We start from the raw sequence: 56,596 nt of genomic DNA, 5'->3' as shown, positions 1-56,596 counted from the left end.
ATCATCGACCATCTGACCCACAACGTGTATCGCGGGCGGATGAGTTACTGGGCCGGCTTCTACGAGAAGCTGTTCAACTTCCGCGAGATCCGCTACTTCGACATCACCGGCGAGTATACCGGGCTGACCTCCAGGGCCATGACCGCGCCCGACGGGCTTATCCGCATTCCGCTGAACGAAGAGTCCTCCAAGGGCGCAGGGCAGATCGAAGAGTTCCTCATGAAGTTCAATGGTGAGGGTATTCAGCATGTGGCCTTCCTCACCGACGATCTCATCGCGACCTGGGACGCACTGAAGGCCTTGGGCATGCGGTTCATGACGGCGCCTCCGGCTACCTATTATGAAATGCTCGAGGAGCGCGTACCTGGTCACGGCGAGCCCACCGAAGCGCTGCGCAGCCGCGGCATCCTGCTGGACGGTGCCAGTGAGGCCGGCGACAAGCGCCTGCTCTTGCAGATATTTTCCGAAACCCTGCTTGGGCCTGTGTTCTTCGAATTCATCCAGCGAAAGGGTGATGAAGGTTTCGGAGAGGGCAACTTCAAGGCCTTGTTCGAATCCATCGAGCGAGACCAGGTTCGTAGAGGCGTTCTGCAAACATCATGAAGGGTTGAGGCAGCAGGGTGACAGCTGCCTCCTGGCCTAACGCTCAGAGTTCGCGTCGTGGCCGTGTCAGCAGCCAGTGACACAGCCCGCCGCTCAATATGGACCCCATCATCAGGGTACCGAGCACCGTGGTCAGCTTGCCGGTGAGCAGGTTCACCAGGTCCTCGGCCGATACACTGCTGTGCATGGCATAGTCATAGCGGGCCGACAGGGTCTGCGCCCGGTAGCGGGGGTTCTGGCGAAGCTCCCCTCTCAGCAGTGAGCCGTCATCCCAGAGGTACATGCCATTGACGTTCATGGCTACATCCGTGCTGCCGCTGAGAAGGTCCAGTCGATCCACCAGTACGCGGTTGTCTATCAGCACCTCCACGCCATGGGTGCCATCGTCATGGAGCGAGCGCAGGGTGCCATGGTCCTGGACGCGGTTCTCCGGATGCTGGAGTGTCAGGGTCGAGGCGCGGAGATTACCCGGCACGGAGCGGTTCGGCCCGGCAGGCGCGCCAGTAGTGCCGCTGACGCTGTGGCAATAGGGTTTGCCCTTGTACAGTAGACTGGCGGAGCGTACCCAGGGGTTTTCACTGACGACGGCGCGCAGCCTGGGCAGGACCGTTTCACAGCGCTGCCCCAGTAAAGGCACCAGGGCCTCGGAAGTACCTGTGACTTCGTCCAGTACCCGGTCGATACTGGTGACCGCGGCCTGGCCGATGGTGATGTTCTGTTTACGCAAAGCGTCGTCGACCATCGCCCAGGTCAGTCCGAAGCCTGCAATGAGCGGCACGGCCGCCGCGCCAAGCGACCAGGCCAGCGCCGCGCCTGTAGAACGATGTGGGCCTGTCATGAGCATGTCCATCCTCAGCTGCCGTTGATATGACGCAGCCTAGAGACGGGCCCTTGCCCCGAAGAGGCCTGGTGGGCGATTGTCGCCATGGGAAAGCACGAGATGCTTTGAAGGAATACGCCTGACGTTGGGAGATTTATTGACTTGCGACAGGGAACGGATCCGTTTGATTGCGGTTGCCGGCTGGTTGGTCAAGAATGGCCCTGTCGTTGTGCTCAAGGCCTAGCCGATGCTCCAGTCAAAGATGTTGTCCTTCCCTTATTCGCAAGGTGCGATGAGCGACCGGATTCGTAGCTATCCATGGCAAGACAGCCCCTTGGGGCGTTGGCAGGACTGGCCGGATTGCCTCAAGCACGGGCTGTTCTCCATCCTCGAATCGCGCTTCCCGCAGTGTCTTATCTGGAGCGAGGCCCAACACACGTTCTACAACGATGCCTTCGCCGGTCTTTTGCACCAGGGCGCGCCCGTGGTGGGGCAACCCTTCGAGGCCTTATGGCCACACGCAGGGCCCCGCCTGGCGCCCATGGTCGCTCGCGCTTTCGCCGGGCTGGCCTGCCAGGATGAGGACCATTGCCTGCCGGCCGAGCGCAATGGGCACCGGGAACCCGCCTGGTATACCTTCTCCTTCAGCCCGCAACGGGATGCCCAGGGCCAGGTGGTAGCCGTGCTGGGCACCGTGCTGGAAACCACGGCTCGGGTCCAGGCCGAGCGCGACCTCAAGGCATTGGCCAGCCAGTTCGAGCGGGAGATAGCGGAGCGTACGGCCGACCGTAATCGGCTATGGCAGCTTTCCACCGACATCATGCTGGTAACCCAGGCTGACCTGGTGATAACCGCAGCGAATCCGGCCTGGGAGACGGTATTGGGCCGCACCGAGGCAGAGTTGCTTGGCAGCAGCATCCTCGATTATCTGCATCCCGATGACGTGCCGGTATGCCAGCGGGCCGCGCAGGCATTGGCGCAAGGCCAGACGCTTCGCGACATGGACCGTCGCTTGCGACACAAGCGTGGCGGGTACCGCTGGATCAACTGGGCAGCCGTGCCTGGGGGAGGCTTTTACAATGCGGTAGGCCGCGACGTGACGGTTGAGCGCGAGCGCGCCGCCGCGCTGGAACAGACCGAAGAACTATTGCGCCACAGCCAGAAGATGGAGGCGGTGGGGCAGCTCACTGGCGGATTGGCCCACGACTTCAATAACCTGCTCACCGCTATATCTGGCAGCCTGGAATTGATGAGCAGGCGTCTCGAACAGGGCCGTACGGAGCAACTGGAACGCTACATCGCTTCGGCCCGTGGCGCCGCCGAAAGGGCCGCGGTACTGACCCACCGGCTACTGGCCTTTGCCAGGCGACAGACCCTGGATGCCAGGCCGGTACCGGTGGCGGCATTGATCGAAGGGCTGGAAGCCTTGATACAGCAAACCTTGGGGCCGAGCATCCACTGTATCTGGGAGCTCGGCAATCCGGCCTGGTGCGTGATGGCCGATCCGAACCAGCTGGAAAGCGCCCTGTTGAACCTGTGCATCAATGCCCGGGATGCCATGCCAGGGGGTGGTAGTCTCAGGCTCGGCTGTGCGCTTCACGAGCAACGAGCCGAGGCAACCGGTGGCGAGGCCCTGGCGCCAGGTGCCTATGTAGTGATCCGGGTCACCGATTCGGGCACCGGCATGGGGCCCGAAGTGCTTGCCCGCGTATTCGACCCCTTCTATACCACCAAGCCCATGGGCCAGGGCACAGGGCTCGGGCTTTCGATGGTCTACGGCTTCGCCCGGCAATCCGGCGGGACTGTGCGCATCCAGTCCATACCTGGCCAGGGAACCAGCGTCGATATCTATTTGCCCAGGGTTGCCGCGGCGGGGGTAGCACCCGCCGAGGTTCCAAGCTCGCCCGCGCAACCTGCTCAGGCCTCGGAAACCGTACTTCTGGTTGACGATGAAGCCGAGATCCGTTCGTTGCTCGCTGAAACCCTGCGAGGACTCGGCTACCAGGTGGTGTGCGCGGCGGATGGCGCGGCGGCGTTGGATGAACTTCGGCGCCCCGCGACTATAGACATTCTTGTCACAGACATAGGATTGCCGGGCGGGCTCGACGGTCGTCAAGTGGCGCAGGCCGCACGCAGCCTACGCCCTGGCCTGCCCGTGCTGTTCATCACCGGTTATGCCCAGCAGCCCGAGAGGCCGCAGGGCGGTCGGGATCAAGGGATGGACACGCTGACCAAGCCCTTTTCCCTGGAAGAGCTCGGGCGACGTGTCAGTCAACTGCTGGGTCATCCGGCCGCAGGATAGCGCTTGGTATCGGTGCTTTTCGCTGCGGGCTCGTTGTCGCGTGCCTGTTGGGGTTGGGCCGTGGAAACCTGGTCTTTGCCCTTTGCGGTCTTGCGCTCCAGCACCAGGTAAAGCAGGCAGGCGATGGCCAATGGAAGCAGGAAGTACAACGCCCGATAGGCAATCAGCGCGGCCAGCAAGGCCCCCTTGGAATATTGCCCCTGCAGCAGCGAAATGAAGATGGTTTCCAGTACTCCCAGCCCCGCGGGAATGTGTGTGATCACGCCTGCGATACTGCTGATCAGCAGAATGGCCAACACCGTCAGGTAATCGACCTTTTCTGGGAGCAGCGTGAAGATCAATGCGCCCATCAGCGCCCAGTTGCAGGCGCCGGTCGCTGCCTGCAGCGCGGCCAGGCGGAAGGACGGAAGGGTGATTTCCTGGTTGCGCACGCGCCAGGTCCGACGCTTGGAAAAGCGACAGGCCAGCAGGTAGGCGCAACCGGCCAAGACCATCGCTACGCCGATCAGGCGCAGCCCGGTGGTACCTATCTTCACGCTATCAGGCAGGGCAGGCAGGCCCATGGCGAATACCACGCCGCCTAGCAGCAGATAGCCAAGCCAGTTGGTGATCAGGCCCAGGCTGAGAATCTTGGTGATGGTGGTTACGCTCAGGCCCAGCTTGCCATAGAGGCGGTAGCGCAGGGCGATCCCACCCACCCAGGAACTGAGGTTGAGGTTGAAGGCGTAGCAAACGAAGGCCAAGGGCAAGACCTTGCTGGTAGGCAGGCGATGCCCTGTATAGCGACGCGAGATCAGGTCGTAGGAACTGAACACCAGGTAGCTGAGTAAAGCCAGGCCACCCCCAATCAGCAGTGTACTGAGCTTGTATGAGCGCAACGCATGGGTGACCTCCGCCCAGTCCAGGTTGCGTACGAGCATGAACAGCAGTACGGGCACCAGAATGAAACAACTCCAGGTCATCAGCCGCTTGGCCCATAACCATTTCTTCGAGCGTGGCTTGCGTTGACCGCCTGGGTTGCTGGCCTCGGCGGCTGGATCCACGGGGCGGTTCATAGGCTTTTCCCAGGGTTGAGGGCGTTGCCGGGCTCGGCCGTCTCGTTGACGGTCGTCCAAGGCTTGAGCCGTGGTGAATGGGCAGGTAAGAGGCCGATCCAGGCCGGGAAATGGCGCAGGAAGTGGAAGCTTAGGAAGATCAGCGGTGCTCGCCACCAGTAACCACGCAACACGCGTTGCAGAGTGATGCTTTTGCATTCCTGTTCAGCCAGCTGGCTGAGGTGATCGTAGAGCCGTTCATTGAACGCAGCGTCGTCGATGACCAGGTTCGCTTCCAGGTTCAACGACAGGCTCAAGGGGTCCAGGTTACTGGAGCCTACGGTGGACCAGCGTTGATCGACCAGGGCGACCTTGCCGTGAAGCGGGCGAGTGGTGTATTCACGGATGACCACGCCGTCGCGTAGCAAATAGTTGTAGAGCAGCCGGGAACACAAGCGAACCAGGGGCATGTCCGGCATGCCCTGCAGGATCAGTGTCACCTTTACACCGCGGCGCGCGGCGTTGCGCAAGGCCCGCAGCAGGCGATACCCGGGGAAGAAATAGGCGTTGGCGATCAGGACTCGCTCGCGGGCGCCCTCGATGGCCTTCAGGTAATGGGCCTCGATGTCATTGGTATGCTCGTTGTTGTCGCGGATACTGAGCAGCATCCGCGCCCGGGCGCTGTCGGGTTGCAGCGGTACCCGCTCGGTAAGCCAGGGCTTGGGCTCGCGCTTGACCCGGCTGGTCTGGTCCATCAATGCCAACGAGGCGCGGTGCAAGTCTGCCACGATCGGCCCACGTACCTGGACGGCATAGTCCTGTTTGGCCATGGGGCCGAAATCGCCCAGATGGTCAGCGCAAAAGTTGATCCCGCCAACGAAGCCGATCTCACCGTCCACCACCACGATCTTGCGATGCAGCCGGCGGAACAGGTTGGTACGCATGCCCAGCATCGGCTTGCTCGGGTCGAATGCCAGTACCCGGACTCCCGCCACGGACAGGTCATGCAACGTCTGCGGCGACAGTTCGGCGCTGCCATATCCATCCACCAGCACTTCCACCCGTACCCCGCGGGCGGCGGCTGCGGTGAGTACCTCTTGCAGTTGGCTGCCCACCTTGTCATCGCGCAGGATGAAGGTCTCGATCAGCACTTCTTCGCGGGCCTGGGCGATGGCCTCGAATACGCTGGCGTAGAATTCCTCGCCATTGATCAATAAGGCGATGGCGTTGTTGTCGCGCCAATGTTCGCTCACAAGCGTACCTCCACGGCCAGGGGGACATGGTCGGACAGATGCGACCAGGGTTTGCGCGACAGTGCCAAGGGGGCGTGGGCTGTGGCATTGCGCAGATAGACGCGGTCCAGGCGCAGCAGGGGAAAGCGGGCGGGGAAACTCCGCGCAGGCGCGCTATGGGCCTGGGCGAAGGCTTCGAGCAAACCGCGGCTGGCAAGCACCCTGTCGGCTTGCTGACGCCAGTCATTGAAATCGCCAGCCACGATCACTGGCTCATCGGCCGGCAGGCTGTCCAGCAATTCGCAGAGCAGTTGCAATTGTCGCTGGCGTTGGCTTTCGCGAAGGCCCAGGTGAACACAGATGGTATGCACCTGTTCATGCCCGGGCACCGCCAGCACCGAGTGCAGCAAGCCGCGCTCTTCCTGCCCGGCGACGCTGACGTCATGGTTTTTGTGATGAAGGATAGGAAACTTGGAAAGCAGGGCATTGCCATGCTCGCCATCGGGGTACACGGCGTTACGTCCGTAGGCGAAAACTGGCCAGATGCTATCTGCCAGGAATTCATATTGAGGGACATCGCTCCAGTTGTCATAGCGCTCGCCATGACGCCGGTGCACGCCTAGCACTTCTTGCAGGAATACTACGTCCGCGGACGTCGCGCGCACGGCTTCGCGCAGCTCGGGCAGCACGAAGCGCCGGTTCAATGGGCTGAAGCCCTTGTGGGTATTGACGGTGAGAATGTGCAGGGCATGCACGGGCGGGGCTTGTTCCGGAAGCACATCCGCGGCCGTGACCTGCTCATCCCGAGGCCGGAAATCCTGTGTTGCCATCGGCCAAGCTCTCCAAAGCGGTCGGTTAACGGTCCTGATAGTCGGACTGACCGGGTCTGGGATGGTTCAGCGATCGGCGGGAGCTCACCGGCGGCGCGAAGTGAACCTCCTGGATCAGTGGATCTATCGCTCGAAGCACTGTACGCCGATGACATCGGCCAGTCTGATCAGCCCGTCATGGCTGATGCTCCAATCCTGGGGCTGGCTTCATATGACCTCACCGGCATCTTCTCTAATACGGCATAGGGATCGGATTTGCTGCCTGCGGACCGCAGGGTATTTTCGTCGTTGACCCCTGCATAGACGATGACCTTGGACCTTGAGTCGTAGCGAAAGAACAGCCGAAAGCGTCTGCCAATTTTTGCGCGGCGCCAATGTCTGTAGGCGGTGCCCAACGTATTGCCTTGGCGGAACTCATCACGGCCTGGGTCGGCTGGCACAGCCTCCATGATCAGATGGCTCAATGCCCGAAACAGCTTGACGTTGGCGTTGCTCTCAAAACCTTGCGGATCGTTCTGCTCAGAGTGGAGAGGTTGCGGCCGCCTCGGATATCAGCCTCCAGCAAACCCAGGAACGCACCGATAGCAGGATCTTCGTGGGCGGTTTCCACGCGGCTGACCACGATTACACCCCCGCGTACGTCGAATGCAATCTTGCCACCTGTGTCAATGCCCAGTAGCTGGCGAACGGATTTGGGCAATGTGACCTGCCTCTTCGAGGTCAAAGTGACGATTTCGTGGATGGCAGGCATGAGATTCTTGAATATGCCGGCAAATGGTAAGGAATTATCCTTGCCAGCTCAATTCGGCTCTACGCTGAGCAGGCATAAGCAGGGTGACCCAGAACACCTTGAGCGCGCGGCTGGGCGGTGCCATGGCGTCCGTACCTCTGTTACCAGAAGTTGAAGCCTGCGTTGTGTGTGTTTCAATATTCACCGCAGCGCCTTTGCTGTAACCCAAGCCTTGTCGGCACCAGTAGCAATCCATTGAAAGTGAATGGAGCTCCACGGTCGTTGAAAAGACGGAAGTGATCAGTTGGACAATCTGCTCGACGACGCTTAAAGACTGTCCGGATCGCCAAAGAACATCTGCAGCCGCGAACGCAGCCAACGCTCGCTGGGGTCGTTGTCTTGCGCGCCGCGCCAGGCCATGTGCAGCTCGAAGGTTTCGATGTCCAGGGGAAGTTCCTCGGCGCGCAAGCCGCCGGCCGCGGTCAGGGCATCGGCGGTGTAGTCCGGTACGGTGGCGACAATGTCGGTGCCGGCCAGCAAGGTGCCCAGGCCATTGAACTGGGGCACGGCCAGCACCACATGGCGTTTGCGCCCAAGTTTTTCCAGGGTGGTATCGATAAAGCCGCTCAGGTCGCCGGCATAGGAAACCAAGGCATGGGGCCGGGCACAGAAGTCGTCGAGGCTCATGTTGCCTGGCATGCTGTCGGCGCGCAGCAACCTGGGACGGCTGCGGCGCAATACCTTGCGCTTGGCATTGGCCGGCAACTCGCTGGTATAGCTCACGCCAACCGAAATCTCGCCCGAGGCCAGGAGCGCGGGAATCAGGATGTAGTTGACCCGGCGCACCACCAGTACGATACCGGGAGCTTCGGCGCGCAGGCGCTTGAGCAATGACGGCAGCAAGGCGAACTCCACGTCATCCGAGAGGCCGATCCGGAACACCGCGGTACTGGTGGCAGGATCGAATTCGGCGGCGCGGCTGACCGCCGTGGAAATCGAATCCAGGGCAGGGGACAGGAGGGCGAAGATTTCCGTGGCCCTGGCCGTGGGCTCCATGCTGCGACCGGTACGCACGAACAAGGGGTCGTCGAACAGATTGCGCAGGCGCGACAATGCGGCGCTGATGGCCGGTTGTCCGAGGAAAAGTTTTTCCGCGGCGCGAGTGACACTGCGCTCGTGCATCAGGGTCTCAAAGACAATCAGTAGATTCAGATCGACGCGGCGAAGGTCGTTACGATTCATCTCGATCGCTCGGGCAGGAGGTCGGGCGCAGGCATATTACGGGTATCGAGCCCCAGCCTGCACGGCAATTATTAAATCCTGACCGGCCGCATTGAATTGGCGATCAATAACAGGCATGTTGACTATCAATTTCCCTCGGTGGTGATGCGGTCAATGCCCGGATAACCTACGGGGTAATAGAAGTGATCAGACGAGGTTAGCGATGTCCCGCACAATCCGTTTTCACAGGTTCGGCCCGGCCGAGGTGCTCAAGTGCGAAACGCACGAGACGAGGCAGCCAGGGCCCGGTGAGGTGCAGGTGCGCGTCGCGGCCATCGGCATTTCCTGGTTCGATGTGCTCTGGCGGCAGAACCTGGCCCCCTCCCAGGCACGCTTGCCGGCGGGCATCGGCCAGGAAATGGCCGGTATCGTCACCGCGGTGGGCACCGGGGTCGAGGCGTTCAAGGCGGGCGACCGCGTCGCCAGCTTTCCTGCGGCCAGCGCCAATGACTACCCGGCGTGCGCCGAGGAAGTCATCATGCCGGCGGCGGCCCTGACCCGTTATCCGGATATTCTCACTCCAGCCCAGGCGGCAGTGCATTACACGCCGTTGCTGATGGCCTGGTTCGCCTACGTTAACCTGGCCCGCGTGCAGCCTGGCCAGAGCGCGTTGATCACCGACGCCAGCCATTGCGCCGGCCCCGCCTTCGTGCAGATGGGCAAGGCGTTGGGCGTGAGGGTCATCGCTGCCACCCGTGACGAGGCGCAACGCGCGGCCGTCACTGAGCTGGGCGCGGACAAGGTCATAGTGACCGAAGAGCAGGACCTGGTGCTGCAGGTGAACAAATACACCGATGGCAAGGGCGTGAACATGGTCTTCGATGGGCTTGGCGGCCCTCAGATGTCGGTGCTCGGCGATGTGCTCGCTCCCCGGGGCGCGCTGGTGCTCTATGGGCTGCAAGGCGGCAACCAGACGCCATTCCCGGCCTGCGCGGCCTTCCAGAAGAACATCCAGTTCCATGTGCATTGCCTGGGCAACTTCACTGGCAAGCCGGAACTGGGCATTCATCCGGACGAACAGGCGGTGCGCGTGGCCCTGACCAACATCAATCAGCTGACCGCCGATCGGGTGCTATCACCACAGGCCATCAAGGTCTTCCCCTTCGAGCAATTCGTGGAAGCGCATCGCTACATGGATGACTGTCCCTGCAGCGGCCGGGCCGTTCTGGAGCTCAACGCCTAGGGCGCGGGGTCATGCTTGGGTGCAAGCCTTGGTCTTCCGGGGCTTGCGCCGGTTTCGGGTATTTTCCTACTTCTCAATCAGAATCCTCTGTCAGCGTTTCGCCTGCCGCCAAGGGTGCCCTGCCATCTTGCCATGAGTATTCTTCGCGCCGACCCTGGTCCGCGCCAGGATGCGAGGAAGAAATCATGAGCGAAATGCACGAGCAAGCCCTGAACAGCATCTACCGACAGGTATTGCAGCGTCTGCTGAGCCTTCATACCCCTGGTGAGCGACACGCCCTGATGAACCTGGCCGAGCGCCTGGGCCGTCAGTACCAGGCCTCGCCCCAATGGCGGCCGGCGCTAGTGTGTGGCGCCGATCGCGACAGCTTGCTGGCCATGGCCTTGCTCAGGGTCAGCCAGTTGCTGGTGGCCGGCAGCCTGGGCGAGACCTTTTCCTTGCGCGTGATCATTCCAGGCGCATCCGGCATCGCCCAGGCGGACCACGAAAACGTCAGGCGCGCCCTTGGCGCCCTGTTCATGACCGAAGACCCTCGGGTCGAGCTGCTACTGGGCACGCCTGGAGAGCTGCAGCCGTACGATACGATCAGGCCCGCCCCAGCAATAACGCCAGATACCAACGAAGGGTTACTGGCGGGCCTCTGGGAGGCGCGGGCAGAACACGACAAGGGGCTGGCGCCGGGCTGCCTGCGGGCCCTGGCCCAGCTGGCGTTGCGCGCACTTGAGCGTCCCGGACATGACCAGTTGGTCGGCGCGCTGGCGCCATCTGTGGCCTGGCGAGCGCTGGCACGGGCACGCCGGCAAGTCAGAGCGGGGCGAGGGCGGGCCGCGGTCGCGGTGCCACCGGGCCTCGGCTGGCTGCCGTACCTGGCGGGCAATGGCGAAGGGCCAAGCGTGGCGCGGGGTCAACCCTTGTTGCCCTTTATGGATCTTCATCCGATCTTGCCAACCAGTACCAAGCGGCGTTGGCAGTTGGCCATGCAGGGATTGGGCATGCATGTGGATCCGCTTGGCGCGGCCACTGGCTTGCCCGGCTGCGCGGACCCCTTGCTCGAAGCGCATCTGGCAGGCCTGGCGGCCCATCATCGTGGCCAGGATTACCAGAGCGGATTGGCCGCGCACCTTCGTCCGCGCCTGGAACGCCTGCGCCTGGAGGGGGTGCCCGTGCGTACACTTGGATTTCTCAGGGCGCACTACCTTGGCGAGGCTGGCAGCACCCTGCAGGCGCAGCGCCTGGGCCAGCATGCGGTCGAGAAGTTGGGATTGACCGAGACTCAGCTGAGCTGCCTGTTGCACGACCCTTTCCGTGACCGTGGCGCGCGCTTGCAGAGCTTCCTCGCGCACTGTCATCCCACCGAGATGCATCGGGCGCCGCAATTGCGCCGCGCCCTGGAAGGGCAGCCCGGCAACGTGGAACAGGTACATTGGCTACAGCAGGTCAGCGGGCTGCCCATACCGCTGTTGCGACAGCTCTACGTCCGCCGTTCGGTGGGGCAGCGCTCATTGCTTCCCCGGCTTCCCTGTCTATGCCAGGGGCGACGCGCTAGCGCGCCAGCAGCCATCATCCTGGGCCAGGCGCGGCCCTCGCAATTGCATCGATCGAGCGAAAGGGCTGGTCAAAGATAATCAGCTGGAGTACAAATGTACTCCATGGAGACTTTACCCCTTACCCCTAGACGCCGTGCCATCCTCTCGTTCATCCGTGAGCGGATCTCCCTGCACGGCCAGCCGCCGAGCCTGGCTCAGATCAGCGAGGCCTTTGGCTTTGCGTCTCGTAGCGTGGCCCGCAAGCATATCCAAGCGCTGGCCGAGGCCGGATATATCGAGGTGCAGCCCCATCAGGCCCGGGGCATCCGCTTGCTTGACCAGGCCGGCAAGGCCGGGTTGGTACAGGTGCCCCTGATGGGGCGCGTGGCTGCAGGTGCCCCGATTCACCCGGACGTTGGGGTTCATGACCATCTTGTGCTGGACGTGAGGCTGTTCTCGCGGGTGCCGGACTACTTGCTCGAGGTGCAGGGGGATTCGATGCTCGAGGATGGCATTCTTGATGGTGACCTCGTGGGCGTGCAGCGCTTGCCGGAGGCACGCAATGGGCAGATCGTGGTCGCGCGACTGGATGGCGAGGTAACCATCAAGCGTTTCGAGCAGGGCGCCGGTGGGGTACGGCTGCTACCACGCAACCCTGCCTATGCACCCATTGAGGTGGGCAAGGACCGGGACCTGGCCATCGAGGGTATCTTCTGCGGGCTGGTGCGGCGATGAGCGCGGCGGTGGTCAGCCTCGAAGGTTTGCTTGACTCGCGCCGGGTGTGGAAGGGGCGGGCTATCGCCGATGATCTGCCCGCGCAGGTTACCCAACCCACAGGCCATCGAGGCCTGGACCAGGCCTTGCCCCTCGGCGGCTGGCCCCCCGCGGCCCTGAGTGAAATCCTGCTGCCCGCCGACGGAAGTGGTGAATTGCATTTGCTTTGGCCAACCCTGGCCCGGCTGACCCAGGGGCAGCAGCATGTGGTGCTGGTTGGCCCGCCCTTCATTCCCTACCCACCGGCCTGGCAGGCCGCCGGGGTGGACCTGCAGTGGCTGACCTGGGTCCGTGCCGAGGGCAAGGACGCGCTCTGGGCGGCTGAACAATGCCTGCGTTCGGGCAGCTGCGCGGCCGTGGTCTGCTGGCCCGGCACTGTGGACGACCGCGTCCTGCGTCGGTTGCAAGTAGCTGCCGAAGCCGGTCAGGCGCTTGGTTTCGCCTTGCGTGGCAGCCAGGCGGCGAGTAATCCGTCACCCGCGGCCCTGCGCATCGCGCTGTCGGTTGAACCGGCAGGCTGGAACATCCTTAAATGCCGTGGCGGCCTCCCTCCAGCCCGCCCGGTGACGTGGTCGGCCAACCCTTGAGGTCGCCATGCTCTGGGCCTGCATCCTTTTTCCCCAATTGGCGCTGGACGTGGCCATGCGCCAGCAACCCGATCCCGCTCAACCGCTTGTGCTGGTCGGCGGCCCGGCCCAGCGGCGACGATTGCGTGCCGTCAACGGGCCGGCCCGCGCCCTGGGGTTGCGTCCCGGCCAGGGCCTCGGCACCGCGCACGCCCTGACCCAAGGGTTCATAGCGAGGGAATACGACCCGGCCCAGGTGGAGCAGGCCGAGCAACTGCTGGCAGCCTGGGCCTATGGGTTCAGTGCCCAGGTGAGTCGTCACTACCCTAGAGCCCTCCTGCTCGAAGTGGCTTCGGTGATGAGCCTGTTCGGCCCCTGGCCTGCGTTCGAGGCGCGCCTGCGCAACGAACTCCAGGCCATGGGGTTCACCCATCGCATCGTCCTGGCGCCCAACGCGGTAGCGGCACGAATGCTGGCCAACGTTCACGATGCCCTTGCCGTCACCTGCGCGAACGAGCTCCAGGAAGTGCTGGCGCGGATGCCTGTGGACCGTATCGGGCTCACTCGCGAGCAGGTGGTTTCGCTGCATCGCATGGGGCTGCGACAGGTCGGTCAACTGTTGCGGCTGGAGCGGGCCGCCCTCGGCAGGCGTTTCGCCCCGGACCTGCTGCGTCAGCTCGATTGTCTGCTGGGTCGGGCTCGGCTACCCCTTATGTTTTTCTCGCCGCCGGAGCGCTTCGACAGCCGCATCGAACTCAACTTCGACGTTGAATCGGCCCAGGCCTTGCTCTTTCCGCTGCGCCGCCTGATCAGCGACCTCAGCCTTTACCTGGTAGGCCGGGACGGGGGCGTTCAGCGCTTCGTGCTCCATATGGAGCATGCCGAAGGAGAAGATACCCAGGTGCCGGTTGGCCTGCTGACGCCGGAGCGGGATCCGAGCCTGCTGTTCGAGCTGGCCCGGGGGCGCCTGGAGCCGGTACTGGTAACACGCCCGGTACGCAATCTGCGTTTGCTGGCCGAGGACTTGCCCGCCTATATGCCCACGGTCCAAGGCCTGTTCGAGGCCCGGGCCGCGGCCGGGCAGGGCTGGGAACAGTTACGCGAACGCCTGCGGGCTCGTCTGGGTGATGAAGCGGTCATGTGCCTGCGTGCCCAGGCCGACCACCGCCCAGAGTGTGCCTGGGGGCTGCACGAACAGCCTGGCCCGGGCTCGATGACCGAGCGCGTGCCGCTACGTCCCGGCTGGCTGCTGGCCGAGCCCGAGTCACTGGAGCCCGGCAGCTGGAAATGCCTGGCCGGTCCGGAACGCATAGAAAGTGGATGGTGGGATGGCGCGGATGTACGCCGGGATTACTTCCGTCTTCGCTCCCCCACTGGGCGCCAGGCCTGGGTCTACCGTAGCGTTGGCGATGACGCGCTCTGGTTGCAAGGGTGGTTCGGATGAACGCCTACGCCGAGCTGCATTGCCTCTCCAGCTTCAGCTTCCAGCGCGGCGCGTCCTCGGCCGCGGAGCTGTTCGCCCGCGCCAGCCGGCACGGCTACAGCGCCCTGGCCATCACGGACGAGTGCACCCTGGCGGGCATTGTCAGGGCCTGGCAGGCGTCGAAGGAGCATGGCTTGCCCTTGCTGGTCGGCACCGAGATTCAGATCCAGGCGGGCCCGCGGGTCGTGCTCCTGGCCGAGAACCTGGCGGGCTATCAGGCCATGTGCCATTTGATCACCCTGGCGCGGCGCCGCGCGCCCAAGGGCTGTTACCAGTCGCTGGCGGAGGATTTCCAGGCCGCGACCTCGAGCGGCCTGCTGGCGCTTTGGCTGCCTGACCCTCAGGCCACGCTGGCGCAGGGTCAGTGGCTGGCTTCGCGGTTCGCTGGCCGTTTCTGGGTGGCAGTGGAGTTGCACCGAGGGGAGAACGATGCCCGTCGCCTGGCTCAGCTGCAAGCGGTGGCGCAACGCTTGGGCGTGTCCTGTGTAGCCACGGGCGATGTGCATATGCATGCCCGGGGCCGCCGCGCCCTCCAGGACACCCTCACAGCGATTCGCAATCATTGCCGCGTGGCTGAAGCGGGCAGGTGGCTGTTCCCCAATGGCGAGCGGCACCTGCGTAGCCTCTCTCAACTGGCCGAACTCTACCCACCGGCCCTGCTGGCCGAGACCCTGCAGATAGCCCGGCGCTGCAAGTTCGACCTTGGTCAGCTGCGCTATCACTACCCTCGCGAACTGGTGCCCCAGGGGCATACAGCTGGCGCCTGGCTACGCGAGCTGACCCGCAGGGGCGCCGCACAACGCTGGCCGAGTGGGGTGCCCGTTCAGGTCGAGGCCATGATCGAGCGCGAGCTGGCCATCATTCTCGAGCTGGGCTACGAATCCTACTTCCTCACGGTACACGACATCGTCGATTTCGCCCGGCGCCGGCACATTCTCTGTCAAGGGCGGGGGTCGGCGGCCAACTCCGCCGTTTGCTTCGCCTTGGGTATCACCGCCATCGACCCGGCTCGCACCAGCATGTTGTTCGAGCGCTTCATCTCCAAGGAGCGCAACGAGCCTCCCGACATCGATGTGGATTTCGAGCATGAGCGACGGGAAGAAGTCATCCAGTATGTGTTCGAGCGTTACGGTCGTCATCGTGCTGCCCTGACGGCCATCGCGAGCACCTACCGGGCCGCGGGCGCCATTCGCGACGTGGCCAAGGCCCTGGGCCTGGCGCCCGACCAGGTCGGCGCCCTGGCAGAATGTGTCGGTCGCCATAGTGACCAGTTGCCGGATGCGCAGCGGCTGCGGGAGGCCGGCTTCGACCCGCAAAGCCCTCTGCTGCATCGTGTATTGACCTTGACCGGTGAGCTCATCGGCTTCCCCCGGCACCTGTCGCAACACCCTGGCGGCTTCGTCATTTCCGAACACCCCTTGCAGACACTGGTGCCGGTGGAAAATGCCGCCATGGACGACCGTACCGTGATCCAGTGGGACAAGGACGACCTGGACATGGTCGGCCTGCTCAAGGTGGATCTCCTGGCCCTTGGCATGCTCAGCGCGCTGCGCAGGTGCTTCGATCTGGTCGAGCGCTATCGAGGGCGGCGCCTGGACCTGGCCAGCGTGCCGGCCGACTGCGCGGCCACCTACGAAATGATCGGCAGGGCCGACACCGTGGGCGTGTTCCAGATCGAATCTCGAGCACAGATGGCCATGCTGCCCCGCCTCAGGCCACGCAACTTCTATGACCTGGTGATCGAGGTAGCCATCGTTCGCCCTGGGCCGATCCAGGGTGACATGGTCCACCCCTACCTGAGGCGGCGCAACAACGAAGAGGAAGTCAGCTATCCCTCGCCGGAACTCGAGGCGGTGTTCAAGCGCACCCTGGGCGTGCCCTTGTTCCAGGAGCAGGTCATGCAACTGGCCATGGTGGCGGCCGACTATACCCCCGGCGAAGCCGACCAGCTGCGCCGCTCCATGGCGGCGTGGAAACGGCACGGCGGGCTGGACCCGCACCAGCGTCGGTTGCGCGAGGGCATGCTCAGGAACGGCTACAGCGAGGCTTTCGCCCAGCGCATCTTCGAGCAGATCAAGGGCTTCGGCAGTTACGGCTTCCCCGAATCCCACGCGGCAAGCTTCGCCTTGCTGACCTATGCCAGCAGTTGGCTGAAGTGTCATGAACCCGCGGCTTTCGCCTGCGCTTTGGTCAACAGCTGGCCCATGGGCTTTTACAGCCCGGACCAGGTGCTACAGGATGCCCGCCGTCATGGTATCGAGGTACGGCCTGTGGACGTGCGACATAGCGATTGGGATTGCTCCCTGGAGCCCAGTGGCAAGGCTCAGCCTGCCATCCGCATGGGCCTGCGCATGGTGCGCGGGCTACATCAGGACGTGGCGCTTCGCATTGGCGCGTCAAGGCAGGCGGGGCCTTTTCTCAGTGTGCTGGATCTGGTCCAGCGCGCGCGCCTGGATGCTCGCGCTCGTGAATGCCTGGCCGACGCCGGCGCCTTGCAAGCCCTGGCCGGGCATCGTCACCGCGCCCGTTGGGAGGTGGCCAGCGTGGAGCGCCAGCTACCGTTGTTCGAGGGCCTCGAAGCGCCAGCCGAAGCCGAGGTTGATCTACCTGTTCCCACGGTGGGTGAAGACCTGCTCGCCGATTACGCCACCTTGGGCACCACCCTGGGCAGCCATCCTTTGGCATTGCTGCGTCGCGCCCTGGCTAAGTGGCGTTGCCGCAGTTCCCGAGAGCTTGCCGCCATCGCTCATGGCCGCGCCATCAGTGTAACGGGGCTAGTGACCAGCCGGCAGCGCCCCTCGACGGCCAGCGGGGTCACCTTCGTTACCCTTGAAGACGAGTTCGGCATGGTCAATGTGATCGTCTGGCGTGACCTGGCCGAACGCCAGCGCAAGGCCCTGGTCGGCGCGCGCCTGCTGCAGGTACAAGGGCGTCTGGAGCGGCAAGGGGAGGTGTGCCATCTGGTGGCACGCCACCTGGTCGACATGACCGCCCTGCTCAGTGGGCTAGACGTGCGCAGCCGCGATTTCCACTAGGCCTAGGCTGTACGACCCTGGGCACCTCAAGGCAAACTCGCTGTCAGAGCAAGCCAGCCCATTGGAGAGGCCCCTCACTTGAATATCCAAGGCATCATTTTCGATTCGGACGGCACCCTGGTCGATAGCGAGCGGCTCGCGGCCACTGTGCTTCAAAGGCTGCTCCGTGAGTGTGATATCGATCTGCCTCACAGCGAGGTGTTGGCCCGCTTTCGCGGCGTGCAGTTCGCGGTGTTCACCGCTCGCCTGGCGGCTCGATACCCCTGGCTGGATCCTGAACCCTTCATGCATGAGTTCAGGGTCAAGAGCCTGGAACTGTTCGCCCAAGGCATGCAACCCATGCCGGGCGTCGAGGCCTTCCTGGCCCGATCCCCGCTGCCGCGCTGCGTGGCGTCCAACGGGCCGCGCAACAAGATAGAAACCTGCCTGAGCGCAGCAGGCCTGATCGGGTATTTCCAGGAACGTATCGTCAGCGCTTATGAAGTAGGTGCCTGGAAGCCGGACCCTGGGTTGATCCTGGCCGCGGCGCAGACCCTGGGCCTGCCGGTGGAAGACTGCCTGCTGGTCGACGACAGCCATGCGGGCGTTGAGGCAGGCCTGGCGGCTGGCGCTTGGGTAGCAGGCTATGGTGATGAGGATTTCAGCCCCTATCTGGATCTGCCGCGTTTTCGCCTTGCCCCGGGCTACGATGATTTGGAGGCGCTACTGACTACCAGGAACCAAGGGTAAAAGACTCCACAGTCAGTCGGCTGACCTGCTGCTGCGTCGCTCATAGTGCTCCAGCAATGGCTGGGTGCTGACGCCGTGCAGCAGGATGCTCAAGGCGACGACCGTCAGGGTGATGCTGATGCAGGTCTGGGCCATTTCTTTGGGCAGGCCGTGTTCCAGAACGAAGCACAGGTAATACAGTGAGCCAATCCCGCGGATGCCGAACCAGCCCAGCAATACGCGCTGATGTCGACTGAGCAGCGCCCGGCCACCGCCGAAGGCCCATACCGCCAGGGGGCGGATGATACAGAATAGCGCCAGCCCAAGACTGACGCCGCGCCAGTCCCAGTTCCCCCAGAGCAGCGCCCCGAGCAGGGTGATGAGCAATACCTCCATGGCCCGTTCAACCAGGCTGCCAAAGGCCATCATGTCTCCCATCATCACCCCTGCCGCCAATTGAGGCGGTTCCAGTTCATCCAATGAGGCAGCGATCGCGCGCTCCGGTGGCAGATGGTGGTGACCGATCACCGGTTGGGTCAGGTGCTCTGATGGCACCTCTGACCCGGTTGAGCGCACTTCGGCCTGGCGCAATCCCAGGCCTGCGGCGAACACCGCCAGGAAACCGAAGGCGCCCATCGCATCGGCCAAGGCATAGGCGAGGGCAATCAGGGCTAAAGCCAGGAAATCATTGGGCGAAAGCGTGCTGTCCTGGTGACGGACGCGCAGAAAGATCATCACCTGGCCCACCAGCCGGCCCAGGCCGTAGCCAATCAGCAGCCCCGCGCTCACCGCCCAAAGCACATCCTTGATCGCCCAGTGAGTAACCCAGGCGCTGTCCAGGCTACCGTGCTCGATCAGCAGCAGTCCGAACAGCACGAAGGGAAATGCAGTGCCATCGTTGAGCCCGGCCTCGCCGGACAAGCCGAAGCGGACCCGGTCGAAGTCCTGGGCGCTATTGACTTGCACCATGTTGGCCAGAACTGGATCCGTGGGCGCAAGCATGGCTCCCAGCAACATAGCCAGGCCCCAGTCAAGTCCGAGAGCATAGTGGGCCAGGGCAGCCATTCCCAGAATCGACACCACCATCACTGGCCCGGCCAGCAGGTACGCGCAACGCCAGGCGCTACGGCCAAAGGAAAGTCGCAGCTTGATACCCGTGCCGAAGAGCGAGAACAGCACGGCGACCTCAGTCAACCGCTCCAGCCAATGGCTGGAGTGGCGAATGTCCAGATCGACGAAGGCCAGGCCAGCCGGACCGATTCCCAAGCCAAGCAACAGGCAGACGGCGGAGGTGGTGACGGGCAGCCAGCGCAGGTAGGCTGAAGCCAGCGCCAGCAACAGCAGGATTGCACCCAGTATCGCGACAGCAGTGATAAAACTCATGGTTGCTCTTTTGGAAACGGCATGAGTTTTTTGTGACTACGCTCGCCCCGTTTAGTTGGGACGGATGTCCAGTTCCAAGGCCAGCAAGGTTTTCTTGCGCTCCACGCCCCAGCGGTAACCGGACAGCCCGCCATCGCTGCGCACCACTCGGTGACACGGAATCGCGACCGCCAGGTTGTTCGCCGCGCAGGCCCGGGCCACGGCCCGGACCGCGGTAGGTGCGCCAATACGCCGCGCCAGCTCGGCATAGCTCACGGTCTGCCCAGGGGCTATGTCACGCAGCGCTCGCCATACACGCTCCTGGAAGACCGTGCCCTGCAGGTCCAAAGGCAAGTCCAGGCCCAGGCCTGGCGCCTGGACAAAGCCTACGACCCGGGCTACCAGGGCCTCGAACTCCGTATCCGCGCCAATGAGGTGGGCTTGGGGGAAGCGGTCCTGGAACTGCTTGAGCAATTGTTCCGGGTCATCGCCCAATAAAATGGCGCAGATGCCTTTTGGCCCCCTCGCTACCAGGATCGCGCCGAGGTTGCATTGACCGACCGCAAAATGAATTTCAGCACCCGCGCCACCGAGGCGCCGGGTGGTGGGCGTCATCCCAAGGCGCGCCGGAGCCGTCTCATAGAAGCGTCCATTGGAACCGAACCCGGCCTCGTACAAGGCATCGGTAATGGTTCCTTGGCCTTCAAGCCCGGCTTCCGCCCGCTTGGCCCGGGCGGCGAGCGCGTAGGCCTTGGGGCTCAGCCCGGTGATGGCCTTGAATACCCGCTGGAAATGCCAGGGGCTCAGCCTGGCCCGGTCCGCCAGTGATCGCAGGCTGGGCGTCCGTGGCTGGGTTTCGATATAGCGACAGGCCTCGGTCACCACTTCCAGGTGAGTGGGCCGAGCTGTCGGGCAAGCTACGGGGAGGGTCATGTCTATGGCTCTGTGCTGGCAGTGACTGTGTTCAAGCATGCCTGGCTCTGGCCGCGGTGACACTCCGTTTCTTGCGCATGCGTATCCCTCGTGTGTTCCCGCGCGTCAAGGTATAGAATCGCCGCATCTTACACCGCCCAGGGGCTGCCCCTCGGCCGAATCGCGTACTGACAGACAGGCAGGTTTGATCTTGGAACAGCTAAAACGTCTCCCAACCGGAATAGCGGGCCTGGACCAACTGCTCAAGGGAGGCCTGGTCGCCGGGGCTTCCTATATCGTCCAAGGTCGACCAGGCTCGGGCAAAACCATACTGGCCAATCATCTTAGCTTCAACCATGCGCGCAACGGCGGGAAAGTCCTGGTGGTGAGCCTGCTTTCCGAGTCCCATGAGCGGTTGTTCCAGTACCTCTCCACCCTTGAATTCTTCAATCCCAACCGAATCGGCGACCAGATCCAGTTCGTCAGTGCCTTCGATACCCTGGAAAACGAAGGGCTGGAAGAGGTCGTCAAACTGCTGCGCCGGGAAATCTCCAGGCAGAAGGCAACGGTGCTGGTGGTCGACGGTTTGCTCAATGCCCGCACCAAGGCGGACTCACAGCTCGATACCAAGAAATTCATCGGCGAGCTGCAGGGGCATGCGGCCTTCGCTGGCTGCACGGTGCTGTTCCTCACCAGCGCCCGGCTCGATGATGGCAGTCCGGAGCACACCATGGTGGACGGCGTCATCGAAATGGGTGAGGAGTTGATTGGCACGCGTTCGGTACGCCGTATCCAGTTGCGAAAGACCCGGGGCAGCGGTGCCTTGTCCGGGGTGCATGAATGCGTGATCACCGATCATGGGCTGGTGGTCTATCCGCGTCTGGAAAGCCTTTATAGCCATCCCACCCGCCCGGACCCGCAGGATCGCCAAATGATCGGCAGCGGTTCGCCCAGCCTGGACGCCCTGATCGGTGGTGGCCTGGTGCGTACGTCCGCGACCATCATCATGGGGCCCCCCGGCTCCGGCAAGACTTCCCTGGGCATCCAGTTCCTCGCCGAGGCTACGCCAGATGCCCCCGGGCTCCTGTTCGGCTTCTACGAAAGCCCGCCACTGTTGCTTCTGAAGGCAGCTGCCCTGGAGTTCGACTTCGAATCCATGGAGCGTAACGGCGCGCTGCACATCGCTTGGCAGCCCACCACCCAGGGGCTGCTCGACGGCCACGGGGCGCGCCTGCTCGAAATGGTGGACACCCACGGGGTCAAGCGCGTTTTGATCGACAGCCTCGGCGGAATGTCTCGGGTATGCACGAACCCGGCGCGCCTGGGTGACTTTTTCAGCGCCCTGATCGGGGAGCTGCGCGGGCGCGGCGTGACGGTGCTCTGCACCTGTGAAATGCAGGGCATGCTAGGCCCGGCGCTGGGTTTGCCGACACCGGACCTGGCCAGTGTGGTGGACAATATCTTCCTGCTGCGGCTGGTTGAAAACCCGTCTGAACTTACGCGAACGATGACCATTCTTAAAGTCAGGGACAGCGTTTACGATCCAGCGCCGCTCGAAGCGGTCATTGGCTCCCGTGGGTTGCATTTCATAAAAACTTCGAGATCAAGCGAGCCGGTGTTGACGAACACTGTTTCGTCAACACGCAATTGATGGGTGCCCGGACCACGCAAAAATGACCACCATCCTGATAGTCGACGACGAATATCTGATCGCCGATATCCTCGGGTACGCCCTTGAGGATGAGGGGTACATGGTCGTCAAGGCCAGCAACGGCCGCAAGGCGCTGGACGTTCTCGATCGGGAGCGACCCAGCCTGGTCATCACCGATTTCATGATGCCGGTGATGGATGGGCTTGAGTTCGCCAGAAAAGTGCGCGAGCGCCCGCTGTTCGCCAAGCTTCCCCTGCTCCTGATGAGTGGCGCCCAAGGTAGCATCGGGCGGGCGAGCCCGGAGTTGTTCGCCGCCGTATTCGACAAACCCTTCGATATCGATGCAGTGATCCGTGAAGTAGTGGCTCAGATCGGCCGCGCCACGGAGTGAAACCGGTAATGGAAATAGAGGTGATGCATGCCGCATGACGGCAACCTGTTGAGCGCCGCCGTGGTCTTTCTGTTGGCGGCGGTGCTCGCGGTGCCTTTGGCGCGGCGCCTACAGCTCGGGGCGGTACTGGGCTACCTGTTGGCCGGCGTGGCCATCGGCCCCGCGGTGCTGGGCGTGGCAGGCAACAGCCAGAGCCTCAACCATTTGTCCGAACTGGGCGTGGTACTGCTGTTGTTCATCATCGGCCTGGAATTGTCGCCCAAACGGCTATGGGTAATGCGCCGCGCTGTCTTCGGCGTAGGGCTGGCGCAGGTCGTGATCACCGGCTGCGTGATAGGCGCGGTCGCCATGGTGGCGTTCGATCAGTCGCTGAACAGTGCCATCATTCTCGGCCTGGGCCTGGCATTGTCATCCACGGCCTTCGGCCTACAGAGCCTGGCCGAGCGGCATGAGTTGCAGACACCCCACGGTCGCCTGGCCTTCGCCATCCTGCTGTTCCAGGACATCGCAGCAATTCCCTTGATCGCCCTGGTGCCCATGCTTGCAGGGGGCAGCGACCAGCACGCTACGCCCAGCCTGAACCATGCCCTGCAGGTGCTGGGGAGCATCGCGGTGGTGGTGATCGGAGGGCGTTATCTGCTGCGCCCCGTGTTCAGGGTTGTCGCGCGTACCGGGTTGCAGGAAGTATCCACCGCCACCGCGTTGCTGGTGGTCATCGGCACCGCCTGGCTGATGGACCTGGCGGGAGTGTCCATGGCCCTGGGGGCGTTTCTTGCCGGGCTGCTGCTGGCGGATTCTGAGTACCGGCACGAACTGGAGGCGCAGATCGAACCCTTCAAGGGCTTGCTGCTGGGCTTGTTCTTCATCACCGTGGGCATGGGCGCCAACCTTGGCTTGCTGCTGGCCGAGCCGGCCACGGTGGTCGGGCTTACCTTGCTGCTGTTGGGCCTGAAACTTCCCTTGCTTGCCTTGCTGGGCCGATTCGGCGGCGGGCTTTCGATTGTCTCTGGCCTGCGTCTTGGTCTGGTACTGGCCACCGGAGGCGAGTTCGCCTTCGTGGTATTCAAGCTTGGCCGGGACAACGGCCTGTTCGATGCTCGCCTGCATGATCTGCTGGTGTTGGCCATTACGCTGTCCATGGCAGTTACCCCCTTGTTGTTGCTGGCGGCCGGACGCCTGCTGCGGCGCACTGAACCGCCCAGACCGGTGCCTGACGCCTATCGAAACATCGACACCGAGGGGCCAAGGGTCGTGATCGCCGGCATGGGCCGCATGGGGCAGATCGTCGCTCGTATCCTGCGAGCCCAGGGTATTCCTTTCGTGGCGCTGGATACTTCCGTAGAGAGCATCGAGCTTTCGCGAAGCCTCTCCGAGCTGCCGGTGTACTACGGTGATCCGCTACGCGCCGAGATCCTTCGGGCAGCCAAGGTGGAGCAGGCAGAGTACTTCGTGATCGCCACCAATGATCCGGAGACCAATATCAAGACCGCCGAACTGGTCAACCGTCTCTACCCTCATTTGAAGATCATCGCCAGAGCCCGCAACCGTCAGCACGTGCACAAACTGACGGACCTGGGCGCCGATGCCGTCCGTGAAACCTTCTACTCAAGCCTGGAGATGAGCCGGCGTACCCTGGTGGGCCTTGGCTTGAGCCAGGCCCAGGCCGAGTCGCGCATCAGCCGCTTCCAGGCCCATGACCAGGCGGTGTTGCGCTCTCAGCACCGGGTCTACGACGATACCGCCAGGATCATCCAGAGCAACCAGGAAGCGCGCGCCGAACTGGCGCGGCTGTTCGCGGCCGACGCCGAGCGAGAAGCGGCGCAGCCAGACGAAGCGGGGCGCTAGTCCGGTCTCTTTGCCCGGCCACTGACATCCATGCCTTGAGAAGGGTCAAAGGGCAAGACCCAGCACGCCATAGAGGCCGAGTACCCCAAGGGTGACGCAGGCCAGGGTAAGCCCCATGACTTCGAGTACCGGAGGGATGGCCTGGCCTCGATTGATGGCCGATACCCCCTGGCGATAACGGCTGGTCAGAGCTGCCCCGATGCCGAGGGCCGCCGCGAGGGTCAAGCCTACCAGCAGCATCGCGAATACCCTATGGTGAGGAAGCCAGCGCAAGCACAATAGGCTTGCGCCTACCAGTGACAGCAAGGTGCGGCGCCAGGCCAGGCTGGTGCGCTCCGGCTGCAGCCCGGCGTCCTGGTGGGGCCGAAGCGGCGGGCTGTGCTTCATGCGGGGCGCCAGGCAATGTAGGCCAGCAGTATCCCGGTGGCCAGCGCGCCGCCGACCGCCAGCAAAGGAACCAGCAACGGCAGCGGTAGCGGCTTGCCATGGCGCATGGCACGCTCGACATGCAGCCAGCGCAGGCCGGCGCTGGCGCTCAGCACCAGGCCCAGCCCGAGCAACAGCATGGCGAGCGCCTTTCGCGCCCCTGGATCGAATACCTCCCCGGTAAATGCCTCGACGGCGATGCCGCCGGCCATCAGCGCAAGCGCGGTGCGTATCCAGGCCAGGAAGGTGCGCTCGTTGGCCAGGGTAAAGCGCGGGTCCGGCTCGTGGCCACCCTTGAGCAGGCGTAGGCGCCAGGAGACGCCTTCCTGGGGTGGTTCAGGCGGGGTCATGGATAGTCCCATCCAGGGTCGGGTCGGGTAGGGAGGCCCGGCGTGTCAGCCGAGCAATTTGGCGAAGTGGGTCACGGCCAGGCTGTAGCCATGGGTCCCGAAGCCGGCGATCACGCCTACCGCCACCAGCGATACATAGGAGTGATGACGGAAGCTTTCGCGGCGGTGCACATTGGAGATATGGACTTCGAGTACCGGCAGTTCCGCCGCCACCAGCGCATCATGCAAGGCGATGGAAGTGTGGGTCCAGGCCCCCGGGTTGATGATGATCCCCGCGACGCGGCCGCGGGCCTGGTGAATCCAGTCGATCATCTGGCCTTCATGGTTGGTTTGCTGGAACTCCAGGGCCAGGCCGTGCGCCTCGGCGGTGGCGCGGCACTGGGCCTCTACATCGGCCAGGGTTTCCTTGCCGTATACGCCCGGCTCGCGTGTGCCGAGCATGTTCAGGTTGGGGCCATTGAGGACCAGCAGGGTGTGAGCCATGGAGCAATACTCTCTCTGTGCGCAGCGGAGGAAGCCACCATGGTAATCGGCGGCTTCGTTGCCCGCTACCGCTTATGCCGGGGCCGGTACCGGGGGCAGGCAATACTGAGCGAAACGGACATTGTCCACACCGTCCACCAGCTTCTTGAGCTTCTCATTGAAGGCCCGGCCTACCGCGTACTGGCCACCGGAGGTGGTGCGGAACTGGGCGGTCAGGGTAATGCCGTTGAGGTCCATCTTGTCGACACCGAAGATCTGCAACGGGCTTTGCAGGTTGGTCCTGAGCAGAAGATCGTTGGAGATCTCGTCCGCCGCTTTCTGAATCAATGCCAGGGCGGTGTCGATGTCGCTGTCATAAGTCACCTGTACCGAGAAGAAGGCGTTGGCGAACTGTCGTGACTGGTTGGTCACCGCCTTGATCTGGCCGAACGGCACCGAGTGGACGAAGCCCTTGCCGTCGCGTAGGCGCAAGGTCCGAATGGTCAGGCTTTCCACGGTACCGGCATGGGTGGCGTCGATCACCACCCAATCGCCGATCGCGATGGTGTCTTCAATCAGTATGAACAGCCCGGTGATGACGTCCTGTACCAGTTGCTGGGAGCCGAAGCCGATGGCCAGGCCCACCACCCCGGCACCGGCCAGCAAGGGCGCGACGTTGATGCCCAGGTTGGCCATTGTGGTGATGGTGCCGATGACTACCAGCACGATCTTGGCTGCGTTGCGCAGCATCGGCAGTATGGTCTTGATCCGGGTGCTGGGCTGGCGGCTGGCGCGCTTGCCTACCGCCGGCTTGAGCGCCTGTTGGATGGCGGTGTCGATCACCACCCACACGAGCCAGGTGACCAGCAGGATCAGGCCGATGCTGCTGAGGGAGTTGCTGATCGCCCTGCCGATGCTGTTGCGTGCAGCGAACTCAAGCACCGAGACGCCCCAGGTGCGGGCCAGGAGTTCGATGAAGGCGATGGCAATGACAATCCGCGAGAGGGCATGGCCCAGGCTACGCAGGAGTTCGACATAGGGGCGCGCATGTTCCGGGTCCTGGTTGCTCTGGGGCTTGAGCACATGGTGCATGACCGTGCTCAGGAATACCGCGCCGATGAGCAGTACCGTGCTCATCAGGGCCCGTTGCAAGGCTTCCTGGCTCTGTTCTCCCGCCCCGATCAAGTGAATGGCCGATACCAGGATCATCAGCAGAATCGGCAAGTACCACACCGCCGCGAATACCCGCAGTGTTTCCTGCACGGCCCGGTGCTCGTGGCGCTGGCGATAGCCTCGGTTGCGGATCATGTGCGCCACTGGCCGCCGTACCCGCAAGACCAGCACGGCGAAGGTGAAGGTGGCGATCAGTCCGACCACCACCGCGATGCTGCCGGTGAGGTTGGCCCCTAGCTGACGTGCGATCTGCGGACTGGTCAGGGCATCGCCAAGGGCTGCGAGAAAGCCGATGACGAACAGGGCCCTGGGTGCGCTCTGGCGCAGGATGCGCACGGCGGCGCGCTTGTGGCCTACGTCGAACAGGGTGATCGCGCAAAGGATCACCGTGGTGGAGGTAATGCCGCTGCTGGTGGCATAGGCCAGGCAGAGAGCGATGGCGCGGGCATCGGACGGAGACAGGTGATGGCTGACCAGGAGGCACACGCCGAAGCTGACGATGGCTGGCACGGTGAACCTGAGCAGGTAGCCGATCACGCCTTGCAAGCGCGTGCGTCGCGCCAGGAAGCCGCGGCGGCCAACTCTCGCCCAGGCCAGCCGCGCCAGGCTATAGAGCACGAAGAAGGCGCCGATCCAGGTAAGGCTCAACACCAGAAAATCCCGCGCCAGGGTCCATCCGGAGGTCTGCGCCTGCTGGTCGAACAGGCGACTGGCCTCGGTGGCGGCGCGGTCCGTGCGCAAGCGCCAGCTATCGACCAGGTGTTCGTTCAGGTCCAGCTTGTCCTGGACGTCATCCAGGCTGGACGTCAGGGTGCCCAGCAACCCGCCCTGGACCAGCACCTCCTTCTCGGCTGGAGCCTGGTCGGCGGCGGGGGCATCGGCAAGGGCGGGGAGGGCAAGCAGGGCGGTCAACAGCAGGATGACTAGACGGGACACAGGGGCAGGGCTCCGCAAACGGTTCCCTCACCAGACCCTCTTGGCCGGGTCAAAGTTCGTCAGGCTCGCGCAGGCTCATGCGAACCGCGATGGCTTGCGTCAGGCCGCCGCGTCTGAGCGAAGGCTGGCCATGTCAATCACAAAGCGGTATTTGACGTCGCTCTTGAGCATGCGCTCGAACGCCTGGTTGATGTCCTGGATCGCAATGCTTTCTATGTCTGCCACCAGCTTGTGGCGGGCGCAGAAATCAAGCATTTCCTGGGTTTCCTGGATGCCGCCAATCAACGAGCCAGCCAGGCTGCGCCGCTTGAAGATCAGATTGAAGACCGTCGGAGCCGGGTGGGGATGTTCGGGCGCGCCCACCAGGGTCATGGTGCCGTCGCGCTTGAGCAAATTGAGGAAGGGGTCCAGGTCATGCTGCGCCGCCACGGTGTTGAGGATAAAGTCCAGGCTGTTGGCATGGGCTTGCATTTCTTGCGGGTTGCGCGAGACCACCACCTCCTTGGCACCCAGGCGCAGTCCGTCGTCGCGTTTGCCAGGCGAAGTGGTGAACAGCACCACGTGGGCGCCCATGGCTGCGGCGATCTTTACGCCCATGTGGCCAAGCCCCCCGAGGCCTACTATGCCCACCTTCTTGCCTGGGCCCACTTTCCAGTGGCTCAGCGGTGAGTAGGTAGTGATTCCAGCGCAAAGCAGGGGCGCCACGGCGGCCAGCTCGGCTTGCGGATGACTGATCTTCAACACGAACGCTTCCTTGACCACTATTCGCTCGGAATAACCACCGTAAGTGTTCTCGCCGCCGAACACCGGGCCGTTGTAGGTGCCGGTAAAGCCGTTCTCGCAATATTGCTCATCGCCTTCGGCGCAGGCGCTGCAGCACTGACAGCTGTCCACCATGCAACCGACGCCAGCCAGGTCACCTACCTTGAAACGGGTCACGGAAGTGCCAACGGCGCTGACCCGCCCCACGATCTCGTGACCCGGCACGCAGGGGTACAAGGTGTTCTGCCACTCATTGCGGGCGGTATGCAGATCCGAATGGCAGACGCCGCAGTAAAGGATTTCGATCTGCACATCGTCAGCGCCAGGCTCCCGGCGCTCGATGGCGTAGGGCTTGAGCGAGTCGCTGGCATTCTGGGCTGCATAGGTCAGGGTGCGGGGCATGGGGATCTCCAGAGGCATAGGTAAGCGAAAGCCTTGAGCATAGACCGCTGAAACCTTTCACGGGTCCACCGCACTTCATTGGGTGCCTGCAGCCCTGACGGAAGAATACGCATCAGAGGGCAATCCGCAGGTGTCAGTATTACGCTGCCGCATCAGCGACGCTTCGCTTGCTGCGCTAAGTGGCTGCTTCATAAGGCCGTCGCGACTGAAAGCCATACGACCGTTTGTCGAATTACCCCAGTAGGGTGGCGAATCATCTTTGTTTACGGTTGACGAAGGGAGTATGGGCGCACGAGCCCGCAACCCATGCAAGGACACCCATGATGCCGAATGCCCTGACCCAAGCCACTGTCGTAAATTCTGTCGAATCCCGGGGAAAGGTCATGGTCGTGGAAGACGAGCCCATTATCCGGGAATTCGTTTGCGAGATTCTTCAGTCGGAGGGCTTTGAAACCGTCGACTACGCTACTGCCGATGATGCCTGGAAAGCCTTTGGCGAGGGGTTGAGCGTCAACCTTCTGATCACCGATATTCGTATGCCGGGGAGCATTGACGGCGCCGAGTTGACCCATCGGGTCCATGTCGAATGGCCAGCGCTGCCCATCATTGTCATGTCGGGCCATGAGACGCCAGAAACCGCGCGCCTGAGCGGCGACATCGCTTTCCTGCCCAAGCCCTGGACCATCGGCAAGCTCACGGACGAAGTGATGAAGGCCATTCCCGCCGCCGAGACCAATCTGGCGCGCTGACGCGCGATTGGCGTATAGCTGCCGGTCATTGGCCGCCGCGCCGTCATGAAGGGCGCTAGCCTGAGGACATTACCTCAAGGAGAGCGCTCCATGCACATTGGCTATCTGATATTCCCAGGTGTTCAACCGCTGGACCTTGTCGGGCCATTCGATGTCTTCGCGCAGTTCAGCGCCGTGTCTCAATCCCTGGTCTGGCGAGACCTGGAGCCGATAGCCGGCAGCGGCGGGCTGCGCCTGATCCCAAGCCATACGTTCGAAACGTGCCCGGCCCTCGATGTGCTGTGCATCCCGGGTGGTAGCGGTGTCGAGCCGCTCATGGAAGACGCCGAGACGCTGGCTTTCATCCGTCGGCAAGCCCAGCGCGCGCGTTACGTCACCTCCGTGTGTACGGGCGCGCTCCTGCTTGGCGCGGCGGGACTGTTGCGCGGCAAGCAGGCGACTACCCACTGGGCTTATCATCATTTGCTCGAAGCCTTCGGGGCAATACCCGTGCACGAGCGGGTAGTGCTGGACGATAGACTGGTCACCGGGGGCGGGGTCACCGCCGGTATCGACTTCGCGCTGGTCCTGGCTGCCCAAGCCTTTGGCGTGGAACGCGCGCAGCGCGCTCAACTGGCTCTTGAGTACGCGCCAGCGCCGCCTTTCAGCGGCCACCCCGATACCGCGATCGAAGCCGTATTGCGCGCGCAACGGGAAGCCGTTTCGCCTTCCGTGAGTCGCCGCGCCGCAGTGGTGGCTCGGGCCGCCGCCCATCTCGCTTCCAACGTCCCGGGTTAAACCCCTGGCCCAGCGGCAGGTCCATTGGATAAGTGGGAGGACCTGCATTCATGAAGATTGCAACATTCAACATCAACGGTATTCGGGCACGTCACGACGCGCTGCTCGCATGGCTGGCCAAGGAAGCTCCCGATATCGTCTGCCTGCAGGAACTCAAAGCGGCGGATACCGCCTTTCCGCGCCAGGCTCTCGAGGAAGCGGGCTATTTCTCGTTGTGGCATGGCCAGGCCAGCTGGAATGGCGTGGCTATTCTCTCCAAGGGTAGCGAGCCTCTGGAAATCCGCCGCGGCTTGCCGGGCTTCGAAGACGACACCCACAGCCGTTACCTGGAGGCCGCAGTTCAGGGCGTGGTCGTGGGCTGCCTTTACCTGCCCAATGGAAATCCGCAACCCGGCCCCAAATTCGACTACAAGCTGCGCTGGTTCGAGCATTTCATCGAGCACGCCCAGGCGCTGCGCGATAGCGGCCACCCGGTGATCCTGGCCGGGGACTTCAACGTAGTGCCGACGGATTTCGATATCTACAATCCCAAATCCTGGCGCAAGGATGCTTTGCTGCAGCCGGAAAGCCGTGCCTGTTACCAGCGGTTGCTGGACCAGGGCTGGACCGACGCGCTTCGTAGTTATTTCCCGGAACAGCAGGTATTCACCTTCTGGGACTATTTCCGCCAGCACTGGGAGCATGACAAGGGGCTGCGCATCGACCATCTCCTGTTGAGCCGCGATTTGGCCCCGCGCCTGGAAGAGGCGGGCGTTGACCGCTGGGTGCGCGACCAGGCCCATGCCAGCGACCATGCGCCGACCTGGGTGCGTTTGCGGCAAGGCTGAGCCATGGCCGCGGCATGGCACCTTCAGGCCGGTCCGCAGTCCACTGACCAGGCACTTGCCTGATGGCATTGGGTTCAATACAAGACAAGCAGGAGCAGGCCGATGACCCACGATCCCTCAGAGACGGGACTGCACACCCGACTTTACCGCCATCGCGTCAGTTATCTGTATAACGAGCAACCGCGGCAACAGGAACTCGAATACGAAGGCGAGCGCTTGCCGCCCGAAGTCGCCGCCTTGCGGCTGTTGGAAATTCATTACGGCGACACTGAAAACAGTCTGCTCATGCCCAGCGCCGATGCCTCGCCTCAGGAGGTGATGGATCAGGCCCAGCTCATGGGCATCACGACCCTTGAAATACAAAGCCACGGGAGGCTGATCACAGATGTCCATCACTGAGAACGACGAGAACCCTACGCCGGAATGGCCGATCAACGCCCCTAGCGATCCGCTGGACCTGAACGAGAGCGGCTTCGACCCGGCCCTTGACCCTTCCGATGATGCTGCCGACGATAGCGAGCTTGATCCGGAACTCAGCCAGCCACGGCCCTAGGCAAGCACGGCTACCCCTTTGATCTGGGCCCAGACCGCCATGCCCGGTCGTAGCCCCAGGTGAGCGACCGAGTAACGGGTAAGGCGGGCCAGCACAGTTGTACCCTGGCAGTCCAGGCTGACCAGCACATCGGCGCCGCCCGGAGTAGGGCTCAACTCGCCTATTACGGCCGGCAAGCGGTTGAGCACGCTGCTCCGGCTATGCGCATCGAGGCTCAGGCTGACGTCCCGGGCCAAGACACGCACACGCAACCGGCTGCCCAGGGGCCGTTCGCCGTGAGGCACGCGCAAGAGGTCGCCTGCGACGCCAACGCTTAACTGCAGCAGCTGCCATTGGGGTTGGAAACCGGTGACCTTGCCTTCGATGACGACGCCTGCATCCAGGCTCCGCGCCAGTGGCAGGTCCAGCCGTGTCAGCAGGCTGTTCAAAGGGCCTTCAGCCTGCACTCGGCCGCCGTCGATGAGCACAAGATGATCGGCCAGGCGACTGATTTCCTCGGCGGCATGGGTGACGTAGAGCACCGGAATGGCCAGGGTTTCCCGTAACCGCTCCAGGTAAGGAAGTATGTCTGCCTTGCGTTCGGCATCCAGGGCCGCCAGGGGCTCATCCATCATCAATAGGCGCGGTCGGCGCAGCAGGGCGCGGGCAATGCCGACCCGCTGGCGTTCGCCGCCGGAAAGCCCTTGTGGCTTGCGATCGAGCAGGTGCCCGATGCCCAGGGTCTGGCAGAGAGGCTCCCAGTCAGGTTCGCGGTGTGCGACGGGCAAGCGACGCCAGCCGTACGCCAGGTTGGCGCGGACGTCCAGGTGTGTGAACAGGTTGGCTTCCTGGAAGACATAGCCCAGCGCGCGTCTGTGAGTCGCCACGCGGCGCTTGTGCCCGGTGTCCTCCCAGGTGTGCCCGTCCACGCGTAGCCAGCCATGCTCGGCCCGCTCCAGGCCGGCCACCCAGCGTAGCAGGCTGGTCTTGCCAGAGCCTGAAGGGCCGCTGATGGCGGTGATACCCTGGCCAGGCAAACGCAGGCTGGCGTGCAGGCTGAACAGCCCGCGGCTCAAGGTCACGTCCAGTTCAAGCGGTTCGCTCATTCCAGGGCCCCCCGGCCAGGCCCATGACGTCGATAGAGCAATAGCAGGGTGACAAAGGAGAAGGCCACCATGACTGCCGCCAGGCCATGGGCACGCGCATAGTCCATGGCTTCGACATGATCGAACAGTTGCACCGAGACGACCCGAGTGCGATCTGGAATGTTTCCGCCGATCATCAGGACCACCCCGAACTCACCCACCGTATGGGCAAACCCCAGCACAGCGGCGGTGATCACTCCAGGGCGGGCTAAGGGCAGGGCAACCGTGAAGAAACGGTCCAGGGGCGAGGCGCCCAGGGTTGCCGCGGCTTCTAGGGGAGCGCTGCCAATGGCCTGGAAGGCGTTATGCAGCGGCTGCACCACGAACGGCAGCGAGTAGAGGGCCGAGCCTGCTACCAGGCCCGCGAAGGAAAACACCAGGCTGCCCAAGCCGAGTGCTTCGGTCAGTCGGCCTACCGGGCCATCGGGGCCCATGAGCAGGAGCAGATAGAAACCGATGACCGTGGGCGGCAGCACCAAAGGGAGAGCTACCACAGCGTTGACCAGCCCACGCCAGCGGCACTGGCTATGGGCCAGCCACCAGGCCAGGGGCGCGCCCAGCAGCAGCAGCAGGCATGTGGTCACGCTGGCCAGTTTGAGCGTCAGCCAGATGGCCCCATAGTCACTGGGCCCGAGCATCGAGCGCGTAGCCGTACGAACGGATGATGGCGGCCGCCGTCGGGCCGCGCAGGTAGTTCATGAACGCCTCGACGGCAACCTGGCCTGCGCCTGGATCGAGCACCACGGCATCCTGACGGATCGGCGAGTACAGGGTATCCGGCACGATCCATGCCGAGCCGCCGGTCAGCTTGCCGTCACGCGACACCTGGCTGAGCGCGACGAAGCCCAGCTCCGCATTCCCGGTCTGTACGAACTGAAAGGCCTGGGTGATGTTCTGACCTTCTACACGCTTGGACGCCGTCGCCTCGGTGAGACGCATATGCTCCAGCACCTCAGTGGCTGCCAGGCCGTACGGCGCGGTCTTGGGGTTGGCCAAGGCCAGGTGACGATAGTTTCCTTGCGCGAGCACCTTGCCCTGGGCATCGACATAGCCCGGTCGCGCGGACCATAACGCCAGTTTGCCGATCGCATAGGTAAAACGCGAATGTTCGACGACCTTGCCATCGCTTTCCAGCCGGGCGGGGGTGCTGGCGTCCGCCGAGAGGAACACCTGGTAAGGCGCGCCGTTGTTGATCTGGGCGTAAAGCTGGCCGGTCGCGCCAGGCGAGGCGATGACATGGTGTCCGGTGTCTTGCTCGAAGGCAGTGGCGATAGCCTGCAGCGGCGCGGTGAAGTTGGCGGCCACGGCGACCTGTACGTCGTCCGCGCGGGCTTGCCCGGCCATCAGGCCGGCAAGGGTAATCAGCGGCATGCAGAAGAGGGAGACGCGAAGCATGAGGGTTCTCGAACAATGGCGTTATGCACTCGACTATATAGCGCGGCGCCGGTCGTTGCCATGGTTTCGCTTCCAGGGTATGGACCCTGCCCGCCGCAGTAGTGCCAATGTTACGCTTGGGCCTGTCATTCCCCGCCAAGAGCCTTCCCCCATGAAGTGGTTAGCCGCCCTGACACTGTCATTGTTCACTGCCCTGGCGCAGGCACAGCCCGTACTCCAGACGGACCTGTCCCTGAGCTACCTGGCCCAGGCCGGTGCCGAGCCGAAGGCACACCCGATGGTGATCTTCCTGCATGGTTACGGCGCCAACGAAGAAGACCTGTTCGAATTGCGCGAGCGGCTCTTTCCCGATTTCACCTACCTTTCAGTGCGCGCGCCCATGCCGTTGGGCGAGGGCGCCTATCAGTGGTTCAGCAAGACCCAGGGCCAGGGCCCATACGAGGGTGTGCAGGAAGACATCGATCGTAGCCTCGAGCGCCTGCGCGCTTTCATCCGGCAAGCCTCCAGCAAATACAATGTGCCACCCCAGCGCATCTATCTCGTGGGCTTTAGCCAAGGAGCCATGATGAGCTATGAGATCGCCCTGCAGGCGCCAGCGTCGGTGGGTGGTATCGCCATCTTGAGCGGCAAGCTGCCTGCCGGCCTGATCGATCAGGTGCGAACGCGAGCGGATCAGGCAGACCTTTTGGCGAAGCTGCCAGTATTCATCGGCCATGGCACGGCCGATCCTGTCCTGGATTACCAGGAAGCGACACAGGCCCGGCAAGCCCTCATCGAACTGGGCGTCAAGCCGGAGTTCCATGCCTATCCTGGAATGACCCATGGGGTAAGCAAGGCCGAAGTCGATGACCTGGCGAGGTGGATGATGGGCGTCAGCGGCGTGGCTGGCACCCGCTGACGGTGAAACACCGCGCCGTCCTGACGGCGCGGCTGCCCTCAGGCCGTGGTGGTATGGTGCTCGGTGTCGCTCGTTCCCAGGATGACGACCTCGACGGCAGTGCTACCAGTGTCGGTGGCGACGGTATCGGTCGTGGTGGTGCTGGCCGGCGTCGTGCTGGCGAATACGAAGTTGGCGGCGGTCAGGTCGGTACTGTGATCGCCGGACAACGCCACTTCGAACCGATTGCCAGAGGCATCGGCGTCCAGGTCCTTGATATAGGTGCGATTGGTAGTCGCGTTGTAGACGATAGACAAGGTGTTGTCATGGCCGTCACCCAGGCCGGTGAAGCCGAGCGCGGACAGGTCGATCTTGTCTTCGTTGGCGTTGAAATCAAGGATAAGGTCGTCAGCACTGCTGCTGGCGGTGCGGTAGCTATCGGTCAGGCTGTCGAAGCGGAAGGTATCGGCCCCCGCGCCTCCTGTCAGCTTGTCCAGGCCGGCACCGCCGATGAGCAGGTCATCGCCGGCGGTGCCGGTGAGCACGTCATTGCCGTCGGTGCCCTGCACGGTGGTACCGACAGCCGCCGTGGCGAACACGAAGTTGCTGGCGGTCAAATCGCTCAGATGATTGCCCGAGATGGACACTTCGAAGCGATTGCCATCGGCGTCGGCTTCACGACTCTTGATATAGGTGCGGGTGCCCGCGCTGTTGAGCACGATTTCCACGGTATCGGCATAGCCATCGCCCAGGCCGGTGATCCCGAGCGCCGACAGATCGATCTTGTCGGTGGTCACGTCGAAGTCGAGAATCTCGTCGCCCTGGTTCGTGCCTCCGCTGTTGTAGTTGCGGTAGCTGTCGCTTACGGCGGTGTAGACGAAGGTGTCCGCCCCATCGCCACCGCTCAGGTCGTCCGCGCCGCCACCGCCGTAGATGACGTCAGCCCCCGCGCCCGCGCTGATGGTGTCCGCGCCGCCAAGGCCGTACAGGGTTTCGTTCTGTCCGGTGCCGGTCAGGGTATCGGCGCTGTCGGTGCCGCTGATGACATACTCGAACACGAAGTTGTCGGCAGTCAGGCTGCCTACCAGGTTGCCCGACAACGCCAGCTCGAAGCGATTGCCGCTGGCGTCGGCCTCCAGGCTCTTGATGTAGGTGCGGTCGGTGCTGGCGTTGTAGGCGATGGTCAGGGTGCCGTTGGTCCCGTCACCCAGGCCAGTGAAGCCCAGCGCGGCCAGGTCCAGCTTGTCTTCGTTGACGTTGAAGTCGCTGATCAGGTCGGCGTACGAGGTGGTGCTGCTGCGGTAGCTGTCAGTTAGGCTGTCGAAGCGGAAGGTATCCGCGCCGTCGCCGCCGCTGAGCTTGTCGCTGCCGGCGCCACCAACGATCACATCATCGCCGGTGCCGCCACCGAGGGTGTCTTTGCCAGCCCCGCCCAGTAACAGGTCGGCTACTGCGGTGCCGGTCAGCACATCGTTGCCGGCGGTGCCGTCGATCTCGTGCAGGGGTACCTGGGCGCTGACGTAGCTGCCATCGCCATACAGCAGGGTGCTGCCCTTGGTGGTGCCGGTAATGGTATTGCCTACCACGGCATTGTTGTCGGTGCCATCCTCGTTGCGCTCGGCCACGCCATAGGTGGAATTGCTGCCACCAGTGATGGTGTTGCTCTCGATCACGTTGTTACTGCCTGCGTAGAAGTCGCCCGACACACCGTTGCTGTCGTCATAGGACTGAACGATGATTTCCGGCACGGCGGCGTTCTGGCCGTTCGCGGTCAGCGTGTTGTCCACCACGGTCACGTCGGAAGAGCCGTAGAGGCGGATGCCGGCGCTACCGTTGTTATAGATATCCACGCCGCTGACGGTGACGTCCGTGGACATCTTGATCAGGATGCCCTCGGCGCCGTTATCGTACACCGAGCCCCCGGTAATGGTGATGTCAGTGGGCGAGGGGATGTCCTCGCTACCGCGCTGTACGGCGATCCCCGCGCTGCCATTGCCGTAGGCTACGTTATCGACCAGGCTGAAGCTGTTGGTGCTGGTAACGATGTTGAAACCGTGGCGGTCGTTATCATAGGCCACGTTGTTGATGAAGGTGCTATCGATGAGGTAATCGGCTACGAAGCCGTCCAGGCCATTGCCATGGGATACACAATTCTGGATGACCATGTTGACGGTCTGCTCGTGGGGATCGAAGCCGTAGCCCGAGCAGTTCAGGATTTCCACCCCATCCAGGGTCACATTGGAGTCCTGGCCGTCTTCTCCCGGGATGTAACCGTTGAACCAGCCATCCACCTTGCCAGTGGTGTTGGCACGGTTGCCGTCGATGGTCAGGTTGCTCAGGCCGAAATCATGGGTTTCTTCGCCGTAGGCCGAACGCACGATGCCTGTAATGTCCTGGTCGGAGCCGTCGGCCAGTTTGAGCGTGGTCTCGCCCATGCCGTCGCCATACATATAGACGTTGCTTTGCAGCATCAGGCAACCGTCGGAGGGTTCCTCGCCCCCCGATACGATGTAGGTACCGCTGGGGATGTAGACCTGTCCGCCACCGGCAGCGGCCGCGGCGTCGATAGCTGCCTGGATGGCGGCGGTATCGTCGGTGACGCCGTCACCCACGGCACCATAGTCTTTCACGTTGAAGATCATCGTTTGCGCTCTCGTCCATGGGTGACCTGCAGCGCCGAGATGGCGGCTGTCAATCCCGAATGTCAAAATATCGTCGTCTGGGCAGTCAGTTGAATAGTGGCCTCGTGCCCAGACGCTGAGACCAAGCGCAACGGCGGAAGTTTTCCCTGCGGCCAGCGAGTGCCGAAATATTCCTCTCGAAAACCTGCCCCCCTGTCTGTATCCCGCGTGATACAAGGGCTGCGCTAAGGTTGCCTGCTCAAGATTTCATCTTCGAGCGAAGCTTGATTCCATTACCCGTGGCCATGGAATCTGATAGGGTGGCTGTCAATCGACTGACTCAAGGCTCATGCTTTTGCTGGAAGCGAAAGTAAGTGGTTGATTGTAGAGAATATTCGGCAGCGTTTAGAAGGGATGGCAAGCGATGCGAATGACCAGGCGCAGGCTTCTGGCGGGAGCGGCACTCGGCGGGCTAATGGCGCCGGCGGGTTACGAAGGGGCTCGACGCTTCAATAAGTGGTGGGCCGAAGGCGGCACGCCGAGCGAGGCCCAGGTGGAACTCGCGGACCTGCCAACCCAACGCTTGGCCGACCTGCTACGCGGCGTATGGACCGTACGGACGCCTGCATTGTCGCAATTCGATGGTGCGACTCTTCTCCTCGATGCAGGCGAGCGAGGCCGCGGACTACGAGGATACCTTGATACCTACCAGCGCCTGGCGAACGGGGCCGCGCCCCGGTTTCAGGTAATGGGCGACCTGGTCGGAGCCAACGCCGGGCAGATACGCTGGCGGTTGCTTGAGAACACTCCCTTGCCCGGCGCGCCGGGCTACTGCCTGAACGTGTCCCTGACCGATCTGTGGGGCGGTGTGGGCGTCGCCGATAATGATGTGCTCAGCGGACATGTCACAGAGCTGCGCGCCGAAGGTGACAGGGTTTCCCATGCTTTCAGCGCCCATAAACTGCCTTTTCCCGAGGCGCGTGAACGCATTCCCCTGACCGCTGCCTTCCTGGACTGGCTGGTGACCCCCCAGCACCGGTTGACCCATCAGCTCTGGCATACGGTCAGGGACAAGTGGCACCTGATCGGCAATGACCGTCGCCAGGCATTGCGCAACCTGGGCTGGCAGCCTGGCCCGAGCGGTCAGGAGCGGGATTCCCGAGGCCGGTACAAGGATCGCAACGGCTCGGGCATCGACTTTCTGTACATGCACCGCTATATGCTCGGCGTGGCGGCCAAGCTGGGCGCCCCCCAAGCGTGGCACCTGTTCCCCCAGCCGCGACCCGCGGTGGAAACCGACCGCGTGGCGTTCCTTCGCTACTTCGAGAACGCTGATGGACACTCCGTGCCGCCTACCTGGCTGGCGCCAGGCGACGAAGCCTATAGCCAGGGAATGGCAGCGATCAAAAGCCGCGATACCTACGACGGCAATTTCCAGGTCTGGGAGTCGCGTTATCGGGACCCCGAGTACCTGGCGCGCATGACTTTGGGCCAGTTCGGCTCGGAGTTGGAGCTGAGCCTGCACGATTGGCTGCACATGTGCTGGGCCAGTGTGGCCCGCGGCCCCGAAGACCAGCGCCCCATGCCCATGGCCCGTCAGCCCACCGATTTTTCCAAGGCCTGGTTCGACCCGGGCAATGATTTCCTGGGCGACCCGTTCTCTTCACACGTGCACCCCCTGTTCTGGGGTTTCCATGGCTGGATCGACGCTCGCATCGACGATTGGTACGCCGCCCAGGAGCTGTTCCACCCAGGCCAGGTGACCCGGACGCGCATCGGTGGCGTGGCCTGGTTTGCCATCGGGCCCTGGGTTGAGCATGCAGACCCCTGGATGGGACCGGTAAGCCACGCTTGCGCCAACGGTCCTGGAATCTGGATGGGGCCTGCGGTGGAAAGCGATCTGGATGTGATGAAGCTGGCCCTGCGCATCGCCCTCGAGCCCCGCAGTGGCTTGGGCGATGCGTTGCAGGACAGTCAACAAAGGCCTTGGTACGCCCGTAGTCTACCTGGCGAGGGCCAGCAGCGGCTATGAACCGGGTAAGGCTCTGTGCGTCATGGATGGGCCGTGCCATAGCCAATGTCTTACACGGCGATGCAGCGTTTGGCTCTGGTCCAATCGCGAGGTAACGGGTATTCTGGATCCATCAACTGAAGCAATGGATCGCTTCAGGGATCATGGAAGATCGGCCATGGCCTGGACGGCTACCGGCAGGAGGCTGGAATGGCATGAAAAAACCCGCTTCGGCGGGTTTTTGTCTTTTCGCCTTGAGCGCTTATCAAGCGACCAAGGGTGCTTGAGGTTGTACATCCAACCAGCTACTGTACAGAAAAACAGTGCCTGGATATTTCATGCAGCTGATCGACAAGCTAAGCATTCTCGCCGATGCCGCCAAATATGATGCTTCCTGCGCCAGCAGCGGCGCGCCCAAGCGCAGCTCTGAAGGCAAGGGCGGCCTGGGCTCCACCAATGGCATGGGCATCTGCCACAGTTATACGCCGATGGTCGTTGCGTGTCCTTGCTCAAGGTACTGTTGACCAATTTCTGCTTGTACGACTGCCAATACTGTGTGAATCGCCGCAGCAGCAACGTGCCGCGCGCGCGCTTCGCTCCCGAGGAGGTGGTCAGGCTTACCCTCGATTTCTATCGGCGCAACTATGTCAGCGGCCTGTTCCTCAGTTCGGGCATTATCCGCTCCGCGGATTACACCATGGAGCAGCTGGTGCAGGTAGCCCGCTCGCTACGGGAAGAGCATGAGTTCCGCGGCTATATCCATCTGAAGACCATTCCCGATGCGGACCCGGCGCTGATCGAGCAGGCCGGGCGCTATGCCGACCGGCTCAGCGTAAACGTGGAGTTGCCCACTGGCGAAAGCCTGCGAACCCTAGCGCCAGAGAAGCAGCTCAAGACCATCCACCAGGCCATGGGGACCATTCATCAAGGTCAGCAGGCGGTGGCCGGCGAGGTGAGGGCACCTGCCTTCACCCCTGCCGGGCAGAGTACCCAGATGATCATCGGTGCCGATGCCACCGATGACAGCACCATCCTGCGCAGCGCCGAAGCGCTCTATGGGAATTTTGGCCTGCGCCGGGTCTACTACTCAGCCTTTAGCCCGATTCCGGACAGCCCCAACAGCGTTCCGCTGGCGCCGCCCCCCTTGATGCGAGAGCATCGGCTGTATCAGGCCGACTTCCTCCTGCGCGGCTATGGCTATCGGGCCAACGAACTCTTGGGTAGTGCTGGCAACCTGGCCCTCGATATCGACCCCAAGCTGGCGTGGGCGCTGGAGCATCGTGAGTATTTCCCGCTGGATCTGAACCGGGCCGAGCCGGCGATGATCGCGCGAGTGCCGGGCATCGGCATCCGCACTACCAAACGGTTGATCGAATTGCGTCGGCAACGGCGAATCCGCTACGCGGATCTGGCCCGCCTGCGCTGCGTGTTGAGCAAGGCCAAGCCTTTCGTGGTCACCGCCGATTACCATCCGCCCCAGGCTGAGCGCAGTAGCCAGGCCCTGCGCCAGGCCATGGTGGAACGCCCCCAACCCCAGCAGTTGGGGTTGTGGGGGTGATCTGCCTGGAGTGCGATGGCCTGTTCGGGCGTTGGCGCGAGCAGGCGCGCTGGTTGCTCAGCCACGGCGTCGACCCGAGCCAGGTCAGTTGGAACGGTGAACGGGAAGCCGATCTGTTCAGCGCGCCTCATGGCCTGCCGACTGAGCTGGGGCCGTTCCGCTCGCGCATTCCAATGGCGCTGCCCCAGTTGCTGCAAGCTGCGAGTCAGTACCGGGGCGACCAGCGCTGGAGCCTGCTCTATGAAGTACTCTGGCGCGTCAGCCACGGCGACCGCACCGCCATGCTGGCGGGAGACGCCCTTGGTAGCGAATTGCACAGGCGCGTCAAGCAGGTCAGCCGGGAAGCGCACCACCTGCATGCCTTCCTGCGCTTCGTCGAGCGTCCCGCGACGGACACGGGCCCTCAGTTCGTGGCCTGGCATGAGCCGGCTCATGACATCCTGGAGGATGCCGCCCAACATTTCGTCGGGCGCATGGGCCGCCAGCGCTGGATGATCGCCACGCCCGATGATGGCGCTTTCTACGATGGCTCGACGCTGCACCATGAGCGTAAGTGTCCGCCCCAGTGGCAAGCCATGGCCAAGGGGCAGGGTGACGGCAGCGAAGCACTGTGGCGCGCCTATTACACTCACACGTTCAACCCGGCGCGGGTCAACCCGGGGATCATGCAAGGCCATATGCCGACTCGTTTCTGGAAGGGGCTTCCCGAGGGAGATCTCATTCCTCGCCTGGTGCTTCAAGCACGTCATGGCAAACAGCGGGACGGTCAGGCCGCCGCCGTGGCGGCGCTTCCCGGAAAGGCGATACATGACCTGGGTATGGAAAATGGCAAGCCTCGTGCCCGGCCGAGGTCGGATCAGGCTTGAGAGCGGCAGACGGCGGTGAACCGCAACTGCCAAGCCACCGCAGCGGGCCGGCCCGCTGATCTGCGGGCCAGGAAGCCCCAGGTGCGCGGCGGCGCTAAACCTTGCGGGGACCTGGCCGATAACCTGGTTACCTAGTTCTCCGCAGGCAGCCCCGGCATGTTCAAAAACCTTAAATTCAGCCACAAGATCCTCCTGGCCGCCTCGCTTGTCGTGGTCGCGGCCTTCAGTCTCTTTTCCTTGTACAACGACTACCTTCAGCGCCACTCCATCCAGGCCCAGCTGGAAAGCTACCTGCGAGAAACCGGAGAAAGTGCCTCGGATAACGTAAAGAACTGGCTGTCCGGTCGCATCCTGCTTGTCGAGGGCATGGCCGAAGGCCTGGCGTCGACTACGGACGATGCCTCTGCCAGCCAGTGGATGAAACAGAAAACCCTGCTGGCGACCTTTATGAACGTCTACATCGGCCGCGCCGATGGCGCCTTCGTGATGCAGCCGCCGGATGAGATGCCGGCCGGCTACGACGCCCGCACCCGCCCCTGGTACAAGGGAGCGCAGGAGGCTGGCAAAACCATGCTGACAGCGCCTTACACCGATGCGGTGACCCAGTCGCTGATCATTACCATCGCCACGCCGGTGAAGGGGCCCAACGGTCAGGTCGTCGGCGTGGCTGGGGGCGACCTGACCCTCGATACCTTGGTCAAGACCATCAACGCATTGGATTTCCAGGGCAACGGCTACGCCTTTCTGGTGGATGGGGATGGCCAGATCCTGGTGCATCCGGACAAAACCCTGGTCAACAAGACCCTCAAAGATGCCTACCCAACGGCCACGCCTCGCCTGAGCACCGACATCAGCGAAAGCGAGCGGGCAGGACGCGCGGAAGTGCTCACCTTTGCCCGCGTGGAAGGCCTGCCGTCCGTCGATTGGTATATCGGCCTTGCCCTGGACAAAGAGAAAGCATTCGTGACGTTGAGCGAGTTCCGCACCTCGGCGGTGGTCGCCACCCTCGTAGCGGTGGTCGTGATCATCTTCTTGCTGGGCATGCTCATCACGGTACTGATGCGACCGCTTAACGTCATGGGCCGTGCCATGCAGGATATCGCCGCGGGCGAAGGCGACCTCACCCGTCGCCTAGACGTGCAGAACCAGGATGAATTCGGTCATCTGGGCAATGCCTTCAACCGGTTCGTTCAACGTATTCACGACTCGATGCGGGAAGTGTCCTCATCAACGGTGCAGCTCAACGAGGTGGCGCTGCGGGTAGTGAGCGCCTCCAACTCGTCCATGCTCAATTCCGACCAGCAGGCGCAGCGTACCAACAGCGTCGCGGCAGCGATCAATCAGCTTGGCGCCGCCGCCCAGGAAATCGCCCATAACGCCGCGCTCGCATCGGGCCATTCCAGCGACGCCAGCGACCTGGCAGGCAACGGGCAGGCTGTGGTGCAGCAGAGCATCGAGGCAATGAACCGGCTCGGAGCGAAGATCAGCGCCGCTTGCGACAAGATCGAGCAGTTGAACCTGAAGACAGCCAATATCGGGCAGATCCTCGAGGTCATCACGGGGATCTCGCAGCAAACCAACCTGCTGGCTCTCAATGCCGCGATCGAAGCGGCACGGGCCGGCGAGGCCGGACGTGGCTTTGCGGTAGTGGCCGATGAAGTCCGCAACCTGGCCCATCGCACCCAGGAATCAGCCCAGCAGGTACAGGGCATGATCGAGGAATTGCAAGTGGGCGCCCAGGAAGCCGTGGCGATCATGAATGAAAGCCAGCGCGAGAGCGATCAGAGCGTGATCATCGCCAACCAGGCCGGCGAGCGCCTGGCCAGCGTAACCGCGCGGATCGGCGAGATCGACGGCATGAACCAGTCCGTCGCCACAGCCACCGAAGAGCAGACAGCCGTCGTGGATACCATCAACATGGACATCAGCGAGATCAACACCCTGAATCAGGAAGGCGTGGAAAACCTTCAGGCGACGCTGCGCGCCTGTACAGACCTGGAGCAGCAGGCCGCTCGCCTCAAACAGTTGGTCGGCAGCTTCCGCATCTGATGGGTTCGCTCACGGCCTCGCCCGCGGCATCGGTTGCCAGGGCTGGGCCGGCGGGCGGGTTCAAGGCCGGGCCAGGCCGTCGCAGCGCGGGTGTCCGCCCTCGTCCAGACAGCGCATCGGTTTTGCGGCCACTCGAGGCTTCTTCGCACGCGGTGGCGCCACGCCGGGCAGGTAATGCACGGTGTAGCGCACCTTGGTGCGATAGCTGGTCTGCAGGATCCTGGTCGCCCGCTGATTGATCACATGGGGTTCGGCGTCCTCGGGGTTTAGGCTTACCCATTGGGCCTGCTCTACCTTGCGCGCCCAGCGGGTTTCCCCCATGGCTACCGGGCAGGGCACGAAGCTGTAGCTGACGCGGCCCGTCGCCCCGATGCACTTGTAGGCTTCGGCCCAAGCCGAAGGCGCAAGGCTGCAGAGCGTCACCAGCAGGAGAGGGGCGAGGCGCATGAGGATTACCGTGATGGCAAATAGACACGGCATTCTAGGCAGCCTCGGTCGCAGCTTCAACGTACCCCGACGGAACGCGCGCCCTTGTCGCTAGGTCCTTCATGTCATGACACTCGATCAAGACACTCATCGCTACCTGGGCTGCGCCGGCTGGAGCCTCCCGCGTGAGCAGTGGCCCCACTTTACCGAGGATGGGACCCACCTGCAGCGCTACGCCAGTCGCTTCAACGCGGTTGAGATCAATAGCTCATTCTACCGCCCGCACCGTCCGGCGACCTATGCCCGCTGGGCGGCTAGCGTGCCGACGAGCTTCCGCTTCTGCGTGAAGATGCCGCGGCAGATCACTCATGATGCCCGCCTGGTCAATTGCGAGGCTGACATTCATGCGTTTTTCGAACAGTGCTCGGCCCTGGGCGATCGCCTGGGCTGCATCCTGGTCCAGCTGCCACCCTCCCTGGCTTACGAGCCGGTTATCGCCGCCCGCTTCTTCGAACAGGTGCGCCTGCTCCATGACGGGCCGGTAGTACTCGAACCTCGTCACCGCTCCTGGTTGGCGGCGGGCTCCATGCTCATCGCGGCGCGTATAGGCTGGGTCCAGGCGGACCCGGCGCCCTTGGGCCAAACTCAACCCGTGGGCTGGCCCGGGCTGCTCTATTGGCGTCTGCATGGCGCCCCCAGAATCTACTACTCGACCTATGCCGCTGAAGCATTGGCCGCGGTGACCGCCCGCCTGCGCCAGGCTCAGGTACCGGCCTGGTGTATCTTCGACAATACCGCCGCGGGTGCAGCGGTGCCCAATGCGCTGGAAGTGCTCTCCGGCCTTCAGTCCTGAGAGGTCCCGTCCGCGTTGGGACGGTTGCGCCAGGTGAACAGCGCCAGGGCCGCCAATACCAGGCTGGTCGCCCAGAACACCGAGCGCATGCCGTAATGTCCCCCAAGGAAACCCCCTGCCAGAGGCCCAAGTACCTGCCCCGCGTATTGGCAGGAGGTCGAGTAGCCCAATAGGCGTCCCGCCCCTTGGTCCGCAACGCTCTGACGAATGATGCTGGTGATGCAGGGCAGCAGGCCGCCCAACGCCAGGCCCATGGCCAGACGCAGGATCACCAGCTGCCAGCCTTCACTTACCAGGGCCTGCGGAACCAGGAGCGCCGCGGCGAGCCCGAGGCAGGCACAGAGCACCCGCCACGGGCCGAAGCGGTCCGCCAGGGAGCCAAGCCGGGACGCGGACAGGATGCTGCCCAGCGCTGTGGCAGACATGGCTAGACCAGCCATCCAGGTGACCTGGACAGTCCCCAGTTGCTGGAAGTAAACGGTAATGATGGGCTCGATGGACATGGTGGCGAACATCAAGCCCCCGGCAGTCATCAGCATGATTCCCACGGATCGATTGAAACGCGTCGGCGCTGCCTGCCTGGGCGCAACGCGAGCCGGCCTGACAGGCGGGCTTTCCTTGAGCAGAAAGACAGTGGCCAAGAAGGCGATGAAAATGACGCCGCCACAAATGAAGAAGGTATTGCGAATGCCCACCAGGGGTGGCAGGGCGCCGCCCAGCAACGGCCCCGCGAGGTTGCCCGCCATGATGCCGGAAGACAGCATTCCCAAGGCCCAGCCGACGCGCGCCTTGGGCGCCTGGGTGGCCACGAGGATGGTGGCGCCTGAGGCGTAGCCGCCCAGTAGTCCGGCCAGCAGTCGTAGCGCAACCAATTGCCAGGCCGTCTGCGCCAGGCCGATCATGGCCATGGCCACGGCCATGCCAAGACTGGCCCGGATCAGCATCAGCTTGCGTCCGTAGAGATCCCCGAGCCGGCCCCAGAGTGGGGCGGTAAGTGCTGCGGTGAGGAAGGTGCCTGCATAGGCTGCGCCTGACCATTGCACGATGGCAGCTGCGTCCGTGACGCCGAGGTGCTCGATATAAAGTGGCAGGAAAGGCAACAACAGGGTCATGGCGACAATGGTCGTGAAAGCGCCAAAGACGCAGACATAGAGGTTACGCTGCCAATAAGGTTCGGGGTTGGGCATCGGCATGGCTCAGCTTGAAGTGTCCATGAACCTTACTGCCTAGCCTTTATAAAGGAAATTCATGTTTTGAATGGATGGGATTCCTGTTGGGAATGTGCCTGGGCCGCAAAGTTGGCGCCGCGGCGTAGTCTTACAGGGCCTCGGTAAGGACCCTGCGGTGGTAGAACCGCTGCGCCCTGGGTGATTTCAATTAACCCCGACACGGCGAGATCCTGGGCAATGTGGCGTACCGGCGCCATCCAGTCTCGCCATGGGCCGTCGTCGCCCGCCAGACGGCGGGCGACCTCGGAGGGACAGATGGACGCCTCAGGCGCTCGCTGGGCCAGTAATTCCAGGATGCAGTCCTGGATACGCCCGGCGTTGTCTTTCACTGCGCGCTGAAGCGGAACAGCGTGGTCTGGGTGTAGGTCTGCCCCGGGTCCAGCCGCGTGCTCGGGAAGTTCGGCTGGTTCGGTGAGTCGGGATAGTGCTGGGTCTCCAGGGTAAAGGCCCCCCAGTGCGGGTAGGTCTTGCCTTGCTTGCCGGTGAAGCCGGTCAGGAAGTTGCCGGTGTACAGCTGTACGCCCGGCTCGGTGGTGTACAGCTGCAAGCGGCGCCCGGAACCTGGGTCCACTACCTCGGCAGCGAGCTTGCTAAGGTCGCCCGCGCTGTCGAGCACCCAGTTGAAGTCGAAGCCGCCTTGCTTGGGCTCGGCGAATTTCAATTGCGGATGGTCATCGCGGATATGCTTGCCGAACGCCGTGGGGCGATTGAAGTCCAGCGCGGTGCCTGTGACCGGGGCCAGCTCGCCGGTGGGGATCAGGGTAGCGTCTATGGGGGTATAGCGCGCGGCGCGGACCGTGGCGACCTGATTGAGAATGTCCCCTTCGCCAGCGCCCGCCAGGTTGAAGTAGCTGTGGTTGGTCAGGTTGAGAACAGTGCTTCGGTCGGTGGTCGCCTTGTAGCGGATGCGCAGTACATTGTCATCGTTGAGGCTGTATTCCACCTCCACGTTGAGGTTGCCAGGAAAGCCCATTTCCCCATCGACGGAGCGGTAGCTCAGGGTGACTCCCACCCAGCCCTTTTCATCGGTGCCGCGAGCTTTCCACATATGCTTGTCGAAGCCCTTCGGGCCGCCATGCAGCGCATTCGGACCATCGTTCACCGGCACCTGGTACTGCTTTCCGTCCAGGCTGAACTGGCCCTTCGCCAGGCGGTTGCCGAAGCGGCCGATGGTGGCCCCGAAGTACACGTCGCCGTGGGCCTGATAGCCCTTCATGTCATCGAAGCCCAGGACCACGTCCGCGACCTGGCCTGCGCGATCCGGTACCAGCAGGGACTGCAAGGTGGCGCCATAGGTAAGGATGCTGGCCTCCATGCCATGACTATTGCGCAACACATAGCGTTCAACAGCGGTACCGTCTTCGAGGGTAGCGAAGCTGGCGTGTTCCCGGGTCAGGCCGGAGGCCTGGGCACTGCCCGCCCCCAGACCCATGGCGAGGGCGAGGCTGGCAGCTTGCGCAAGGAAGGGTTTCATGGACGTTCTCCGTTGGGGTTGTTGTTATGTCCGAAGGGTGGCCGACAGCGCGGCCCCTTGAATATAGTCATACCAATTCGAACATCAAGTCGGCTTTGGCAGGCCAATATCTGCTCATCGTAGGGCTTGAACTGTAAATAGTAATATTATTTAATGCCTGCACTTGCCAACCTTTGGCAGCGCGAACACCGACAACAACGATAAGCGGAGGCGCCATGCAGTGGCAGCCTGTTTCGCCCCAGCGCTACACGCTGGCCGAAGGGCCCTTCTGGGACTCTTCCACAGCAGCCCTGTATTTCGTCGACATCGCCGGCATGCTGGCCTGTCGGCTCGACACCCGCGGCCTGGCGCAGTGGCACCTGGTCGAGCCGGTGTCGGCCTTCATTCCAACCGACCAGGGCGACGCCCTGGTGACCCTGGCCTCGGGTGTATACCGCCTGGACCTTGCCTCACCCACAGACCATCCCCGACTGAGCTTGTTCAGCCAGCCGGACCGCATGCCCGGCAATCGCGCCAACGAGAGCCGTTGTGATAAGCGTGGCAGGCTCTGGCTAGGCACCATGCAGAACAATATCGGCCCCGCCGGTGAAGACCTCCCCGTGGAGCGAGACAGCGGTAGCCTGTTCCTGCTGGAAGGCAACAAGGCCATGCCCGTTCTGGAGGGACTCGGCATTCCCAACACGCTGGCGTGGAGTGATGATGGTCGTTATCTCTACAGCGCCGACAGCAAGGCCGGCCAGTTGTGGCGCTATGCGCTGGATGTCGATGGCTTGCCAGGCACGCGGGAAACCTGGGCCGAGCCAGGCCCCGGCGTGCCTGATGGCTCTGCCCTGGATGCCGAAGGCTATCTGTGGAACGCCCGCTGGGGTGGTGGCTGCCTGCTGCGCTACGACCCCGAGGGGCGTATCGAGCAGCGCATCGCCTTGCCCGTGAGCCACCCGACCAGCTGCGTATTCGGCGGCCCGGACCTGCGCACCCTCTACGTCACCTCGGCCCGGCCTGGCCAGGCCGCCGGCCCTCTGGACGGCGCGGTGCTCTCGAGTCGGTTGGAAGTTAGCGGCCAGCCAGGTCATCGATTCAAGGGTTGATCCCGGAGCAATCGCAGGTGTGACACTTCGTTACATATGGCCCAACGGGCTGTGCTTGACTGAACGCGGTGCTGGGTCAACACCCATGCCGCTCGGCTTTTCTAACAAGAACAAGGAGTAAGCCATGCCTTTGATCAAAGGGTTTCGTGTGTTCTGTGGGGCGGTGGCAACCGCAACGGCGCTGTCCTGGGCTGGACAGGCTCTCGCCGCCGATCCGGTGAAGATCGGCTTCCTGGTCAAGCAACCCGAGGAGCCCTGGTTCCAGACCGAGTGGGCGTTCGCCGAGAAGGCGGCGAAGGATAAGGGTTTTACCCTGCTCAAGATCGCCGTGCCTGATGGCGAAAAAACCCTGGCGGCCATCGATAGCCTCGCGGCCAACGGCGCCAAGGGTTTCGTGATCTGCGCGCCGGACGTGTCTCTTGGCCCGGCCATCGTAGCCAAGGCCAAGGCCAATGACCTGAAGGTCATGGCAGTGGACGATCGCTTCGTGGATGCCAAGGGCAACTTCATGGAAGAGGTGCCTTACCTTGGCATGGCGGCCTTTGAGGTTGGCCAGAAGCAGGGCGCGGCCATGGCCACCGAGGCCAAGAATCGTGGCTGGGACTGGAAGGATACCTATGCGGTAATCAATACCTACAACGAGCTCGACACCGGCAAGAAGCGCACCGACGGTTCGGTGGACGCGCTCAGGAAGGCGGGGATGCCGGAAGACCATATCGTCTTCGCGCCTCAGAAGACCCTCGACGTTCCGGGCAGCATGGACGCCACCAACTCGGCCCTGGTCAAGCTGCCGTCGGCGGCCAAGAACCTCATCATCGGCGGCATGAACGACAACACGGTGCTTGGTGGTGTGCGAGCCACCGAGAGCGCTGGCTTCAAGGCGGCCAATGTCATCGGCATCGGCATCAACGGTACCGATGCGATCGGCGAGCTGAAAAAGCCGGAAAGCGGCTTCTTCGGCTCGATGCTTCCCAGCCCTCACATCGAGGGCGAGCGAACCGCCACCATGGTCTTCGAATGGGTCACCACGGGCAAGGAGCCGCCAAAATACACCGCCATGGACGAAGTGACCCTCATTACCCGAGCCAACTTCAAGCAAGAGCTTGAGAAGATCGGCCTGTGGAACTGACCCGGGTGACGAGGAGCTTTCCCATGTTGTCGACCGCTACCCAGGCCATGCCCGCTCAAGCGCTTTCCTTCAAGGGCATCGGCAAACAGTTCCCGGGCGTGCGCGCCCTGGCGGACATCAACTTCACCGCCTGGCCCGGCCAGGTGCATGCCCTGATGGGGGAGAACGGCGCTGGAAAATCCACGCTGCTGAAGATCCTTGGCGGTGCCTATATCCCCTCCGAGGGCGAGCTGCGCCTGGGCAAGCGTGGCCTGAAATTCCGCAACGCCGCCGACAGCCTGGCCAGCGGCATCGCAGTGATCCACCAGGAACTGCACCTGGTGCCGGAGATGAGCGTGGCGGAGAACCTGCTCCTGGGGCACTTCCCGGCTCGCCTGGGCATCGTCAACCGCCGCGCCATGCGTCAGCGCGCTCAGGCCCTCCTGCAGGGGCTGGCCGAGGAAATCCATCCCGAAACCCGCCTGGGGGATCTGTCCCTTGGTCAGCGGCAGCTGGTGGAAATCGCCAAGGCGTTATCTCACGATGCCCGGGTGATCGCCTTCGACGAGCCTACCAGTAGCCTGTCGGCCCGGGAGATCGACCGCCTGATGGGCATCATCGGTCGGCTGCGGGACGAGGGCAGGGTGGTCCTGTACGTATCTCACCGGATGGAGGAGATTTTCCGTATCTGTGACGCGGTGACAGTGTTCAAGGACGGCCGCCATGTCCAGACCTTCGAAGACATGTCTGTGCTCAGCCACGACAAGCTGGTTACCTGCATGGTCGGCCGGGACATCCAGGATATCTACAACTACCGACCGCGGCCGCGAGGCGATGTAGCGCTGGCGGTCAATGGCTTGCTCGGCCCGGGGGTCCGCCAGCCGGCGAGCTTCCAGGCTCACCGCGGCGAAGTGCTGGGCTTCTTCGGACTGGTCGGGGCGGGGCGCACCGAACTGCTGCGCCTGATCAGCGGGCTTACCCCTGCCAGCGCTGGCAGCCTGAGCCTGGACGGTAAGGCGCTGCGCCTGGCTACACCCCGTGACGCGATCCAGGCCGGCATCCTTCTTTGCCCTGAAGATCGCAAGAAGGAAGGCATCGTGCCGCTGGCCAGCGTTGGCGAGAACATCAATATCGGGGCCCGGCCGCGCCATTCCCGTATGGGCTGGCTGCTGCGCGGCCGCTGGGAGCGGGACAATGCCGAGCGGCAGATTCGAGCGCTCAACGTGAAAACGCCATCGGCAGACCAGGCGATCCTGTATCTCTCCGGCGGCAACCAGCAAAAGGCGATTCTCGGCCGCTGGCTCTCGCTGCCCATGAACGTCCTCCTGCTCGACGAACCCACTCGGGGCATCGACATCGGCGCCAAGTCGGAGATCTATCAGATCATCCACAACCTGGCGGCCAGCGGGGTGGCGGTCATTGTGGTCTCCAGCGACCTGATGGAAGTGATCGGCATTTCCGACCGCGTGGTGGTGATGTGCGAAGGCGCCATCACCGGCGAACTCCCGCGTGAACAGATCAATGAGTCCCGCCTGCTGCAGTTGGCCCTGCCCGGTGCCCGCGCGGCTTCAGAACAAGAGGTGAACCATGGCTAGCGTACCCCAGACCCCTTTGATATCCAGCCACCGCCTGAACATGCGCCGCTTTCTGGATGACTGGGTCATGCTCCTGGCTGCCGTAGCGATCTTCGCCGGCTCCGCCATCTTCATCGACAACTTCCTTTCGCCCTTGAATATGCGCGGGCTAGGGTTGGCGATTTCGACCACAGGGATCGCGGCCTGCACCATGCTGTTCTGCCTGGCCTCGGGGCATTTCGACCTTTCCGTGGGGTCGGTCATCGCCTGCGCCGGGGTGATCGCCGCCGTGGTCATGCGTGACACAGGCAGCGTGGCTTATGGCGTGGGCGCGGCCCTGGGCATGGGTCTGATTGTGGGCCTGATCAATGGAATCGTGATCGCCAAGCTGCGGATAAACGCCTTGATCACCACATTGGCGACCATGCAGATCGTGCGCGGCCTGGCCTATATCTTCTCCAACGGCAAGGCCGTGGGAGTAATGGAAGAGAACTTCTTCGTGTTCGGCAACGGGCAGCTGTTCGGGGTGCCGGTGCCCATCGTGATCACCCTGGTGTGCTTCCTGTTCTTCGGCTGGCTATTGAACTACACCACCTACGGACGCAATACCATGGCCATAGGCGGCAACCAGGAGGCGGCTCGCCTGGCTGGCGTGGCGGTGGACCGCACCAAGATCGTGATTTTCGCCGTGCATGGGCTGATCGGCGCCCTGGCTGGGGTGGTGCTGGCATCGCGGATGACCTCGGGCCAGCCCATGATCGGGCAGGGCTTCGAGCTGACGGTGATCTCCGCTTGCGTGCTGGGCGGGGTGTCCCTGGCTGGTGGTATCGGCATGATGCGCCACGTGATCGCCGGAGTGCTGATTCTGGCCATCATCGAGAACGCCATGAACCTGAAGAACATCGATACCTTCTATCAGTATGTGATCCGCGGCACCATCCTGCTGCTGGCCGTGATCATCGACCGGCTAAAGCAGCGCTGAAGGCTGGGCCGGGCTCCATGTGTCGGCTACGAGGTGTCCGACAAATGGGTTCGGTTTACCGGGTGGGAGTCAGCGCAGCTGACGAATTGTGCTCGATCAGAAGGCCTTTTCGCTAGCTGGCGCTAGCTCCCACCGAAATCACCTCGCTGTCCGAGGCGCACCTTTAGGGTCATGCCCTTCGCATCACTTCAGTGACTGCTTCCATCAGGCGCGCCTGGGAGAATGGCTTTGCCACTCTTGGAATGTCCGGGGTCTGGCCAGGGGCCACGTCGGCGTAGCCCGAAATCAGGATCATCGGCATGTCAGGGCGCTGCTCTCGCACCTTGGCCGCCAGTTGCGCGCCGGTCATGTGCGGCATGGCATGGTCGGTGATCAGCAGGTCGTACTCGGATTGCTCCATGAGCGCCAGGGCTTCACGGGCCGAAGCCGCCGGCTGCACCTGGTGGCCATGCTCCTTGAGCATTTCCACGGTGTTGGTCAGCACCAGCTCGTCGTCGTCGACCGTAAGGATGCGCAGGCTACGCGCGAACCTGTCGCCCTCGGGGTCGTCCTCAACCTGCCCCAGCGAGGGGTTGGGCTCAGGCGGCTGGCTGGCCGGCAGCCATATTTCCGCGGTGGTACCGACTCCATGCTGGCTATGCAGGCGCAGGGTGCCCCCGCATTGCTCGGCCAGCCCGAGCACCATGGACAAGCCCAGCCCGGTACCCTTGCCGATACCCTTGGTAGTGAAGAAGGGCTCGATGGCGCGCTTGAGCGTCTGCTCGTCCATGCCCTCGCCCGTATCGGACACGCACAGGCACCAGTAGTCCCCGGCCGCCAGCGGGCCCTCTGCAACCACTATGCGCTGGGCTCGCGCACGGATGCTGATCTTACCCTGGCCGCCCATGGCATCCCGGGCATTGACCGCCAGGTTGAGCAGGGCTGCTTCCAGCTGGTTGGAATCGGTGCGTACCCAGGCCGGGAGCGCGTCGAAGGTTGTCTCCAACTCCACGGTGGGGCCCAGGGAGCGCTGGAGCAATTCGGCCATTCCGGCCACCAGCTGGCCCAGCTCCACGGCCTCGGCGCGCAACTCCTGGCGCCGGGCGAAGGCCAGCATTCGAGCAATGAGGGCGGCGCCCCTTTCGGCGCCAGCCTTGGCGTTGTTCAGCAAGCGGGCCAAGGCAGGATCGTCGGGCAGGCGGCGGCGCAACAGCTCCAGGCTTCCCAGCACCGCCATGAGCAGATTGTTGAAGTCATGGGCGATACCGCCGGTGAGGTTGCCCAGGGCTTCCATCTTCTGCGCCTGGTGCAGCGCCTGCTCGGTTCGCCGGATGTTGGCTTCGCTGATTCGCAGGGCTTCGGTCCGCTCGGCTACCCGCGCTTCCAGATCCTGCCGGAAACGCTCTTCGCCCGCGCGCCGCTGGGCTTCAGCGCGACCGCGCTCGATGTGCGCCCAAGAGCGTTCCGTCACTTCGGAAAGCAGGCTCAGTTCCTGAGACGACCATTGCCGCGGCTGGCGGTCGTGGATGGCCATCAGCGCGATCAGCCGACCTTCCTTGACCAGCGGCATGCAGATGGTGGCGCCCAGGCCGATGCTGAGGAATGCCTCGGCTTCCTCCGGAGGCAACTGGGCCGCGTTGTCCTCAAGGATCAACGGCAGGCCGGCGCGCAGGTTCTTGACGGCGAGCTTGCCAAAGCTGGCCAGGCGGTAATGGCCGACGATGCTGGCGCTTCCCTGCGCATGCCAGTTGCCGCGTATGGTGAAGCCATCCTGGTCGGGGTCCATGTCGGCATAGGCGCAGACAGAGATGCGCAGATGCTCGCCAAGCATGCGTGTGGTGATCGCCATGATCACGTCGGCATCGTCGCTGCGCATGGATTCCTTGGCCAGGGCGTCGAGAAAGCGCAGCCGGGCCTCATTGGCCCGCAGGGTCTCCTCGGCCTCACGGCGCGCGCTGATATCCGTGGCCGCGCCGAACCATTCGATGATCTCGCCCTGGTCATCGAACAGCGGTACCGCACGAGAATGGAACCAGCCGAGGCTGCCATCCGGGCGGCGGACGGGATGCTCGAGATTGAAGCTGGTCTTGGTGCGGATGCAGTGCTCGATGGTCATTTGCACCCGGGGCCGAGCCGAAGGCTCGATATAGGTGTGCAACCAGTCCCGGTTCGGCTCGCTCACATCCTGGAGCGAGCCCTGGCCATCGAGCTGCCGCATTTCGCGCCAGTCGGGCGACAGTCGGTAGGTCACGTCCGAGGTGGCGTTCACCAACGCACGCAGCCGTTCTTCGCTGTGCTGCAGGTTGCGCCGGAACAATACCCGCTGAGTGGTTTCCACCACGATGGCGATCACCCCGGCCGGTTGTCCGCTTTCGTCATAGACCGGCGAATAGTCCAGGTCCATCCATACCTGCTCGGGGCGGCCGTTGCGGTGCAGGGTGAGTTCCTGATCCTTGTAGGCCAGTGTCCTGCCGGCCAGGCCCTGACGCATGACGTTATCGTTGAAATCGGCCACTTCCCGCCAGCCCTCGCGTACAGCGGTGCCCAGCAGCCAGGGATGACGACCGCCGGCGAAGCCCGAGTAGGCATCGTTGTAGATCATGATGCCCTTGGGCCCCCACAACAGCACCATGGGTACCGGGGAGGCCAGCAACAGCGCCGTGATGCTTTTGAGGCTTTGCGGCCACTGTTCCAGCGGGCCCAGGCCGCTGGCTGTCCAGTCATGATCGCGGATCAGTCGGCCGAGCTCGGCCCCGGCGTTGAGGAATTCGATGCTACCTGTGGCGGCGGCCACAGCAGGGTCTTGGATCATCGAAGCGAAAGTCCGTATTGAGCGAGCAGGAAGGAGTGAAACCTCGGGCTGCGTCATCATAACAGGGCGCAGGGACGGCATTCAGACTTCGTTTTGTCGGATGTGGCCTATGCTTATCCAACTATAGAGGCAGCGCTTGGTCAGATGGTTTCGTGAATCCGAAACCGCGACGCCCAGCCGACCGCGCTTCGACTTCAGTACCTTGACAGGAGCACTGCATGACCGACGTATTCGATATCCGTGACTATGGCGCCAAGGGCGATGGCACTACCGACGACACCGCGGCAATCCAGAAAGCCATCAACGCCGCCGCGGCCGCCGGTGGGGGGAAGGTCTACGTACCCAGTGGCACCTGGGTGGTATCTGACAGTGACGGTTCCGGCAATGCCCTGGCCCTGAAGAGCAACGTGACGCTGAGCGGGGACGGTGCCGGAGAAACCGTCCTCAAGCTGGCCGACAGCGCGGATGGCGATACCACCTCTCTGCTCGGCGTAGCGGCGGGCGCCACCCTTCGCGATGCCCAGGTCAGCAACCTGACCCTCGACGGCAGCCAGGCCGATGGCGGCGGGCAGGTCAGTGGCTGGTCGCAAAGTGGCGCCAACAGCGTGACCAACCTGGTGCTCGACGGGGTAACCGCCACTGGTTTCAGTGGCAACGGCTTCGACCTGTCCAGCGCGGCGGTCAACCTCACCGTGCGTAACAGTACCGCCAGTGACAACGGCCTGGACGGGTTTTCCCTGGGCGGGTCGCTGCCGGCGCTGACGTTCCAGGACAACCAGGCGCTGAACAACGAACGCAACGGGATCAACGTCGTGCTGGGCAGCGAAGCGCTGTCCCTTGCCGACAACAATGCTTCGGGCAATGGCGCCGACGGCATCTACGTCC

48 protein-coding genes and 4 pseudogenes (2 of these 52 running past the window's edge) are annotated in these 56,596 nt (G+C 63.3%); 29 read left to right on the top strand and 23 right to left on the bottom strand.

Annotation, left to right across the window (positions count from 1 at the left end; genetic code table 11):
* Positions 1-603 carry the 3' portion of a 4-hydroxyphenylpyruvate dioxygenase gene (hppD, locus tag ACP691_RS08835; protein WP_426199479.1) on the top strand. The gene continues 474 nt to the left of window position 1, outside the view, so 603 of the gene's 1,077 nt are visible here — the last part of the coding sequence; its start codon lies off the left edge, out of view; the stop codon is at positions 601-603.
* A 43-nt stretch (positions 604-646) separates the two neighbouring features.
* On the opposite strand, the gene ACP691_RS08830 is transcribed toward hppD, so the two are convergent.
* The gene (locus ACP691_RS08830; RefSeq protein ID WP_426199477.1) at positions 647-1,441 is read right to left on the bottom strand and encodes a CSS-motif domain-containing protein; all 795 of its coding nucleotides are present in this window, start codon (positions 1,439-1,441) and stop codon (positions 647-649) included.
* A 229-nt stretch (positions 1,442-1,670) separates the two neighbouring features.
* Here ACP691_RS08830 and ACP691_RS08825 point away from each other — a divergent pair, with 229 nt between their 5' ends.
* Positions 1,671-3,725 (top strand): PAS domain-containing protein, encoded by a 2,055-nt coding sequence (locus ACP691_RS08825; RefSeq protein WP_426199475.1) that lies wholly within the window; start codon positions 1,671-1,673, stop codon positions 3,723-3,725.
* On the opposite strand, the gene ACP691_RS08820 is transcribed toward ACP691_RS08825, so the two are convergent.
* From ACP691_RS08820 to ACP691_RS08795, 6 genes and pseudogenes are all read right to left on the bottom strand, one after another.
* On the bottom strand, positions 3,707-4,780 hold the full coding sequence (locus ACP691_RS08820) for a lysylphosphatidylglycerol synthase domain-containing protein (RefSeq protein ID WP_426199473.1): 1,074 nt from the start codon (positions 4,778-4,780) through the stop codon (positions 3,707-3,709). The genes ACP691_RS08825 and ACP691_RS08820 overlap by 19 nt on opposite strands.
* Complete coding sequence (gene clsB, locus ACP691_RS08815; protein ID WP_426199471.1) at positions 4,777-6,012, bottom strand: cardiolipin synthase ClsB; 1,236 nt, start codon at positions 6,010-6,012, stop codon at positions 4,777-4,779. Before clsB ends, ACP691_RS08820 begins: the two co-directional genes overlap by 4 nt.
* Complete coding sequence (locus ACP691_RS08810; protein WP_426199470.1) at positions 6,009-6,821, bottom strand: endonuclease/exonuclease/phosphatase family protein; 813 nt, start codon at positions 6,819-6,821, stop codon at positions 6,009-6,011. The genes clsB and ACP691_RS08810 overlap by 4 nt, the downstream gene beginning before the upstream one ends.
* A gap of 224 nt (positions 6,822-7,045) precedes the next feature.
* Positions 7,046-7,345 (bottom strand): annotated as a pseudogene (locus ACP691_RS08805) (type II toxin-antitoxin system YhaV family toxin); the annotation flags it as partial.
* Positions 7,282-7,572, bottom strand: coding sequence for a type II toxin-antitoxin system PrlF family antitoxin (locus tag ACP691_RS08800; protein WP_426199468.1), 291 nt, complete (start codon positions 7,570-7,572; stop codon positions 7,282-7,284). The gene ACP691_RS08800 and the pseudogene ACP691_RS08805, both read right to left, overlap by 64 nt.
* Before the next feature lie 306 nt (positions 7,573-7,878).
* Complete coding sequence (locus tag ACP691_RS08795) at positions 7,879-8,793, bottom strand: LysR family transcriptional regulator (RefSeq protein ID WP_040263358.1); 915 nt, start codon at positions 8,791-8,793, stop codon at positions 7,879-7,881.
* Positions 8,794-8,995: 202 nt separating this feature from the next.
* Here ACP691_RS08795 and ACP691_RS08790 point away from each other — a divergent pair, with 202 nt between their 5' ends.
* From ACP691_RS08790 to ACP691_RS08760, 7 genes are all read left to right on the top strand, one after another.
* On the top strand, positions 8,996-10,015 hold the full coding sequence (locus ACP691_RS08790) for a zinc-dependent alcohol dehydrogenase family protein (RefSeq protein WP_426199467.1): 1,020 nt from the start codon (positions 8,996-8,998) through the stop codon (positions 10,013-10,015).
* Positions 10,016-10,200: 185 nt separating this feature from the next.
* A complete protein-coding gene (locus tag ACP691_RS08785; RefSeq protein WP_426199466.1) occupies positions 10,201-11,640 on the top strand; it encodes a hypothetical protein in 1,440 nt (479 codons plus the stop codon).
* 15 nt (positions 11,641-11,655) lie between these two features.
* Positions 11,656-12,276, top strand: a complete 621-nt coding sequence (gene lexA, locus ACP691_RS08780; protein ID WP_426199465.1) for a transcriptional repressor LexA — start codon at positions 11,656-11,658, stop codon at positions 12,274-12,276.
* Complete coding sequence (gene imuA, locus ACP691_RS08775) at positions 12,273-12,902, top strand: translesion DNA synthesis-associated protein ImuA (protein ID WP_426199463.1); 630 nt, start codon at positions 12,273-12,275, stop codon at positions 12,900-12,902. Before lexA ends, imuA begins: the two co-directional genes overlap by 4 nt.
* Before the next feature lie 7 nt (positions 12,903-12,909).
* Positions 12,910-14,325 carry a Y-family DNA polymerase gene (locus tag ACP691_RS08770; RefSeq protein WP_426199462.1) on the top strand — a complete coding sequence of 472 codons (1,416 nt, stop codon included), beginning with the start codon at positions 12,910-12,912 and terminating at the stop codon, positions 14,323-14,325.
* Positions 14,301-17,399, top strand: coding sequence for an error-prone DNA polymerase (locus ACP691_RS08765; RefSeq protein WP_426199664.1), 3,099 nt, complete (start codon positions 14,301-14,303; stop codon positions 17,397-17,399). Before ACP691_RS08770 ends, ACP691_RS08765 begins: the two co-directional genes overlap by 25 nt.
* Positions 17,400-17,477: 78 nt before the next feature.
* Positions 17,478-18,128, top strand: coding sequence for an HAD family hydrolase (locus ACP691_RS08760; protein WP_426199460.1), 651 nt, complete (start codon positions 17,478-17,480; stop codon positions 18,126-18,128).
* Between the two features lie 12 nt (positions 18,129-18,140).
* On the opposite strand, the gene ACP691_RS08755 is transcribed toward ACP691_RS08760, so the two are convergent.
* Both ACP691_RS08755 and ACP691_RS08750 read right to left on the bottom strand, forming a co-directional pair.
* Positions 18,141-19,490 (bottom strand): cation:proton antiporter, encoded by a 1,350-nt coding sequence (locus ACP691_RS08755; RefSeq protein ID WP_426199458.1) that lies wholly within the window; start codon positions 19,488-19,490, stop codon positions 18,141-18,143.
* A 51-nt stretch (positions 19,491-19,541) separates the two neighbouring features.
* Complete coding sequence (locus ACP691_RS08750) at positions 19,542-20,402, bottom strand: bifunctional transcriptional activator/DNA repair enzyme AdaA (RefSeq protein ID WP_426199457.1); 861 nt, start codon at positions 20,400-20,402, stop codon at positions 19,542-19,544.
* Positions 20,403-20,589: 187 nt separating this feature from the next.
* Between ACP691_RS08750 and ACP691_RS08745 the strand changes: the two genes are divergently transcribed.
* The 3 genes from ACP691_RS08745 to ACP691_RS08735 are packed head-to-tail and all read left to right on the top strand — an operon-like array spanning position 20,590 to position 24,268.
* Entirely contained in the window at positions 20,590-22,032 is a 1,443-nt protein-coding gene (locus ACP691_RS08745) for an RAD55 family ATPase (RefSeq protein ID WP_426199662.1), read from the top strand.
* A 22-nt stretch (positions 22,033-22,054) separates the two neighbouring features.
* Positions 22,055-22,423: a response regulator gene (locus ACP691_RS08740; protein ID WP_040263340.1), complete on the top strand. Its 369-nt coding sequence runs from the start codon at positions 22,055-22,057 to the stop codon at positions 22,421-22,423.
* Positions 22,424-22,450: 27 nt separating this feature from the next.
* Entirely contained in the window at positions 22,451-24,268 is a 1,818-nt protein-coding gene (locus tag ACP691_RS08735) for a monovalent cation:proton antiporter-2 (CPA2) family protein (protein ID WP_426199455.1), read from the top strand.
* A gap of 45 nt (positions 24,269-24,313) precedes the next feature.
* Here ACP691_RS08735 and ACP691_RS08730 read toward each other — a convergent pair whose 3' ends face one another.
* The 5 genes from ACP691_RS08730 to ACP691_RS08710 all read right to left on the bottom strand — a co-directional run bounded on the left by ACP691_RS08730 (position 24,314) and on the right by ACP691_RS08710 (position 28,779).
* Complete coding sequence (locus ACP691_RS08730; RefSeq protein WP_426199453.1) at positions 24,314-24,655, bottom strand: DUF202 domain-containing protein; 342 nt, start codon at positions 24,653-24,655, stop codon at positions 24,314-24,316.
* Positions 24,652-25,044, bottom strand: a complete 393-nt coding sequence (locus tag ACP691_RS08725) for a YidH family protein (protein ID WP_426199452.1) — start codon at positions 25,042-25,044, stop codon at positions 24,652-24,654. The genes ACP691_RS08730 and ACP691_RS08725 overlap by 4 nt, the downstream gene beginning before the upstream one ends.
* 45 nt (positions 25,045-25,089) lie before the next feature.
* Positions 25,090-25,527, bottom strand: coding sequence for a type II 3-dehydroquinate dehydratase (gene aroQ / locus ACP691_RS08720; protein WP_426199450.1), 438 nt, complete (start codon positions 25,525-25,527; stop codon positions 25,090-25,092).
* Positions 25,528-25,599: 72 nt separating this feature from the next.
* Positions 25,600-27,633 carry a mechanosensitive ion channel family protein gene (locus tag ACP691_RS08715; protein ID WP_426199448.1) on the bottom strand — a complete coding sequence of 678 codons (2,034 nt, stop codon included), beginning with the start codon at positions 27,631-27,633 and terminating at the stop codon, positions 25,600-25,602.
* A gap of 81 nt (positions 27,634-27,714) precedes the next feature.
* Complete coding sequence (locus ACP691_RS08710) at positions 27,715-28,779, bottom strand: NAD(P)-dependent alcohol dehydrogenase (protein ID WP_426199446.1); 1,065 nt, start codon at positions 28,777-28,779, stop codon at positions 27,715-27,717.
* A gap of 320 nt (positions 28,780-29,099) precedes the next feature.
* Here ACP691_RS08710 and ACP691_RS08705 point away from each other — a divergent pair, with 320 nt between their 5' ends.
* The 5 genes from ACP691_RS08705 (at position 29,100) to ACP691_RS08685 (ending at position 31,685) form a co-directional block, all read left to right on the top strand.
* Positions 29,100-29,528, top strand: a complete 429-nt coding sequence (locus ACP691_RS08705) for a response regulator (RefSeq protein ID WP_426199445.1) — start codon at positions 29,100-29,102, stop codon at positions 29,526-29,528.
* Between the two features lie 90 nt (positions 29,529-29,618).
* On the top strand, positions 29,619-30,305 hold the full coding sequence (locus ACP691_RS08700; RefSeq protein WP_426199443.1) for a DJ-1/PfpI family protein: 687 nt from the start codon (positions 29,619-29,621) through the stop codon (positions 30,303-30,305).
* A gap of 50 nt (positions 30,306-30,355) precedes the next feature.
* Positions 30,356-31,132 (top strand): exodeoxyribonuclease III, encoded by a 777-nt coding sequence (gene xth, locus ACP691_RS08695; protein ID WP_426199442.1) that lies wholly within the window; start codon positions 30,356-30,358, stop codon positions 31,130-31,132.
* Positions 31,133-31,234: 102 nt separating this feature from the next.
* Positions 31,235-31,531, top strand: coding sequence for a hypothetical protein (locus ACP691_RS08690; protein WP_426199440.1), 297 nt, complete (start codon positions 31,235-31,237; stop codon positions 31,529-31,531).
* The gene (locus ACP691_RS08685) at positions 31,518-31,685 is read left to right on the top strand and encodes a hypothetical protein (RefSeq protein WP_157395827.1); all 168 of its coding nucleotides are present in this window, start codon (positions 31,518-31,520) and stop codon (positions 31,683-31,685) included. Before ACP691_RS08690 ends, ACP691_RS08685 begins: the two co-directional genes overlap by 14 nt.
* On the opposite strand, the gene modC is transcribed toward ACP691_RS08685, so the two are convergent.
* From modC to modA, 3 genes are read right to left on the bottom strand one after another with little or no spacing between them, the layout of a single operon-like run.
* Positions 31,682-32,770 (bottom strand): molybdenum ABC transporter ATP-binding protein, encoded by a 1,089-nt coding sequence (gene modC, locus ACP691_RS08680; RefSeq protein ID WP_426199438.1) that lies wholly within the window; start codon positions 32,768-32,770, stop codon positions 31,682-31,684. The genes ACP691_RS08685 and modC overlap by 4 nt on opposite strands.
* Positions 32,767-33,447, bottom strand: a complete 681-nt coding sequence (gene modB, locus ACP691_RS08675) for a molybdate ABC transporter permease subunit (RefSeq protein ID WP_426199437.1) — start codon at positions 33,445-33,447, stop codon at positions 32,767-32,769. Before modB ends, modC begins: the two co-directional genes overlap by 4 nt.
* Positions 33,431-34,204 (bottom strand): molybdate ABC transporter substrate-binding protein, encoded by a 774-nt coding sequence (gene modA / locus ACP691_RS08670; protein ID WP_426199435.1) that lies wholly within the window; start codon positions 34,202-34,204, stop codon positions 33,431-33,433. Before modA ends, modB begins: the two co-directional genes overlap by 17 nt.
* Positions 34,205-34,355: 151 nt before the next feature.
* On the opposite strand from modA, the gene ACP691_RS08665 reads away from it, so the two are divergent.
* Positions 34,356-35,102, top strand: coding sequence for an alpha/beta hydrolase (locus ACP691_RS08665; protein WP_426199434.1), 747 nt, complete (start codon positions 34,356-34,358; stop codon positions 35,100-35,102).
* Positions 35,103-35,263: 161 nt separating this feature from the next.
* On the opposite strand, the pseudogene ACP691_RS08660 reads toward ACP691_RS08665, so the two are convergent.
* Positions 35,264-37,723: pseudogene (locus tag ACP691_RS08660) on the bottom strand (glycosyl hydrolase family 28-related protein); the annotation flags it as partial.
* A 409-nt stretch (positions 37,724-38,132) separates the two neighbouring features.
* Between ACP691_RS08660 and ACP691_RS08655 the strand changes: the two are divergent.
* From ACP691_RS08655 to ACP691_RS08635, 5 genes and pseudogenes are all read left to right on the top strand, one after another.
* Entirely contained in the window at positions 38,133-39,734 is a 1,602-nt protein-coding gene (locus tag ACP691_RS08655; protein ID WP_426199432.1) for a PvdJ/PvdD/PvdP-like protein, read from the top strand.
* Positions 39,735-40,051: 317 nt separating this feature from the next.
* Positions 40,052-41,271, top strand: a pseudogene (locus ACP691_RS08650) (putative DNA modification/repair radical SAM protein).
* A complete protein-coding gene (locus ACP691_RS08645; RefSeq protein WP_426199660.1) occupies positions 41,268-42,137 on the top strand; it encodes a TIGR03915 family putative DNA repair protein in 870 nt (289 codons plus the stop codon). The pseudogene ACP691_RS08650 and the gene ACP691_RS08645 overlap by 4 nt, the downstream one beginning before the upstream one ends.
* Positions 42,138-42,293: 156 nt before the next feature.
* Positions 42,294-43,331, top strand: a pseudogene (locus ACP691_RS08640) (HAMP domain-containing protein); the annotation flags it as partial.
* A gap of 15 nt (positions 43,332-43,346) precedes the next feature.
* The gene (locus tag ACP691_RS08635; protein WP_426199658.1) at positions 43,347-44,186 is read left to right on the top strand and encodes a methyl-accepting chemotaxis protein; all 840 of its coding nucleotides are present in this window, start codon (positions 43,347-43,349) and stop codon (positions 44,184-44,186) included.
* A gap of 60 nt (positions 44,187-44,246) precedes the next feature.
* On the opposite strand, the gene ACP691_RS08630 is transcribed toward ACP691_RS08635, so the two are convergent.
* Positions 44,247-44,633, bottom strand: a complete 387-nt coding sequence (locus ACP691_RS08630; RefSeq protein ID WP_426199431.1) for a DUF4124 domain-containing protein — start codon at positions 44,631-44,633, stop codon at positions 44,247-44,249.
* A gap of 106 nt (positions 44,634-44,739) precedes the next feature.
* Here ACP691_RS08630 and ACP691_RS08625 point away from each other — a divergent pair, with 106 nt between their 5' ends.
* Positions 44,740-45,465, top strand: a complete 726-nt coding sequence (locus ACP691_RS08625) for a DUF72 domain-containing protein (protein ID WP_426199429.1) — start codon at positions 44,740-44,742, stop codon at positions 45,463-45,465.
* Here the strand turns inward: ACP691_RS08625 and ACP691_RS08620 are convergent.
* The 3 genes from ACP691_RS08620 to ACP691_RS08610 are packed head-to-tail and all read right to left on the bottom strand — an operon-like array spanning position 45,456 to position 48,126.
* Positions 45,456-46,658, bottom strand: coding sequence for an MFS transporter (locus tag ACP691_RS08620; RefSeq protein ID WP_426199427.1), 1,203 nt, complete (start codon positions 46,656-46,658; stop codon positions 45,456-45,458). The two genes, ACP691_RS08625 and ACP691_RS08620, sit on opposite strands and share 10 nt — an antisense overlap.
* 53 nt (positions 46,659-46,711) lie before the next feature.
* Entirely contained in the window at positions 46,712-47,023 is a 312-nt protein-coding gene (locus ACP691_RS08615; RefSeq protein ID WP_426199425.1) for a DUF3253 domain-containing protein, read from the bottom strand.
* On the bottom strand, positions 47,020-48,126 hold the full coding sequence (locus ACP691_RS08610; RefSeq protein WP_426199656.1) for an aldose epimerase family protein: 1,107 nt from the start codon (positions 48,124-48,126) through the stop codon (positions 47,020-47,022). Before ACP691_RS08610 ends, ACP691_RS08615 begins: the two co-directional genes overlap by 4 nt.
* Before the next feature lie 257 nt (positions 48,127-48,383).
* Between ACP691_RS08610 and ACP691_RS08605 the strand changes: the two genes are divergently transcribed.
* The 4 genes from ACP691_RS08605 (at position 48,384) to araH (ending at position 52,920) form a co-directional block, all read left to right on the top strand.
* Positions 48,384-49,256, top strand: a complete 873-nt coding sequence (locus ACP691_RS08605; RefSeq protein ID WP_426199423.1) for an SMP-30/gluconolactonase/LRE family protein — start codon at positions 48,384-48,386, stop codon at positions 49,254-49,256.
* Positions 49,257-49,380: 124 nt separating this feature from the next.
* Entirely contained in the window at positions 49,381-50,385 is a 1,005-nt protein-coding gene (locus ACP691_RS08600) for a substrate-binding domain-containing protein (RefSeq protein ID WP_426199421.1), read from the top strand.
* 47 nt (positions 50,386-50,432) lie between these two features.
* Entirely contained in the window at positions 50,433-51,959 is a 1,527-nt protein-coding gene (gene araG / locus ACP691_RS08595) for an L-arabinose ABC transporter ATP-binding protein AraG (protein WP_426199654.1), read from the top strand.
* Positions 51,952-52,920, top strand: coding sequence for an L-arabinose ABC transporter permease AraH (gene araH, locus ACP691_RS08590; protein WP_426199420.1), 969 nt, complete (start codon positions 51,952-51,954; stop codon positions 52,918-52,920). The genes araG and araH overlap by 8 nt, the downstream gene beginning before the upstream one ends.
* 169 nt (positions 52,921-53,089) lie before the next feature.
* Here araH and ACP691_RS08585 read toward each other — a convergent pair whose 3' ends face one another.
* Positions 53,090-55,711, bottom strand: a complete 2,622-nt coding sequence (locus ACP691_RS08585) for an ATP-binding protein (protein ID WP_426199418.1) — start codon at positions 55,709-55,711, stop codon at positions 53,090-53,092.
* Between the two features lie 218 nt (positions 55,712-55,929).
* On the opposite strand from ACP691_RS08585, the gene ACP691_RS08580 reads away from it, so the two are divergent.
* Positions 55,930-56,596, top strand: the beginning of a protein-coding gene (locus ACP691_RS08580; RefSeq protein ID WP_426199417.1) for a glycosyl hydrolase family 28-related protein. It continues 1,901 nt past the right edge of the window; 667 of the gene's 2,568 nt are visible here — the first part of the coding sequence; its start codon is at positions 55,930-55,932; its stop codon lies beyond the right edge, outside the window.

The sequence above is a fragment of the Pseudomonas sp. DC3200b2 genome (genome assembly GCF_049895785.1).
Lineage (GTDB): Bacteria > Pseudomonadota > Gammaproteobacteria > Pseudomonadales > Pseudomonadaceae > Aquipseudomonas > Aquipseudomonas massiliensis.
The sequence above is the reverse complement of the archived record's forward strand: the minus strand, read 5'-3'. Positions and strand labels throughout refer to the sequence as shown.

Excerpts from the sequence above, each read along its gene's own strand:
- ACP691_RS08825 (WP_426199475.1), top strand. The coding sequence starts at position 1,671 with ATGCTCCAGTCAAAGATGTTGTCCTTCCCTTATTCGCAAGGTGCGATG.
- ACP691_RS08610 (WP_426199656.1), bottom strand. The coding sequence starts at position 48,126 with ATGGGTCTGGGGGCGGGCAGTGCCCAGGCCTCCGGCCTGACCCGGGAA.
- ACP691_RS08785 (WP_426199466.1), top strand. The coding sequence starts at position 10,201 with ATGAGCGAAATGCACGAGCAAGCCCTGAACAGCATCTACCGACAGGTA.
- ACP691_RS08635 (WP_426199658.1), top strand. The coding sequence starts at position 43,347 with ATGCGGGAAGTGTCCTCATCAACGGTGCAGCTCAACGAGGTGGCGCTG.
- imuA (WP_426199463.1), top strand. The coding sequence starts at position 12,273 with ATGAGCGCGGCGGTGGTCAGCCTCGAAGGTTTGCTTGACTCGCGCCGG.
- ACP691_RS08630 (WP_426199431.1), bottom strand. The coding sequence starts at position 44,633 with ATGCGCCTCGCCCCTCTCCTGCTGGTGACGCTCTGCAGCCTTGCGCCT.
- ACP691_RS08830 (WP_426199477.1), bottom strand. The coding sequence starts at position 1,441 with ATGACAGGCCCACATCGTTCTACAGGCGCGGCGCTGGCCTGGTCGCTT.
- modA (WP_426199435.1), bottom strand. The coding sequence starts at position 34,204 with ATGCTTCGCGTCTCCCTCTTCTGCATGCCGCTGATTACCCTTGCCGGC.
- lexA (WP_426199465.1), top strand. The coding sequence starts at position 11,656 with ATGTACTCCATGGAGACTTTACCCCTTACCCCTAGACGCCGTGCCATC.
- aroQ (WP_426199450.1), bottom strand. The coding sequence starts at position 25,527 with ATGGCTCACACCCTGCTGGTCCTCAATGGCCCCAACCTGAACATGCTC.
- ACP691_RS08730 (WP_426199453.1), bottom strand. The coding sequence starts at position 24,655 with ATGAAGCACAGCCCGCCGCTTCGGCCCCACCAGGACGCCGGGCTGCAG.
- ACP691_RS08795 (WP_040263358.1), bottom strand. The coding sequence starts at position 8,793 with ATGAATCGTAACGACCTTCGCCGCGTCGATCTGAATCTACTGATTGTC.
- ACP691_RS08770 (WP_426199462.1), top strand. The coding sequence starts at position 12,910 with ATGCTCTGGGCCTGCATCCTTTTTCCCCAATTGGCGCTGGACGTGGCC.
- ACP691_RS08790 (WP_426199467.1), top strand. The coding sequence starts at position 8,996 with ATGTCCCGCACAATCCGTTTTCACAGGTTCGGCCCGGCCGAGGTGCTC.
- ACP691_RS08665 (WP_426199434.1), top strand. The coding sequence starts at position 34,356 with ATGAAGTGGTTAGCCGCCCTGACACTGTCATTGTTCACTGCCCTGGCG.
- ACP691_RS08800 (WP_426199468.1), bottom strand. The coding sequence starts at position 7,572 with ATGCCTGCCATCCACGAAATCGTCACTTTGACCTCGAAGAGGCAGGTC.
- araG (WP_426199654.1), top strand. The coding sequence starts at position 50,433 with ATGCCCGCTCAAGCGCTTTCCTTCAAGGGCATCGGCAAACAGTTCCCG.
- ACP691_RS08705 (WP_426199445.1), top strand. The coding sequence starts at position 29,100 with ATGATGCCGAATGCCCTGACCCAAGCCACTGTCGTAAATTCTGTCGAA.
- ACP691_RS08605 (WP_426199423.1), top strand. The coding sequence starts at position 48,384 with ATGCAGTGGCAGCCTGTTTCGCCCCAGCGCTACACGCTGGCCGAAGGG.
- modC (WP_426199438.1), bottom strand. The coding sequence starts at position 32,770 with ATGAGCGAACCGCTTGAACTGGACGTGACCTTGAGCCGCGGGCTGTTC.
- ACP691_RS08710 (WP_426199446.1), bottom strand. The coding sequence starts at position 28,779 with ATGCCCCGCACCCTGACCTATGCAGCCCAGAATGCCAGCGACTCGCTC.
- ACP691_RS08740 (WP_040263340.1), top strand. The coding sequence starts at position 22,055 with ATGACCACCATCCTGATAGTCGACGACGAATATCTGATCGCCGATATC.
- ACP691_RS08755 (WP_426199458.1), bottom strand. The coding sequence starts at position 19,490 with ATGAGTTTTATCACTGCTGTCGCGATACTGGGTGCAATCCTGCTGTTG.
- modB (WP_426199437.1), bottom strand. The coding sequence starts at position 33,447 with ATGCTCGGGCCCAGTGACTATGGGGCCATCTGGCTGACGCTCAAACTG.
- ACP691_RS08820 (WP_426199473.1), bottom strand. The coding sequence starts at position 4,780 with ATGAACCGCCCCGTGGATCCAGCCGCCGAGGCCAGCAACCCAGGCGGT.
- xth (WP_426199442.1), top strand. The coding sequence starts at position 30,356 with ATGAAGATTGCAACATTCAACATCAACGGTATTCGGGCACGTCACGAC.
- ACP691_RS08700 (WP_426199443.1), top strand. The coding sequence starts at position 29,619 with ATGCACATTGGCTATCTGATATTCCCAGGTGTTCAACCGCTGGACCTT.
- ACP691_RS08600 (WP_426199421.1), top strand. The coding sequence starts at position 49,381 with ATGCCTTTGATCAAAGGGTTTCGTGTGTTCTGTGGGGCGGTGGCAACC.
- ACP691_RS08625 (WP_426199429.1), top strand. The coding sequence starts at position 44,740 with ATGACACTCGATCAAGACACTCATCGCTACCTGGGCTGCGCCGGCTGG.
- ACP691_RS08585 (WP_426199418.1), bottom strand. The coding sequence starts at position 55,711 with ATGATCCAAGACCCTGCTGTGGCCGCCGCCACAGGTAGCATCGAATTC.
- ACP691_RS08655 (WP_426199432.1), top strand. The coding sequence starts at position 38,133 with ATGACCAGGCGCAGGCTTCTGGCGGGAGCGGCACTCGGCGGGCTAATG.
- araH (WP_426199420.1), top strand. The coding sequence starts at position 51,952 with ATGGCTAGCGTACCCCAGACCCCTTTGATATCCAGCCACCGCCTGAAC.
- ACP691_RS08685 (WP_157395827.1), top strand. The coding sequence starts at position 31,518 with ATGTCCATCACTGAGAACGACGAGAACCCTACGCCGGAATGGCCGATC.
- ACP691_RS08725 (WP_426199452.1), bottom strand. The coding sequence starts at position 25,044 with ATGACCCCGCCTGAACCACCCCAGGAAGGCGTCTCCTGGCGCCTACGC.
- ACP691_RS08620 (WP_426199427.1), bottom strand. The coding sequence starts at position 46,658 with ATGCCGATGCCCAACCCCGAACCTTATTGGCAGCGTAACCTCTATGTC.
- ACP691_RS08810 (WP_426199470.1), bottom strand. The coding sequence starts at position 6,821 with ATGGCAACACAGGATTTCCGGCCTCGGGATGAGCAGGTCACGGCCGCG.
- ACP691_RS08735 (WP_426199455.1), top strand. The coding sequence starts at position 22,451 with ATGCCGCATGACGGCAACCTGTTGAGCGCCGCCGTGGTCTTTCTGTTG.
- ACP691_RS08750 (WP_426199457.1), bottom strand. The coding sequence starts at position 20,402 with ATGACCCTCCCCGTAGCTTGCCCGACAGCTCGGCCCACTCACCTGGAA.
- ACP691_RS08690 (WP_426199440.1), top strand. The coding sequence starts at position 31,235 with ATGACCCACGATCCCTCAGAGACGGGACTGCACACCCGACTTTACCGC.